General features: G+C 65.0%; 52 protein-coding genes (1 of these 52 running past the window's edge). 42 read left to right on the top strand and 10 right to left on the bottom strand.

Translation table 11 applies throughout. The features are described 5' to 3' along the window. Positions 1-104 precede the first annotated feature (104 nt). Genes STARVERO_RS12325 through STARVERO_RS12340 form a run of 4 tightly spaced genes read right to left on the bottom strand, consistent with a single transcriptional unit; the run spans position 105 to position 5,268 of the window. On the bottom strand, positions 105-1,844 hold the full coding sequence (locus STARVERO_RS12325; protein ID WP_244616751.1) for a UvrD-helicase domain-containing protein: 1,740 nt from the start codon (positions 1,842-1,844) through the stop codon (positions 105-107). An 11-nt stretch (positions 1,845-1,855) separates the two neighbouring features. Then, the gene (locus STARVERO_RS12330) at positions 1,856-3,652 is read right to left on the bottom strand and encodes an ATP-dependent nuclease (RefSeq protein ID WP_159599056.1); all 1,797 of its coding nucleotides are present in this window, start codon (positions 3,650-3,652) and stop codon (positions 1,856-1,858) included. A 13-nt stretch (positions 3,653-3,665) separates the two neighbouring features. Further along, positions 3,666-4,682, bottom strand: coding sequence for a nucleotidyl transferase AbiEii/AbiGii toxin family protein (locus STARVERO_RS12335; RefSeq protein ID WP_159599058.1), 1,017 nt, complete (start codon positions 4,680-4,682; stop codon positions 3,666-3,668). After that, a complete protein-coding gene (locus STARVERO_RS12340; RefSeq protein ID WP_012454931.1) occupies positions 4,675-5,268 on the bottom strand; it encodes a DUF6088 family protein in 594 nt (197 codons plus the stop codon). The genes STARVERO_RS12335 and STARVERO_RS12340 overlap by 8 nt, the downstream gene beginning before the upstream one ends. 235 nt (positions 5,269-5,503) lie before the next feature. Here STARVERO_RS12340 and STARVERO_RS12345 point away from each other — a divergent pair, with 235 nt between their 5' ends. From STARVERO_RS12345 to STARVERO_RS12520, 38 genes are all read left to right on the top strand, one after another. Beyond that, positions 5,504-6,454: an ArdC family protein gene (locus tag STARVERO_RS12345; protein ID WP_159599060.1), complete on the top strand. Its 951-nt coding sequence runs from the start codon at positions 5,504-5,506 to the stop codon at positions 6,452-6,454. Between the two features lie 159 nt (positions 6,455-6,613). After that, positions 6,614-8,758, top strand: coding sequence for a ParB/RepB/Spo0J family partition protein (locus STARVERO_RS12350; protein ID WP_159599062.1), 2,145 nt, complete (start codon positions 6,614-6,616; stop codon positions 8,756-8,758). A gap of 60 nt (positions 8,759-8,818) precedes the next feature. Further along, positions 8,819-9,040 (top strand): hypothetical protein, encoded by a 222-nt coding sequence (locus STARVERO_RS12355; RefSeq protein ID WP_159599064.1) that lies wholly within the window; start codon positions 8,819-8,821, stop codon positions 9,038-9,040. A 64-nt stretch (positions 9,041-9,104) separates the two neighbouring features. Continuing rightward, positions 9,105-9,521 (top strand): hypothetical protein, encoded by a 417-nt coding sequence (locus tag STARVERO_RS12360; protein WP_159599066.1) that lies wholly within the window; start codon positions 9,105-9,107, stop codon positions 9,519-9,521. Next, complete coding sequence (locus tag STARVERO_RS12365; protein WP_159599068.1) at positions 9,518-9,781, top strand: DUF6117 family protein; 264 nt, start codon at positions 9,518-9,520, stop codon at positions 9,779-9,781. Before STARVERO_RS12360 ends, STARVERO_RS12365 begins: the two co-directional genes overlap by 4 nt. After that, positions 9,778-10,074, top strand: a complete 297-nt coding sequence (locus STARVERO_RS12370) for a hypothetical protein (RefSeq protein WP_159599070.1) — start codon at positions 9,778-9,780, stop codon at positions 10,072-10,074. The genes STARVERO_RS12365 and STARVERO_RS12370 overlap by 4 nt, the downstream gene beginning before the upstream one ends. A 150-nt stretch (positions 10,075-10,224) precedes the next feature. After that, positions 10,225-14,571 (top strand): strawberry notch family protein, encoded by a 4,347-nt coding sequence (locus tag STARVERO_RS12375; RefSeq protein ID WP_159599072.1) that lies wholly within the window; start codon positions 10,225-10,227, stop codon positions 14,569-14,571. Next, positions 14,571-15,611 carry a DUF7146 domain-containing protein gene (locus tag STARVERO_RS12380; RefSeq protein ID WP_159599074.1) on the top strand — a complete coding sequence of 347 codons (1,041 nt, stop codon included), beginning with the start codon at positions 14,571-14,573 and terminating at the stop codon, positions 15,609-15,611. Before STARVERO_RS12375 ends, STARVERO_RS12380 begins: the two co-directional genes overlap by 1 nt. 312 nt (positions 15,612-15,923) lie before the next feature. Beyond that, the gene (locus tag STARVERO_RS12385) at positions 15,924-16,850 is read left to right on the top strand and encodes a DUF2493 domain-containing protein (RefSeq protein WP_159599076.1); all 927 of its coding nucleotides are present in this window, start codon (positions 15,924-15,926) and stop codon (positions 16,848-16,850) included. Positions 16,851-17,134: 284 nt separating this feature from the next. Continuing rightward, positions 17,135-17,302, top strand: coding sequence for a hypothetical protein (locus STARVERO_RS23370; protein ID WP_012454941.1), 168 nt, complete (start codon positions 17,135-17,137; stop codon positions 17,300-17,302). A gap of 142 nt (positions 17,303-17,444) precedes the next feature. After that, positions 17,445-17,885 (top strand): hypothetical protein, encoded by a 441-nt coding sequence (locus STARVERO_RS12390; RefSeq protein WP_012454942.1) that lies wholly within the window; start codon positions 17,445-17,447, stop codon positions 17,883-17,885. 570 nt (positions 17,886-18,455) lie between these two features. Continuing rightward, positions 18,456-18,779, top strand: coding sequence for a DUF736 domain-containing protein (locus tag STARVERO_RS12395; RefSeq protein WP_144342563.1), 324 nt, complete (start codon positions 18,456-18,458; stop codon positions 18,777-18,779). Between the two features lie 182 nt (positions 18,780-18,961). Continuing rightward, entirely contained in the window at positions 18,962-19,216 is a 255-nt protein-coding gene (locus STARVERO_RS12400) for a helix-turn-helix domain-containing protein (RefSeq protein ID WP_012454944.1), read from the top strand. A gap of 98 nt (positions 19,217-19,314) precedes the next feature. After that, on the top strand, positions 19,315-19,581 hold the full coding sequence (locus STARVERO_RS12405) for a DNA -binding domain-containing protein (RefSeq protein ID WP_159599078.1): 267 nt from the start codon (positions 19,315-19,317) through the stop codon (positions 19,579-19,581). Positions 19,582-19,695: 114 nt separating this feature from the next. Continuing rightward, a complete protein-coding gene (locus tag STARVERO_RS23535) occupies positions 19,696-20,004 on the top strand; it encodes a transcriptional regulator domain-containing protein (RefSeq protein WP_244616753.1) in 309 nt (102 codons plus the stop codon). Continuing rightward, entirely contained in the window at positions 19,937-20,470 is a 534-nt protein-coding gene (locus STARVERO_RS12410) for a DUF2285 domain-containing protein (protein WP_159599080.1), read from the top strand. Before STARVERO_RS23535 ends, STARVERO_RS12410 begins: the two co-directional genes overlap by 68 nt. 139 nt (positions 20,471-20,609) lie before the next feature. Then, the gene (locus tag STARVERO_RS12415; protein WP_012454948.1) at positions 20,610-20,891 is read left to right on the top strand and encodes a helix-turn-helix transcriptional regulator; all 282 of its coding nucleotides are present in this window, start codon (positions 20,610-20,612) and stop codon (positions 20,889-20,891) included. Between the two features lie 18 nt (positions 20,892-20,909). Beyond that, positions 20,910-22,070: a replication initiator protein A gene (locus tag STARVERO_RS12420; protein ID WP_159599082.1), complete on the top strand. Its 1,161-nt coding sequence runs from the start codon at positions 20,910-20,912 to the stop codon at positions 22,068-22,070. Further along, positions 22,067-22,720, top strand: coding sequence for a ParA family partition ATPase (gene parA, locus STARVERO_RS12425; RefSeq protein ID WP_159599084.1), 654 nt, complete (start codon positions 22,067-22,069; stop codon positions 22,718-22,720). Before STARVERO_RS12420 ends, parA begins: the two co-directional genes overlap by 4 nt. Next, on the top strand, positions 22,717-22,968 hold the full coding sequence (locus tag STARVERO_RS12430) for a ribbon-helix-helix protein (RefSeq protein ID WP_066684832.1): 252 nt from the start codon (positions 22,717-22,719) through the stop codon (positions 22,966-22,968). The genes parA and STARVERO_RS12430 overlap by 4 nt, the downstream gene beginning before the upstream one ends. Beyond that, positions 22,965-23,486, top strand: a complete 522-nt coding sequence (locus STARVERO_RS12435; RefSeq protein ID WP_159599086.1) for a DUF2840 domain-containing protein — start codon at positions 22,965-22,967, stop codon at positions 23,484-23,486. Before STARVERO_RS12430 ends, STARVERO_RS12435 begins: the two co-directional genes overlap by 4 nt. Continuing rightward, complete coding sequence (locus STARVERO_RS12440; RefSeq protein WP_159599088.1) at positions 23,483-24,028, top strand: S26 family signal peptidase; 546 nt, start codon at positions 23,483-23,485, stop codon at positions 24,026-24,028. Before STARVERO_RS12435 ends, STARVERO_RS12440 begins: the two co-directional genes overlap by 4 nt. Positions 24,029-24,095: 67 nt before the next feature. Continuing rightward, the gene (locus tag STARVERO_RS12445; RefSeq protein WP_159599090.1) at positions 24,096-24,443 is read left to right on the top strand and encodes a DUF736 domain-containing protein; all 348 of its coding nucleotides are present in this window, start codon (positions 24,096-24,098) and stop codon (positions 24,441-24,443) included. A 3-nt stretch (positions 24,444-24,446) separates the two neighbouring features. Beyond that, positions 24,447-25,220 (top strand): lytic transglycosylase domain-containing protein, encoded by a 774-nt coding sequence (locus tag STARVERO_RS12450; protein ID WP_159599092.1) that lies wholly within the window; start codon positions 24,447-24,449, stop codon positions 25,218-25,220. Positions 25,221-25,464: 244 nt separating this feature from the next. Then, the gene (locus STARVERO_RS12455) at positions 25,465-27,204 is read left to right on the top strand and encodes a relaxase/mobilization nuclease domain-containing protein (RefSeq protein ID WP_159599094.1); all 1,740 of its coding nucleotides are present in this window, start codon (positions 25,465-25,467) and stop codon (positions 27,202-27,204) included. Between the two features lie 23 nt (positions 27,205-27,227). Then, positions 27,228-29,213, top strand: coding sequence for a conjugal transfer protein TraG (locus tag STARVERO_RS12460; protein ID WP_159599096.1), 1,986 nt, complete (start codon positions 27,228-27,230; stop codon positions 29,211-29,213). Between the two features lie 7 nt (positions 29,214-29,220). Continuing rightward, the gene (locus tag STARVERO_RS12465; protein WP_159599098.1) at positions 29,221-29,673 is read left to right on the top strand and encodes a ribbon-helix-helix protein, CopG family; all 453 of its coding nucleotides are present in this window, start codon (positions 29,221-29,223) and stop codon (positions 29,671-29,673) included. 167 nt (positions 29,674-29,840) lie between these two features. After that, positions 29,841-30,866 carry a P-type conjugative transfer ATPase TrbB gene (gene trbB, locus STARVERO_RS12470; RefSeq protein WP_159599100.1) on the top strand — a complete coding sequence of 342 codons (1,026 nt, stop codon included), beginning with the start codon at positions 29,841-29,843 and terminating at the stop codon, positions 30,864-30,866. Beyond that, positions 30,863-31,195, top strand: coding sequence for a TrbC/VirB2 family type IV secretion system protein (locus STARVERO_RS12475; RefSeq protein WP_159599102.1), 333 nt, complete (start codon positions 30,863-30,865; stop codon positions 31,193-31,195). The genes trbB and STARVERO_RS12475 overlap by 4 nt, the downstream gene beginning before the upstream one ends. After that, the gene (locus tag STARVERO_RS12480) at positions 31,195-31,467 is read left to right on the top strand and encodes a VirB3 family type IV secretion system protein (protein ID WP_065846562.1); all 273 of its coding nucleotides are present in this window, start codon (positions 31,195-31,197) and stop codon (positions 31,465-31,467) included. Before STARVERO_RS12475 ends, STARVERO_RS12480 begins: the two co-directional genes overlap by 1 nt. A gap of 13 nt (positions 31,468-31,480) precedes the next feature. Continuing rightward, positions 31,481-33,919 carry a conjugal transfer protein TrbE gene (trbE, locus tag STARVERO_RS12485; protein WP_159599104.1) on the top strand — a complete coding sequence of 813 codons (2,439 nt, stop codon included), beginning with the start codon at positions 31,481-31,483 and terminating at the stop codon, positions 33,917-33,919. Beyond that, positions 33,916-34,677: a P-type conjugative transfer protein TrbJ gene (trbJ, locus tag STARVERO_RS12490; protein WP_159599106.1), complete on the top strand. Its 762-nt coding sequence runs from the start codon at positions 33,916-33,918 to the stop codon at positions 34,675-34,677. The genes trbE and trbJ overlap by 4 nt, the downstream gene beginning before the upstream one ends. Positions 34,678-34,687: 10 nt before the next feature. Then, entirely contained in the window at positions 34,688-35,059 is a 372-nt protein-coding gene (gene trbK-alt, locus STARVERO_RS12495) for a putative entry exclusion protein TrbK-alt (protein ID WP_159599108.1), read from the top strand. Between the two features lie 2 nt (positions 35,060-35,061). Next, positions 35,062-36,414 (top strand): P-type conjugative transfer protein TrbL, encoded by a 1,353-nt coding sequence (gene trbL / locus STARVERO_RS12500; protein ID WP_012454965.1) that lies wholly within the window; start codon positions 35,062-35,064, stop codon positions 36,412-36,414. A gap of 2 nt (positions 36,415-36,416) precedes the next feature. Then, on the top strand, positions 36,417-37,100 hold the full coding sequence (gene trbF, locus STARVERO_RS12505; RefSeq protein ID WP_159599110.1) for a conjugal transfer protein TrbF: 684 nt from the start codon (positions 36,417-36,419) through the stop codon (positions 37,098-37,100). Continuing rightward, on the top strand, positions 37,097-38,164 hold the full coding sequence (gene trbG, locus STARVERO_RS12510; RefSeq protein ID WP_012454967.1) for a P-type conjugative transfer protein TrbG: 1,068 nt from the start codon (positions 37,097-37,099) through the stop codon (positions 38,162-38,164). The genes trbF and trbG overlap by 4 nt, the downstream gene beginning before the upstream one ends. Then, positions 38,161-39,426, top strand: a complete 1,266-nt coding sequence (locus STARVERO_RS12515; protein WP_159599112.1) for a TraB/TrbI/VirB10 family type IV secretion system protein — start codon at positions 38,161-38,163, stop codon at positions 39,424-39,426. Before trbG ends, STARVERO_RS12515 begins: the two co-directional genes overlap by 4 nt. 1 nt (position 39,427) lies before the next feature. Beyond that, positions 39,428-39,667, top strand: coding sequence for a DUF2274 domain-containing protein (locus tag STARVERO_RS12520; protein ID WP_159599114.1), 240 nt, complete (start codon positions 39,428-39,430; stop codon positions 39,665-39,667). Here the strand turns inward: STARVERO_RS12520 and STARVERO_RS12525 are convergent. From STARVERO_RS12525 to STARVERO_RS12550, 6 genes are all read right to left on the bottom strand, one after another. Continuing rightward, positions 39,600-40,559 (bottom strand): LysR family transcriptional regulator, encoded by a 960-nt coding sequence (locus tag STARVERO_RS12525; RefSeq protein WP_159599116.1) that lies wholly within the window; start codon positions 40,557-40,559, stop codon positions 39,600-39,602. The two genes, STARVERO_RS12520 and STARVERO_RS12525, sit on opposite strands and share 68 nt — an antisense overlap. Positions 40,560-40,718: 159 nt before the next feature. Then, positions 40,719-43,757 carry a type III restriction-modification system endonuclease gene (locus STARVERO_RS12530; protein WP_159599118.1) on the bottom strand — a complete coding sequence of 1,013 codons (3,039 nt, stop codon included), beginning with the start codon at positions 43,755-43,757 and terminating at the stop codon, positions 40,719-40,721. 11 nt (positions 43,758-43,768) lie between these two features. Next, the gene (locus tag STARVERO_RS12535) at positions 43,769-45,631 is read right to left on the bottom strand and encodes a site-specific DNA-methyltransferase (RefSeq protein WP_159599120.1); all 1,863 of its coding nucleotides are present in this window, start codon (positions 45,629-45,631) and stop codon (positions 43,769-43,771) included. Between the two features lie 11 nt (positions 45,632-45,642). Beyond that, complete coding sequence (locus tag STARVERO_RS12540) at positions 45,643-46,338, bottom strand: DUF4391 domain-containing protein (protein WP_159599122.1); 696 nt, start codon at positions 46,336-46,338, stop codon at positions 45,643-45,645. Beyond that, entirely contained in the window at positions 46,335-49,664 is a 3,330-nt protein-coding gene (locus STARVERO_RS12545; protein WP_244616755.1) for a helicase-related protein, read from the bottom strand. Before STARVERO_RS12545 ends, STARVERO_RS12540 begins: the two co-directional genes overlap by 4 nt. Beyond that, a complete protein-coding gene (locus tag STARVERO_RS12550; RefSeq protein WP_159599126.1) occupies positions 49,591-50,451 on the bottom strand; it encodes a WYL domain-containing protein in 861 nt (286 codons plus the stop codon). Before STARVERO_RS12550 ends, STARVERO_RS12545 begins: the two co-directional genes overlap by 74 nt. Positions 50,452-50,585: 134 nt before the next feature. On the opposite strand from STARVERO_RS12550, the gene STARVERO_RS12555 reads away from it, so the two are divergent. The 4 genes in view from STARVERO_RS12555 to STARVERO_RS12570 are tightly spaced (at most 20 nt apart) and all read left to right on the top strand, a layout consistent with a single transcriptional unit that may run on beyond the window. Then, a complete protein-coding gene (locus STARVERO_RS12555; RefSeq protein WP_159599128.1) occupies positions 50,586-50,729 on the top strand; it encodes a hypothetical protein in 144 nt (47 codons plus the stop codon). 20 nt (positions 50,730-50,749) lie between these two features. Continuing rightward, positions 50,750-53,404: a PD-(D/E)XK nuclease family protein gene (locus STARVERO_RS12560; RefSeq protein ID WP_159599130.1), complete on the top strand. Its 2,655-nt coding sequence runs from the start codon at positions 50,750-50,752 to the stop codon at positions 53,402-53,404. Next, a complete protein-coding gene (locus STARVERO_RS12565) occupies positions 53,404-56,796 on the top strand; it encodes a UvrD-helicase domain-containing protein (protein ID WP_159599132.1) in 3,393 nt (1,130 codons plus the stop codon). The genes STARVERO_RS12560 and STARVERO_RS12565 overlap by 1 nt, the downstream gene beginning before the upstream one ends. Positions 56,797-56,810: 14 nt before the next feature. Continuing rightward, on the top strand, positions 56,811-57,671 hold the 5' end (the start) of the coding sequence (locus STARVERO_RS12570; protein WP_159599134.1) for a DEAD/DEAH box helicase. The gene runs 2,481 nt beyond the window's last position; the window shows 861 of its 3,342 coding nt (coding positions 1-861); the start codon lies at positions 56,811-56,813; its stop codon lies off the right edge, out of view.

Here is a 57,671-nt window from a genome sequence, read left to right on the forward strand (position 1 = left end):
TCGGCAAAGCCACCCAAACCCACCAGGGAGAAGCCGCGAAACTTGACCGCCACCTGACCCCAGACCACCATCAACCCGGGTCACTTCTCAGTGGAAATCCAGGGTCACTTCTCGACGGAAATCAACATCATCGCCCCATCGTGGACATTGCCGGAGACGATCCGATCAGGATTGGCCACGATTTCGCCCTTGAACCGTTTTGGCCATCCTTCAAAGATCACAACCTCGTCGAATTGCTTTCCCTTCGCCTTGTGCATGTTCATCACCACGATGCCGGATTCAGGCTTGTGGGCTGTTGCGAAATGCTCCTGAACAAACGACTGGCGGGTGATCGCAAGGGCGTTGCTATAGCCGCTGACGTCACGCCAGTCCTGGGCCAACCCCTGACGGAGCTGTGTACCGCGCTCAAGCAGACGCACGTTCCGGACCTCCTTTGCGACATCCTTCAGTCGCTCACAGGCCCCAGCATCCAGCACGCCGCGCACCGCGACCCAATCCGCGCCCGGATCGCCCGTGAACGTCAGCGCAGCAATTGCCCGATGCACGGCATAGGTTCCCTGCAAGACGCTGTTACCAGGCGTCGGTCGTCCTTTCGCTAGACATTCGTTCCATTTGGACAGCGCCTTCCGGAACCGCGCAGCCTCGTCCATGTCTCCCTTGGTCGGCGTTGCGCCACCTCGACCGTGGAAATAGCTGCACATCAACTCGACAAATTCGTCGAAACATCCGTCATGCCCGCGCTGTTGGAGCAGGAAAGCGATGATCTCCGCAGCCAAGATCGGGCCTTCCATATCGACGGCTGCCATGTGGGAAATGGGCGGGACATTGCCGAATGGCTCGCGCAGAATATCCGACACCATCCGGGTCATTTTCTTGGTCGGCACGAGAATCGCCAATGACCAATCGCTCCGGCCAGTTTCGATCAACCGCTTCCGGGCTTGCAGCACCTGACCGACCAATGAGGCATAAGCTTGGTTGGGATTCGACTCGAACAGCGCGCAATCGATCCCCTTGTAGTCGTTCTGGCGAAATTTCCCCGTAAGGATGTCGTTGCCGAATAGAGCAATCTCAGTCCCCTTACTCCGATGGTTGTCACCGGCGAGATCGTGAACCGTCGGCGCGAAGGCTGCCGTGAAGTGGTTCAGCCTTTCCGGATCGGCGCCGATGAAATCGAAGATGCGCTGCTCCGGGTCGGCAAGAGCGATCAACGTGCTGTTGGCGCCGAGGGCTTGGACCACCCGCCATTGATCGGCGCTGGTGTCCTGAAACTCATCCAGGATAATGTACGGATACATCGTAGAGATGAGCGCTCGAACCTTATCTGAGCCGTGAAGCAGGGTTGCCACGCGGTCTGCGAACAGGTCGAAGCAGACCTTCCCTTCTTCGGTCGCCAGCCGGACACGCTCCGCCACCTCCTTCGCGCGCTTCTCGGCCTTTTCCTCGTCCGACAGATTCCTCGCCGCTTTGTAGCCGCTTCGAACCGCCGACAATGCAATCGCCTCATTCGGAGGTGTGAGGATCGTCATCCGCCGTGGGAAGCCGACGAGATAGCCATGCGTTTTGAGGATGCGCCAGAAGAACGAATGGTAGGTATCGACCTCGATCCGTCGCCTCTCCTCCCGCGTGATCGCGCTTTCTTCGTCGATCGCCTCAAGGACGCGGGAAACGGTGGCCCGCGCGAAGCTGAGGAAAAGAATACGCTGACCGGGCTTCAACTCCTCGCGCGCGATCTTCGCCGCCTTGAGGATGGAAACGGTGGTTTTCCCCGAACCGGGACCGCCGGTGACGAGCTGATGCCCCACGGCCTGGAGAATTGCCTTCTGCGTTTCGGTTAGGTCGACCACCGCGCAATCGCCTATCCCAAGATGTCAGCAAAAAGATCTTCGCCATCGGCCTCGGCCGGTTGAGGTGGCGGGTCACACGCTGCCTTCAAGGTGGTGCAGGCATCGCGCAGCCACTGAGGGATTTCGACTTCGGAGCACTGGGCCAAGAACTCGGCTATTCCCCAATTACCTTTTGACCATTTGAAATAAGCTCCAAGCGCGGCAGCCGCTTGTGCTTTTGGATTCGGATACTGGTTCAGGAGATGCTGCGGCCAATCGAGTTGATCGGCAAATCGCTCCAATGCAGCCTGCGTGGTGTTGTTGAGGATCAGATCCTCAATGCCCTTCTCTTCGTGCATGAACAGGCGTTCCACCTGGGCCTCAATGGCAGCCTTGGCGGCATCTGTCTGCTTGTCGCACAATGCAAAGGTCCGCTTCCCAAGGCTCTTGTATAAAGCCCCAAGGTCGGCGATCTGAGTCTCGCTTCCGGCGTCGATTACGCACACGCCCAAGGCTTCCAAAGACGCATAGGTGGCAGGGTTAAGCTCCGCCAAACGCCGCGCGACGACCGGAAAAGAGGCCGCCTCTGTCGCACCTTCAGCGATGAGGACACGGCGCGAAAGGAGCCCCTCGCAAAACCGGGTTCGGAAATCCTGCCGGTAGCGCTTGTGTTTGATGCTCTCCGGTAACTCGATTTTGGATTGGCTCAGTTGGCCGTCATCCGAGCGCGCCAGAATAACCGTTTCGTGGAGGCTAAACTCTTCGAGCACATACGGCGAGTGCGACGTGAAGAGCGACTGCGCCGACAGCTTACGCAGCTCGTGGACGATCCGCTTCTGCGCGTATGGCGGAATAGCCGTTTCGGCTTCCTCCATCGCAAAAATGACATTCTGCTTGTCCTCGGCGATCTGTGACAGCATCGCGAGCACCAGCATGTTGATCGTCCCCGTTCCCTGCCGAAAGAAGGGAGCGGCATGATCGCCCGCGCCTGTGGCGATGAACGCGGTGATGACCTTGCGCAAATGCTCGCGTGTCAGGTTCGACACCTTAAGGTGCGGCTTCACTCCCCATTCGCGCGGGACGTATTTCTTCAGCGACTTGTCGATGCTCTCGAGCACGCCCGAGATGCCAATGGCCGGGTCGCTCGCGACATCGTAGGCTGCAAGCGTTCCGATCGTCCCTTCCCACATCTGCGGCCGGATTTCCTTCAGCCGGAGGATGATGTCCAGCAGGCTGCCATGTTCCAAGCTGAGCGCCCGAGATCCTGTCCTCAACGACCGCAGGAAAAGAAATCCGCAGTGCTGCTTGTCCTTCTTCGAGAACGATGCAGGTGTCTCATCCTCTGAGAGACTGCGCGTGAAATAGCTGTTGCCGACGAAGTCATCCTCATCTGGATCGTATTCGCCGATGAATGTGACGCGCAGCGCCGCCTTGATCTCGGCAGCATCGACCCCGGCCGGGTCGGCCTCCTGATAGAAGTCTCCGGTAGTAGTATTCAGCCACTCGACGTTGGCTCCAAATCGTGCCTCCTGCTCCGGTGACAGATTGGTGATCGTCACCTCGACCGTGATTTTCGGCGCGGGGCCGGGCTCCGCGCCCTCGGGAGCATCGGGGTTTGGGCTAGGAAGATAGCGCCCCTGATAGAAATCATGCTCATCCACGGGTGGTCGCCGGCTCAGCCGGTCCGGCCCCAAGGCGAGATCGATCGCTTCGAATACCGACGATTTGCCGGTATTGTTGTCGCCGATCAGTACGGCGTGATCAGGCAGCACCAGTTTGGCCGACTGGATGCCGCGAAAATTTTCGATCACTACCGAGAATATCTTCAACGCCCGCCCCCCTTTAGGCCCCCATTCGGTTAGCCCGCGCAGCTATATCTGTACATCGCGCCATGAGCGCCTCGAACGGCTCGGCATCATCGAAGAGCAGCCCATCCTCGACCATGCGGGCATAGTCGTCCTTCAGCGCCTTCGCGCCATCGCCGACCGGCACGAGTTGCAAGCCGCCGCTGACAGCCGCTGCATAGTCGATCGGCGTGCGGTCGGCGGCCTTCTCCGCGAAGAACATCGACTTGTGCCGGGCGACAGCGTTGGCCAGTTCGCGATCGGCGAAAGCAGCTTCCGCGAAGCCGGCTTCATCAAGCCGGACAACATCGTGCCAGTGTCGTGCGAAGCGATCGCCGCGCAGCCGCTCCTGGAGGCAGAAGACGTGGATGGCGGTCGCCTTCTCCCAGAAGGTCCGCTCCGCGTGCATGACGCGCGGCCGCGCCGTCGGGAATACCAGTCCGTCGATCAGGTCGGCGGCGTCGCAGGAGACATCGCGCAGGCTCGCCGGTTCGCCCGTCGAGCGGGCGCCGAACTCCAGCATGACGCTGGGCGCGACATAGCCTGACCCGGCCGCGGTCGCCTCATAGTCGATGAAGAGCCTGTCATCCTCGACGCGGATGGTCGCCGCCAGACCTTCGGCGGCCAGCGCGTTCGCGATCACGGGCTGCACGGTTTCCGCGACCCAGGCCGGCAACCGCCGACGGACCTCGCTGGACCAGCGCTTTTCCTCGCTGCGGGTTTTCGGAAGGCCCTCGCCATTGTCCCCGACAAGATCGGGCGCGATCGCCCGAATGTCGTAGGTCAGATCCACGTCCTCCGAAAACCGGCGAATGACGTGATAGGCTTTCGACAGCGACGTGCCGCCCTTGAACACCAGATGTTCGCCAAGCGGCGCGGCGTAGAGGGTCGCCAGCGCCCACACCACCCACACATCCTTTTCGAGAAGATGGGTGGGACGGCCCGAACGGTCGGCCGCGACGCCCAGCGCGTCGCGCCGGTCCTCGGCTGAAAGCTGGAGAAAGACGTCAGCCATACGCCGCCTTTCCGACGCTCTGCGCGAGCCATGTCGGAAGCTGCGGCGCGGCGGCGACCAGTTCGCCGAACACGCCGGGCGGCATCTTCCGCTTCAATGTCGTGAGCGCGGCCTCTGCCTTTTCCGGGCCGAGCCAGGCCAGCGCCCGCACGGCCTCCCCCGCCGGCCGGTTGGCCAGGGCCAGTTGCCAGCGCGGCGCGTGCCGCAATTCCACGACCTGCTTGCCGAGGTGCATCTTTCGGCTGCGCCCGGAGGTCAGATAGACCGAGCGGACGGGCACCTGCGTCGTCAAGCCAAGGGCGTTCGCCGCGGCAGCGCCGTTCGAGACGATGACCTCCCCCTTTTGGGTTGCAAGAGCCTCGACAGCCTGCTCGACCGAAGGCGTGCGCGTGCCGAACCGGCTGGCGATGGGGCGCAGATAGACGCCGCGACCGGCGCGGATGAGCTGCCCGCGCTCCGTCAGGCGCGACAACGCCTGATCCACGGCCGCCCGGTTTCCGAGGTGCAGCAGGCTCTTGGCGGACACAGGAGCGCCTTCGGGCAGGCCCGTCGCATGCGACAAAATCTGTTCGGTCAGCCGTGTCATCGTCTTTCTCCTGTTGGAAACATATGCGAGTTTCTGACAGTTTTCAAGGAAGCCCATAAGAACAGGCCGGATAAGGGGGAAAGCCTTCCCCTGCGGCCGAGCCAGGGTCTCGGCCGACCCCTTCTGCGGGGAGAGCCCCGCAACGCCCCCCAGTAGAGTGAGAGTGCGGACGGGATTTCCGTGACGGGTTGAGGGCTGGAGAAGAGGTCTCCGGCACCCGTCGCGGAGAACCGCGATGTTCAGGAATGACCGCAACGGGCGTGCCGGCTCCGACCGCGCGAGCCTATACGACGACATCACCAGCAAGATCATCGCCGAGCTGGAGGCAGGCCGCTTCCCCTGGGTCCAGCCCTGGGCATCGGCCTCGGTCAAGGCGCCCCTCGCCATGCCGAGGAACGCCGCGACCGGGCGGCATTATTCGGGGATCAATGTACTGATCCTCTGGGGCGCAGTGATCCAGCACGGCTTTCCCGGCCAGAGCTGGCTCACCTTCCGCCAGGCCCTGTCGCTCGGCGGCAATGTCCGCCGGGGCGAACGCGGCACCACCGTCGTCTATGCCGACCGTTTCACGCCGGAGGACGAGAAGCGCCGCGCCCGCGAGGCCGGCGAGGAAGCTGCCGCGATCCCGTTCCTCAAGCGCTTCACGGTGTTCAACGCGGCGCAATGCGACGGCCTGCCGGAGGATGTCGCCGTTGTTGCTCCACCGCCTCCGCCCGGCCTCATCGAGCCGCAGGTCGAGGCCCTGATCCGGGCGACCGGCATCGACTTCCGCATCGGCGGGGACCGCGCTTTCTATGTCCCTGCGCTCGACTATGTGCAGGTGCCGCCGCCCCAGGCATATTTCGAGCCGATCAACTGGCACAGGACGGCCCTGCACGAGCTGGGGCACGCCACGGGCCACCCCTCGCGCCTGAACCGCGATTTCTCGGGTTCCTTCGGCTCGAAGAAATACGCCTTCGAGGAGCTGGTGGCCGAGATCAACGCGGCCTTCTGCTGCGCCTCGCTCGGCATCACGCCTACCGTCCGCCATGCCGATTATATCGGCTCCTGGCTCGATGTGCTGCGCGAGGACAATCGCGCCATCGTCCGCGCCGCCTCCCAGGCGAGCAAGGCGGCCGACTGGCTGCTCGGGTTCCAGCCGGGCGTCGATGTCGATGCGGCCGACAACGAACGGCAGGCCGCGTGACGATCCTGAAAACCGGAAAGACGGAGAAGCGGGCTTCCGGCTCTACGCCTTTCCGCGAGCCTGGCGCTGCCCTCCGAGAGTGAGAGGGCGGCGCTTCGCTTCGTGACGGGTTGGAGGTCGAGAGAGAGGCTCCCGACCGCCCGTCGCGGAGTAACGAACATGGCGACCGCCATTCAGAAGATCACCCTGTCGTCGGCGCGCGACATCCCCTTCAACAAGCTGGTGCTGAGCCAGTCCAATGTCCGGCGCGTCAAGGCCGGCGTCTCGATCGAGGAGCTGGCCGAGTCCATCGCCCGGCGCGGTCTCATCCAGAGCCTCCATGTCCGTCCCGTCCTCGACGCCGATGGCGCCGAGAGCGGCATGTTCGAGGTGCCCGCCGGCGGCCGTCGCTATCGCGCGCTCGAACTGCTCGCGAAGCAGAAGCGCCTGGCCAAGACCGCACCGGTGCCCTGCGTCGTCGGCGACGCCAACAGCGACATCCTGGTCGACGAGGTCTCGCTGGTCGAGAACATGGAACGCGCGCCGCTGCATCCGCTCGACCAGTTCCGCGCCTTCCAGGCCATGCGCGACAAGGGCATGACCGAGGAAGCCATCGCCGCAGCCTTCTTCGTCGGCGTCAATGTCGTGAAGCAGCGCCTGCGCCTCGCCTCCGTCTCGCAGACTTTGCTCGAGATCTATGCCGACGACGGCATGACGCTCGAACAGCTCATGGCCTTCACCGTCAGCTCCGACCATGCCCGTCAGGAACAGGTCTGGGAGGCAGTCAAGGATAGCTGGCAGAAGGAGCCCTATCAGATCCGCCGGATGCTGACCGAGACCTCGGTACGCGCCTCCGACAAAAGGGCCGTCTTCATCGGCGTCGAGACTTATGAGGCGGCCGGCGGCGTCGTGCTGCGCGACCTGTTCCAGTCGGACGATGGTGGCTGGCTGCAAGATCCGGCCCTGCTCGACCGCCTGGTGGCCGAGAAGCTGAAGACCACCGCCGACGAGATCGCGAGCGAAGGCTGGAAATGGGTCGAGGCCGCCTTGAGCTTTCCCTACGGCCACCAGCATGGGCTTCGCGAACTGGCTGGCGTCACGGTCGACCTGACCGAGGAGGAGAGCGCCACCCGCGAAGCGCTGCGCGACGAATACGACCGGCTCGAAGCCGAATATGCCGAAGCCGACGAGCTGCCGGACGAGATCGACGCACGTCTCGGCGAGATCGAACAGGCCCTCGACGCCTTCGAGCAGCGCCCGACGATCTACGATCCGGCCGACATCGCCGTCGCCGGCGTCTTCATCAGCCTCGATGCCGACGGCTCGCTGTCGGTGGATCGCGGCTATGTCCGTTCCGAGGATGAACGTCCCGTCGAGACCGAAGGCAGCGATGCGCCGGAGGTTGACGGTGAAGCTGGCCAGCAGGCCGCGCCCGCCGTTCAACGCGCCGTCATCACCATCGGCGGCCAGCCCGCGGAGCCGGAGGACGATGAGGAGGACGGCATCAAGCCGTTGCCCGAGCGCCTCGTCATTGAGCTGACCGCGCATCGCACCCTCGCTCTGCGCAACGCGGTTGCGGAACATCCCGACGTCGCCATGACCATGCTGCTGCACAAGCTGGTCAGCGACACCTTCCGGCGCACCGCACCGGCCGGCTGCCTCGAGGCCCGCGTCAATCATATCTTCTTCTCGGCACAGTCCGAGGAGTTGAAGGACAGCACGCCCGCGCGCGAGGTCGCCGAGCGACACGAGCGCTGGGGTGATCACGTTCCCGACGACGACCAGGCCCTGTGGGACTGGCTCTCCCTGCTCGACCCCGGCACGCGCCTCGATCTGCTCGCCCATTGCGTCAGCTACGGCGTGAACGCCCTGTTCGAGCGGCCCAATCCCTACAGCGGATCGGGCGTCAGCCAGCATGGGCTGGACGTGCGCCTCTCGCAGGCCGACCGGCTGGCGCGAGCCACCGGCCTCGACATGGTGGCGGCGGGCTGGAGGCCGACGGTCGGCAACTATCTCGGCCGCGTCACCAAGCCCCGCATCCTCGAAGCCGTGCGCGAAGGCGCGGGCGAGCGGGCCGCCCAACTCATCGACCATCTGAAGAAGGGTGACATGGCCAAGGAGGCCGAGCGCCTGTTGGCCGACACCGGCTGGCTGCCGGAGCCGCTGCGCCTAGTCGACCTCGATGATGGGCAGACCATCGAACCGGGCACGGAGGCAGACGCCGCAGACGAGGCGGCCTTGCCGGACTTCCTGAGCGAGGACGGCGACGACGAAGACGGCGACGGGATCGAGGACGAGGACGCCCTGACGATCGCGGCCGAATGATCCTCACGGCGGGGGAGCGGCGAGAGGTCGCTTCCCCGCATCGTCGTAAGGAGACCTTCCATGATTGCACCCGACCCGTCCGCCACGCGCCGCGTCGTGTTTCAGTATCTCGTGCCCGTTCACGTCGAGGTCGAAGACGGTCTCGTCGTTTGCGTCACTGTCATCGACGAAACGCCGGTGCGCGATCCATCCCTGGTCAAAGGCGATGCCGGCTACCTGCCGGAAGCCGTCGCCGCCGCCGACGATGGCCAGCCCTGGCCATCCTGGCGGTTCGGCTACTGACCGCCTTCGCCCCCCCAACCCAGCCCGGCCATCGCGCCGGGCTTTCTCGTTTCAGGAGCCTGTCATGGCCGACTATTTCACCCATTTCTCGTGCCTGCTCGACGTCGGCACGCCCGAGAACGCCGCCCGAGCGCTCGATCTCTACAACCGCCTATCCGAGGAAGGCGCATCGGAGGAACCACCCTCCGAAGGCTTCCTCCTCTCGATCCAGCCAGAGCATGGCGGCAGCCAACTCTGGATGCGCGACGACGTGACCGGCGATCCCGAACGCCTCATCCATTTCGTGAACCGCTGCGCCGCCGAGTTCGGCCTCAAAGGCAGATGGGGATTCCAATATGCCAACACCTGCTCGAAGCCCCGGCTCGATGGCTTCGGCGGCGGCGCGCATGTCCTCGATCTCGCTACCGGCGCGACCGTGGACTGGATCTACACCGATGGCTGGCTCGATCGGATCATCTCCGGCGAGGGAGGACCGCTATGAGCATCCCCTCCCATGCCCGGAGCAATTTCCAGACCCTGCTGCGCGCGGCGGGCGACGGCAATCTCGCCCTCATGGAATGCCTCGACGCGGTGACGGGCAGCCCGCGCTACGTCATCTGCGCCGTGGGGCGGGACGATGGCGATTACGTCTTCACGCCCTTCGGCCATCTCGCCGACGGCAATCCCTACGACGCCTATCTGCCGCCCGATCCTGGCGATCCCGAAGGCTTCGTGCGCCCTGAGCCGGGAGAGGCGCCATGACCGACATCGACGCCATCTTCGCGGCGGATCGCCAGCATCCGCCGCGCGAACGGTCTCTGCCCTGGCCGGAAACCAGGGACGGCATCACCGTCGTCATCGAGCCCAAGCCGCATTGGGCCAACGACATGCGGGCCTTCCGATCCGGGGCTCGCGAATATTGCGCCTATGCCGATTGGGCCGAGAACGGCGCCCGCGCCAGGTTCTTCGGCCACATCGACACCTGCGGCGATGACCTCATCCGCAAGGCCCGCGCGCTCGTCGCCGGCGAGATCGCCGACGGACATTGGAACTGATCCCCGGAAAAGCGCCCCACCTCACGGTCGGGCGCTTTTTCCATGCCGGCGTCCCGAGAGTGAGAGGGCGGCCGGAACGGGTTTGAGCCGGTGCGGTCGAGAGAGAGCGCCGCGCGGCTCGTCCGTTCCCGCTCTCCCGAGGTTCCCGTCATGACCCTGATTTCCGCATCCGCGGCGGCGTCCGCCGCCGCGCCGCTTCCGCTCGGCTCCAATCCCGAACCCGCCGGCGCCATCTTGACGGCCGCCGGTCTGCTGCTGCCCCATCTCGAACGCGGCGAGCGCGTCGATGCCGCCGCCCTGCGTGCAGCGATGGAGACCGCCTTCGGCGCATCGGACGCCACCGGCGCCTGGGACTGGAAGACGGCCTATGACGCCTGCGAGGCGGCGACCGTCCTGTTCCTCCGCAAATACGGACGTGCGCTTTTCCGCAAAGCCGGGTCTCCGGCAGCCCGCCTTTCCGCGCTGTCGAAAATCGCCAACCTTCTGCCGACGCATACACGGCGGTCGACGGAGAGCCAGACCTTCCAGCAATTCTCGACGCCGATCCCGCTCGGCCTGGTCGCCGCCCACGCCGCGGCAATCACTCCGGCCGACCGGGTGCTGGAACCGTCGGCGGGTACCGGCCTGCTCGCGATCCTCGCGGAGATCGCCGGCTGCGCGCTCGTCCTCAACGAGCTGGCCGACACCCGCGCCAGCCTGCTGTCGCTTCTCTTCCCGGCCATTCCCGTCACCCGCTTCGACGCGGCCCAGATCGACGATCATCTCGATCCCGCCGTCACGCCTAGCGTCGTGCTGATGAACCCGCCGTTCTCCGCAATGGCCAATGTCGAAGGCCGCATAGCCGACACCACATATCGCCATGTCGCCTCGGCGCTGGCGCGTCTGGCGCCCGGCGGACGACTGGTGACGATCACCGGCGCCAGCTTCGCGCCCGACAATCTGGCCTGGCGGGACGCCTTCATTCGTCTGCAGGCGCGCGGGCGCATCGTCTTCTCCGCCGCCATCGACGGCGCGGTCTATGCCAAACATGGCACGACATTTCCGACGCGGCTGACCGTCATCGACAAGCGGCCCGCCGACGATCCGGCCGTGTTCCCGGCCGCACCCGGCGTTGCCTCGGACGCCGCCACGCTGCTGGGCTGGCTCGACGATCATCTGCCGACACGGCTCGCCGTCGATCCCTCCCTCACGGTCCCGACTGTCGCGGCTTCCGCCCCTCGCAGCGTGCGCGGCTACATCAACCGCACCGCCAAGGCCGTCCCTGCGGCCGTGCCGATGGCCGAGCCGGAGGGCCTGCCACTCTCCTACGAGACCCAGGACGGCCTAGCGGGCGAAGGCGGCCGTTTGTCCGACGGCATCTATGAAGAATACGGATTGCAGGCGATCCGTATTGCCGGTTCTCAGGCGCACCCCACCAGGCTGGTGCAATCGGCGTCGATGGCTTCGGTCGCCCCGCCCAGACCGAGCTATCGGCCGCACCTCCCGGTCAATATCCATGAGCTGCTGTCCGACGCGCAGCTCGAGACCGTCATTTATGCCGGCGAGGCTCACTCCGATCATCTCGCCGGATCATGGACGGTGGACGCCACCTTCGAGGTCGTCACCGCCGCGCGCGAGGATGCGACGACCGCCGCGCGCTTCCGGCGCGGCTTCATGATCGGTGACGGCACCGGCGTCGGCAAAGGGCGTCAGTCCGCCGCGATCATTCTCGACAACTGGCTCCAGGGCCGCCGCAAGGCGGTGTGGATCAGCAAATCCGACAAGCTGATCGAGGACGCGCAGCGCGACTGGTCGGCGCTCGGCATGGAGCGCCTGCTGGTCACGCCGCTGTCGCGTTTCCCGCAAGGACGGCCGATCACGCTGCCGGAAGGCGTCCTGTTTACGACCTATGCCACGCTACGCTCCGATGACCGCGGCGAGAAGGTTTCGCGCGTCCGGCAGATCGTCGAATGGTTGGGCTCCGACTTCGACGGAGTCCTCATTTTCGACGAGGCGCACGCGATGCAGAACGCCGGTGGCGGCAAGGGAGAACGCGGCGACGTCGCCGCCTCGCAGCAGGGCCGCGCGGGTCTGCGGCTCCAGCACGCGCTGCCGAACGCCCGCGTCGTCTATGTCTCGGCGACCGGCGCCACGACGGTCCACAACCTCGCCTACGCCCAGCGGCTCGGCCTGTGGGGCGGCGAGGATTTTCCGTTCAGCACCCGCGCCGAGTTCGTCGAGGCGATCGAGGCCGGCGGCGTCGCGGCGATGGAGGTGCTGGCCCGCGACCTGCGCGCGCTCGGCCTCTACACCGCCCGCTCGCTCTCCTTCGACGGCGTGGAATATGAGTTGGTCGAGCACGCGCTGACCCTCGAGCAGACCCGCATCTACGACGCCTATGCCGGGGCCTTCGCCATCATCCATAACCACCTCGACGCGGCGATGGAGGCGGCCAATATCACCGGCGCCACCGGCACGCTGAACCGGCAGGCCAAGTCCGCCGCCCGCTCGGCCTTCGAGAGCGCCAAGCAGCGGTTCTTCGGCCATCTGCTTACCAGCATGAAGACGCCGACCCTGATCCGGTCGATCACCAGCGACCTGGAAGCCGGTCATGCCGCCGTGATCCAGATCGTCTCGACCGGCGAGGCGCTGATGGAACGCCGGCTGGCCGACCTGCCGACCGAGGAATGGAACGACGTTCGCGTCGACATCACGCCGAGGGAATATGTTCTCGACTACCTCGCTCATTCCTTCCCGGTGCAGCTCTACGAGCCGTTCACCGACAGCGAGGGCAACCTGTCGTCGCGCCCGGTCTATCGCGACGGCCAGCCCGTCGAAAGCCGCGAGGCCGTGGCGCGCCGCGACGAGCTGATCGCGCAGCTTGCCTCCCTGCCGCCGGTGCCCGGCGCGCTCGACCAGATCGTCCAGCATTTCGGCACCGAGCTGGTGGCGGAGGTTACGGGCCGCTCGCGGCGCATCGTCCGCAAGCGCACGTCCTCGGGCGGCGACCGTCTCGTCGTCGAGAACCGCGCCGCCGCCGCCAATCTCGCCGAAACCCAGGCGTTCATGGATGACAGCAAGCGCATCCTGATCTTCTCGGATGCCGGCGGCACCGGCCGTAGCTATCACGCCGAGCTTTCGGCGCGGAACACGCGGTTGCGTGTCCACTATCTGCTCGAACCCGGCTGGAAAGCGGACGCGGCCATTCAGGGCCTCGGCCGCACGCACCGGACCAACCAGGCGCAGCCGCCGCTGTTCCGGCCCATCGCCACGGACGTCAAGGCGGAGAAACGCTTCCTCTCCACCATCGCCCGCCGGCTCGACACGCTGGGCGCCATCACCCGCGGCCAGCGCCAGACCGGCGGCCAGGGCCTGTTCCGGCCCGAGGACAACCTGGAAAGCGCCTATGCCCGCGATGCGCTCCGCCAGCTCTATCTCCTGCTGGTGCGCGGCAAGGTCGAAGGCTGCTCACTCGCGCGCTTCGAGTCCGCCACCGGCCTGAAGCTGATGGACGCGAATGGCATCAAGGACGAGTTGCCGCCGATCACCACCTTCCTCAACCGGCTGCTGGCGCTGACCATCGAGCTTCAGGGCGTGCTGTTCACCGCCTTCGAGCAGCTTCTCGCCGCAAAGATCGAGGGCGCCATCTCCGCCGGCATCTACGATGTCGGGCTGGAGACGCTGACCGCGGAAGGCTTCACCGTCACCGGCCGCCAGACGATCTACACCCATCCGGGCACGGGCGCGGAGACCCGGCTGCTCACCATCGCGCAGCGCACGCGCAACCGCCCGGTCACGCTGGACGAGGCGCTCGCCTATCTCGGCGAACCCGGCGCCAGGCTGCTGGTCAACGAGCGCTCGGGCCGCGCCGCCGTCCAGATCCCCGCCACCTCGATCATGCTCGACGATGGCGAGATCGAACGCCGCGTCCGGCTGATCCGGCCGATGGAATCGCACACCGTTCCGGTGAAGATGATGGGCGAGACCCATTGGACCGAGGCAGAGCGGAACGACTTCGCCACGGCCTGGAGCGCCGAGGTCGCAGACGTGCCGGCGTTTTCCGACAGCACGATCCACATCGTCGCTGGCCTGTTGCTGCCGATCTGGAAGCGGTTGCCCAACGAGTCCACCCGTGTCTATCGGCTCCAGACCGACGAGGGCGAGCGGATCGTCGGCCGCAAGGTCTCGCCTGCCTGGGCGGCCAACGCCGCCACGACCGGCGCAGCTACGCTCACGCCCGCTGACGCTTTCATGGCGCTGATGGATGGCCGCACCATCCTCGACCTCGCCGAGGGGCTTCAGCTTCGCCGCGTCCGCATCATGGGCGCCGAGCGCATCGAGCTGTCCGGCTTCACCGACACGATGCGCGAGCGGCTCACCGCCTACGGCCTGTTCCACGAGATCATCTCCTGGAAGCTCAGGATGTTCGTGCCGACCGATACCGCCGGCCCCGTGGTGCTGGAGCGCGTGCTGGGCCGCTATCCGGTCCAGCGCATCGGCGAACGCGAGGCGGCGTGATGACCCGTCTCGACGCTTCCGATCTGGCGAACCGTCTCGGCCGGGAGGCCGAGGCGGTATGCCGCTATTATCTCGGCGCCGGCCATCGCCAGGGCAATTACTGGCAGGTCGGCGATGCCCGCAACACGCCCGGCCGCTCGATGTTCGTCCGGCTCAAGGCGACGGCGAAGGGACCGGCGGGTAAATGGACCGACGCCGCCACCGGCGAGCATGGCGATCTGCTCGATGTAATTCGCGAGAGCTGCGGCCTCATCGACTTCGCCGATGTCGTCGCGGAAGCCCGGACTTTCCTCAGCCTGCCGCGTCCCGAACCCGCACTTGAGAAGAAGAAGCGATCAAGCACGCCAGCCCCGTCAGGCTCAGCCGAAGCGGCAAGGCGATTGTTCGCCATGTCGCAGCCAATCGGCGGCACCTCTGTAGAGGCGTATCTCCGCAATCGCGGCATTACGGCTTTGCACGGAACCGGAAACCTCCGCTTCCATCCGCGCTGCTACTACCGGCCCGACGATCATGGCCCGACCGAAACCTGGCCAGCGATGATCGCCGCCGTGACCGATCTCAAAGGCGGGATCACCGGCGCGCATCGCACCTGGCTCGCACCTGACGGCTCCGACAAGGCGCCGATCGAAACGCAGCGCAAGGCGATGGGCGACCTGCTCGGTCATGCCGTCCGTTTCGGGATCGCCAGCGAGGTGATGGCGGTGGGCGAAGGCATCGAAAGCGTCCTGTCAGCACGTCAGGCGATACCGCACATGGCGATGGCGGCGGCGCTCTCCGCTGCCCATCTGGCCGCCATCCTGTTCCCCGAGACGCTGCGCCGGCTCTACATCGTCGGCGACAATGACCCGGCGGGCGACAGCGCGCGGGATAGCCTGGTCGAACGGGCGAACACGGCCGGGATCGAGGCCATCGTGCTCTCGCCGGTGCTGGAGGACTTCAACGAGGATCTCCGACGCCTCGGCATCGACGCGCTCCGCGCCAATCTGCGGGTGCAGCTCACACCGCCGGACGTCGCCCGTTTCTGGCTCAAAGCAGCATAGTCGCCGGCAAGGAGTATCGAGGCCGCAATCCTCATGTCCGCCCGGATGCATTCAACCTTCGGAGAGGACCGCGCCTCGGCCTTCGAGAGGGCGATCGGCCGTCAGCCGGGCCGGATCGGCAATGGCTGCGGCCGACGATTTTCCGGCGCGGCCCTTCGGGCCGCTTTCCATCGCGAAGCAAAATCGCCGGCCCTCGCCATCCTTCGCTGCGCTTCGGCCCTCTCGCTTCGCTCCGGGTGCAGGTCCGTCCCGCCCGACGGCTTCGTCGCCATGAAGGCCGCGACGGTCGCGGTCCAACCGACGGAGCATCCCATGAGCGAGCACGACGACTACGAACCCGAACACGCTGCATCGCCGACCGACCAGATCGCGCAGGAGCTTCAGCTCTACGGCTACCGACCTTCGGAAGACGAAGCCGATCCCAGGCCCGTGCCGGAGGACCGCATCATCGAAGGCGCCGTCGCCGACATCTTCGACGCCCTGATTTCCACCGTGGCCGATACGAGCCTCGATCCTGACCTCGACGACCTCCTCTGGTCCACCGTCAATATGTTCCACCGCGCCGTCGAACGGGCCGACCGCAAGCTCGACGACAACGAGCAGGCGCAGAAACGGCTCCAGCGCGAACAGGATGGCTCCGAGGTCAAATCCGTCCAGCTCGAACGCCTGATCGAGCTTGGGCAATCGCTGATCGAACGACGCGACAGCTTGGAAGTCTTCCGCGACGGCGCCGCCGACCACTACCACCGCGCCACCGGCTCACCCTGGTCCCAGCGCACAGGATCGCGGGTCAACCACCGCCACCTGACCGCCGCGATGATCGACAGCCGCGACTTCATCGCCGCCAAACGCCGCGCGGAAACCGAGGTGCTCGTGCCCGCTGGCCCGAAGATCGCCTTCTCCGGCGGCGACACCGCCGACCACAAGCTGATCTGGGCCAAGCTCGACCAGGTTCACGCCAAGCACTCCGACATGGTGCTGATGCACGGCGGCTCCCCCAAAGGGGCCGAAAAGATCGCCGCCAAATGGGCGGAGACGCGCAAGGTGCCGCAGGTCGCCTTCAAGCCCGACTGGACGAAGCACGCCAAGGCCGCCCCGTTCAAGCGCAACGACGCCATGCTGGCGGTGATGCCGATCGGCGTCCTTATCTTCCCCGGCACGGGCATCCAGGACAACCTCGCCGACAAGGCCAGGAAGCTCGGCATCCCGGTCTATCGGTTCGGCACGGGCGGCGCGTGAGCGCCGTCCACATTTCCATCGACGTGCGGATGTGGCTGCGAGGCAAACCGGCATGAGCGCCCCTGGACGACGACCGCTCCTGTCGCGGATCTCCACCCCGCTTCAAATGCGCTGATCCTTGGTCCGGCCGAGGGCCTGACGCCATCAACCCGTAAAGGGTCGGACTACGCATGCGCGTGCCGCCGCTTCGGCTGCGCCTGTCGCGGTGATTGCGGCCCTCGGCCGAACACATCGGGCGCCTGTCAGCGGGGAATGGATCTCCGCTCGAGACAGGAGCTGGATCGATGTCCTTCAACGCCGCCCACGCCTTCGCCCTCAGCCTCGCCACCACCCTGATGACCGTCATCGTCATCTTTCGCGCCGGCGACGGCACGCTGTCGGTCACACCCGCCAGTGAATATGACGGCGACGCCTCCCAGATCGTCCGCGAAATCGACCCTTTCATCCCATGACGGGGCGAAGGTCATCGCCTGCGGAGCTGGAACCTCATCCGTTTCAGCTCCCGTTGCCGTCCATCTTTTGCTATGTTCCCCCACGCGCCGTGGTGGTGGTGGAAGGCGCGCCCGTCAGAATTTTTCTCTCGGAGGCTCCACCATGATCTTTCTCGGCATTCTCCTTTCCATCGCGGCAATCGGCTTCTTCTGCTGGCTGCTGTTCACGCTCGCCGTCTTTGCGCTGCCATTCTTCGCAGGGATCACCGCAGGCGCCTGGGCCCATGACACCGGCGCAGGCTGGCTTGGCGCAATCCTTGTCGGCGTAGTCGCAGCCGGGCTGACGCTCGGCATCGGTCAGGTCCTGCTCGGGATCGTCCGCCCGCTCTGGGCGCGGATGCTGATCGCGCTCGCCTTCGTCGCGCCCGCGGCCATCGCGGGCTACCACGCGACGCATGGCATCGTGAAACACACCATGCCGTCGGAGACGTGGCAGTTGGTTTTCTCCGTCATCGGCGCAATTGCGGTCGGCATCACCGCGTTTGCGCGCGTCACGGCAATGGCGGCCACCGGCCCGACCGGCCAGCACCCCGCTCAAGCCTGATCGTCTCGCAACGGACACCAACGAGACCGGAACAACGACACCGCACTGCGTCCAGGTCGTATCATGGGTGGCGATGCGGGCGACAGCGCCCGGATCACGCAGAGGACCGCAGCTCGCACCCCCTCGGGACCACCCGGACCCGAGCGCCTGTCTCGGTGCAGCCAATCGATACGGAACGGCTGAGGTTCCCGCCCACGGCAGGCCAGGTGAACGGACGCGAGACTCGCCTGAGAGAGGGAGAGATACGCCGGCAACGTCGGGCAGGTCTTGGCGCCGGTCGCGATAGGGCCGCCACCCTCTCCGCTTCTTCCCGTAGCCAGACCGCAACCCAAGCGGCCTCTTCAATGGCCTGATCTGGCCGAAGGCCGGCTGCGCCTCGATCGCCTATGGCGCAACAGCGGCGTCACAACTTTCATCCCCTGCCGGCTTCGCCGTCATTCCTCGCGAGACAAGAAAGTTCCTCCTTTGCTGTCAGGCCCCTGCGGGGTGCGCCGTCGATCGCCTCCGGCCTGTCGATCGCCATCGAGGCCGCAATGGTGCGGGCTCGAACACGGAAACGGAGATTTGAAAATGGCGACCATCGGCACCTTCAAGAAGACCGCCTCGAACGAGTTCAGCGGCGAAATCGTCACCCTCAGCGTCCAGGCCAAGGGCGTGCGCATCGTCCCCGACCAGCGCGCCACCGGCGAAAACGCCCCCAGCCACCGGGTTCTGGTCGGCCGCGTCGAGATCGGCGCCGCCTGGTCCAAACGCTCCAACGAGGGCCGCGAATATCTCGGCCTCAAGCTCGACGATCCGAGCTTCAACGCCCCCATCTACGCCAACCTCTTCGACGACGAGGACGGCGATGGCTACTCGCTCATCTGGTCCCGCCCGACCCGCCGCGGGGACTGAACCACCGAGCAAGGCCCCGGCCGGACAGGCCGGGGCCTTTCCTCTGCTTGCGAGCGAATCGGGGATGCCGCTAAGTCGGAACGGACGGACAACCAGCCATCGCCCCTCTCTCGGGCACCGAGAACGACTAAAATAGTCGTAGTTCTGGCAACGGCTTATTGGGCGGTGGGAGGTGGTCATGCATGATCACCGCCCGACAATCACGGGCCGCACGCGCGTTGCTGGGATGGACACAGGAGACGCTCGCTGACCAGGCCCGCACATCGCTGACCGCACTCAAGCGCCTCGAATCCGAAAACGGCCTCGAGGTGTATGAGTCGACGCGCGATCTCGTTCGCAGGGCGCTCGAAGCAGCCGGCATTGTCCTGCTCTCGACCGACAAGGGCGAAGGTGTCCTGCTGCTCCACGATCGGAAGCATCTACCAGCAAAGCGCTAGCAGCCCGCCGATCTCAAGTTGGCGCCATCCGTGGTCCTGTCGTCGGAATTTCCAGCGACCGTGTTAACGAAAGTCCGTCGAGCGATTATAGTCGCCCTATGGATCAACCGACGCCGCCATTCCTCGACGAGCCGCCCGTCAGCCAGACGCTCACGGCCTATGACCTCGAGCATATGGCCCTCTATCTGCGTTTGCTGGACTCAGCGCGCGATGGCGCCGACTGGCGAGAGGCCGTCCAGATCCTTTTCGGCCTCGATCCCACCCGTGATCCGCTGCGCAGCCGCCATGTCCACGACACGCATCTCGCGCGGGCACGCTGGATGACGGAACACGGCTATCGCGAATTGATCCCCTCGACACACTGATCGCCGTGATGCCGCTCGGGCATCGCCCACTGCCGACCGCCCAGCTTCCACAGTGCAGCTCCGTCGGGAATCCTCTCCTCCCCAATAAGCTCAAAATGCCAAGGGAGGATCGCTATGGCACCCGATGCATCCGGCTGGCGCTCGTCCGCGGCCTATGAGCATGTCGACGATTTGAGCGCCTCCGATCTCGCCTGGGAGTGGCTCCGCCGCAATGATGCTTATGGCGAGGATTTCCAGGAACTGAGTGACCGAAAGGCAGATCCCCACGCGCTGACCGAAAAGATCCGGCAGCGATGGAGGTTGCGATTTCCCGGTAAGCCCTCTGGAACCACCTCCCAAAGCCTGCATCATCTGGATGCCCGCGGAGGATACGAGCGCCATCTTCCTTGGGCCGGCTCCTTCTGGTCTCTCCCCCGACACTGACCTGCAACCAACGCTCGATGCCGCCTCCCGCATCGGCGATAATGACGAAGACGTCCTCCTCTACGATCTCGGCAATGGCCAGCGTGTCCAGATCGTCCGTGGGACGACCGCGCCGATTGGCCAGCCGCTCGCCGCTATAATCCCCCTCAACCGTGAGGGGTTCGACCGGCTCGAATCCGTCAGTCGCCTGCTTGCATCCCTTCACGGTAGGGGCATCCCTCCCGACACGCGGCTGACGGCGCAACAGCGCATGCGATCACGCAGGATGCTGCAATGCTTCGACGGCCATCGCGACGGAGCAACGCAGCAAGAGATCGCGCAGGTCGTGTTCCATACCGCTCCGCTCGATCGCCATGAATGGCAGGAATCCTCGGCCCGCCATTCTGTCAAATCACTGCTCCGAGACGCTCGCGCCATGATCGCCGGCGGCTATCGCGCGCTGCTGCGTCATCGCAGGCAAAGCTGATCGCACTCACACAATGCCTGGTGGGCGATTTTAGGCCCCCCTGATTTCACCCTGCATTTCGCCGGCCCCCCTTCGCCATCGTGGCCTTCGTTCGCCGCTGATCTCCAGCGGCCCTCACGAACCCCACGGAGGCCCTCGCATGCGACCCGATCTCGCCGTTCTCCCGCCGCGCTTCCTACGCACCAAGGAGGCTGCCGAGTTCCTCAGTCTTTCCGCCCGCACTCTCGAAAAGCACCGGACTTACGGCACCGGTCCGGCCTATCGGAAGCTCGGTGGCCGTGTCGTCTATGCCGTCGACGATCTCGAAGCCTGGGCCGCGCGCGGCGCCGTCACCTCGACCTCCGATCCTCGCGGCTCGATCCTCCCCGCCAAGCGTCACACGCCAGCGCCTCCGGCCCATGCCGGCCGATACGCACGCTGATCGCTGGCGAAACCCCGAGTGGCGGTGCGGCAACAATCCCGATCGGAGCGCGGACAGCTCGACCTGTTTCGAGCGCTCCCTGGCGAGTTCGCTGCCCGAGATGCGCAGGATCTCATGGCCTATCCCTTCTTCTCCCTCTCCAAGTCCCATCGCACCGCACCGATCGATTTCTGCGCGGGCGACGTATCGATCCGCGTCGAGGCCGTACCCGATCACGGCATGGCGACCATCTGGGATGCCGACATTCTGATCTGGGCGGCGAGCCAGATCGTCGAGGCGCGCGACGCGGGCTTGCGCACCTCTCGGCTGATGATCGCCACCCCCTATGAAATCCTGAAGTTCATCGGCCGTGGGACATCCCTGCGCGACTATCAGCGCCTCAAGGCCGCGCTCGACCGGCTGCAATCGACGACGATCTGCACTTCGATCCGGCAGCCCGCCGAGGGCCGGCGGCACCGCTTCTCATGGATCAACGAGTGGAAGGAACGCACCGACCGGAACGGGAAGCCCGACGGAATCGAGCTGATCGTGCCCGACTGGTTCTACCAGGCCGTCCTCGACGACGCGCTCGTTCTCACGATTGACCGCGCCTATTTCGACCTGACGGGCGGTCTCGATCGCTGGCTCTATCGGATCGTCCGCAAGCATGGCGGTCGTCAACGCAATGGCTGGCGGTTCGACTTCCGTCACCTCCACCAGAAATCGGGCGCGCTGTCGCCGTTCAAGCGCTTCGCCTTCGAGCTGCGCGACATCATCCGTCGCCAACCGCTCCCCGGCTACACGCTGTTCCTGGAGATCGACGCTGGCGGCCGCACGCTGCTCGCCTTCGAGCCGACGCCGGCCTGTGGAAAAGCTGTGGAAGACTTCGTGCCATCGGGAACCCGAGGGCACGTGCCATCAGGAACCGCCCCATCGTGCCAACGGGAACCCAAACGGGCCTTAACCCACGACACGAAAAGCGAAAATCGCACCCTTAACTTAGAGTCTAACAGAGAATCTAACTTTGAAGAGCGCGCGCGCGACGTGGAAAACCTCGTCCGGCAGGCCGCAAATGCGCTCAGCGCCACCGGGAAACGCCGCGCCAACGCTCCAGCCTGTGCCGGCACCAGCTCTGAAGCGGCCAACGCTCACAGCCTTCCGCAACTCCCCTTCGATCCTCGTGCGGGAGGCCGCCGATGATCGTGGCCTTCCTCAACCAGAAAGGCGGCGTCGGCAAAACGACGCTGGCGCTCAACCTCGCCGGCGAATGGGCAAGACAGGGAAAGCGCGTCACGCTGATCGACGCGGACCCGCAAGGATCGGCGCTCGACTGGTCGCAGCAACGGGAGCATGCGGGCAAGCCCCGCCTGTTCGGCGTCATTGGCCTCGCCCGCGATACGTTGCACCGGGAGGCGCCCGAACTCGCTCGCGATGCCGATCATGTCGTGATCGACGGGCCACCGCGCGTCGCCGCCCTGATGCGTTCGGCGCTGCTCGCCGCCGATCTCGTACTCGTCCCGGTGCAGCCATCGCCGTTCGACGGTTGGGCCTCGGCCGAGATGCTGGCGCTCATCAGTGAGGCGCGCATCTACCGGCCTCAGCTTACGGCCCGTTTCGTGCTGAACCGCTGCGATGCACGCACCATGCTTGCACGCGAAACGGCGGAGGCGCTGGCCGACCATGATCCGCCCGTCCTAGCCGCCACCATCGGCCAGCGCATCGCCTTCGCGACCGCCGCGCAATCGGGCTGCCTGGTGTCCGAACTGAACGACGACACGCCCGCCGCGCGCGAGATCGCAGCGCTGGCGGATGCGATCGACGGGCTCGGCATCGGGAGGGCGACACGATGAGCGAGCGTCCGGCCCGTCGCGGTTTCGCTTCCCGGCCCGCCGATCCCGATCAGTGGATCAGGGCTGCTGGTGCGTCGCCGCGCAACGACAGCGCCACCGGCTACACCGCACGGCTCACCATCGATGTGACGCCGGACCAGCGCGGCCGGATCAAGATCGCCGCGTTCCAGCGCGGCGTCACCGTCGCCGACATGCTGCGCGATCTGCTCGCGCGCGAATTTCCCCCCGCCGAAGGAGAACGTCCATGACCGGCAACGCGGTCCTCCGCGTGCGCGGCGGCCCCGCGCCGATCGCCCAGACCTACGACAGACTCACCCATGTCGAGCTGACCTGGATCGAAAAGCGGATCGAGAACTGGGTCAGGTTCGGCCAGGAAGTCCGCGACGAGGTGCTCGACCGTCGCCGCCGTGTCTTCTCCTATCGTCCCGGCAGCGTCTTCGCCTTCGTCCGCTGGGCGGCCAACGACTTCGGCACGACCAGTTCGCGCATCGACATCGTGCGCGCGGTCGAACCGCACGAACCCTACCAGACTCTGCCCTTCGTGCAGCCGGGCGGCGACATTCTGCTGAAGATCGAGGGATGGCCCAGGGTCGAACAGGTGCTCCGCCACATCGACGCGGTGGAAGCCATCGGCATCCAGCCACATGACGTCGCCCCCGATCACTGGCGACACGTCGCCAACCGGATGAGCTCCGGCCAAGAGCCGCGCGCCTACACCAGGGAACGCCATCAGGCGTGGCTCAAGCGGCGGGGGATCGAGAGATGACCCGCCGCGGCTATGTCATCGCGACGTGTCTCGCCGTCATGGGGACGACACTGGCGTCACTCGTTCCGGTTCCGCTTCGCCTGATCTGGAACGCTTCGGCCAGCGTGCCGATCGGCTTCTATGACCTCGATCCCCCGGCTCATCTGGAGGTCGGAGATCTGGTTGCGGTAACGCCGGACAAGCCGCTCGCCGATTTCCTGGTCGAGCGCGGCTATATCGGCCGCGACGTGCCCCTAATGAAGCGCGTCATGGCGCTTGCCGGCCAGCGGGTCTGCCGCACCGGCAACGCCATCACGGTCGACGCGATACCGCTTGGGCGTGCGCTCGACCGCGACCGGCGCGGACGTCCGCTGCCGGTCTGGCAGGGCTGTCGCCGCCTCGCCGACGGTCAGATTTTCCTCATGAACCCCGAAGTCAGCGACAGTCTGGACGGACGTTACTTCGGTCCGATCCCTGCGTGCGGCGTCATCGGCAAGGCGACGCCGCTCTACACCGACGAGGACGGCGACGGCCGCTTCGTCTGGCGTGCCACCACGCCCTGATCGCTTCCGATCGACGGGAGCGGTGCCCGTCGACGGCCTTCCCAACACCACCGCCATGGAGAGAGTCATGCCGCAAATCGGTCAATTCACACGTGAGACGTCCGGCTTCACCGGACGCATCGAGACATTCACGCTCTTCCGCGACATCGCCATCGTGCCCGCCGATCCGTCGGATGCGGAAAACGCACCGGACTATCGCATCCATGCCCGCGATGACGGCGCCGAGGAGACCGGCCCGGAGGTCGGTGCAGGCTGGAAGCGCACCGGCGAGCGCGCAGGAGAATATGTTGCGCTGCTGATCGACGATCCGGCCCTGCCGCAGCCGATCCGCGCCAACCTGTTCCGCGACGATGAAGCCGGCAACGCCTGGTCGCTGCACTGGTCGCGACCGCGCGACCGCACAGAGAAGGATTGAGCGATGGCTGGGTCTCGTCCGACGACGAGCCGCCGGCGTGTGTCCGGGCTGCGCCCCGCAGCCCGGCGCATGGCTTTCCTTCTCCTTGCCGGCCTCTCTGTTGCGAGCGTCGTACCGGCGATCGCTCTGGCTCAGGATGCGCCGATCTCGCGACCATCGGTCCGCGATCCCCACGCTCCATATATCGCCGAAGCGGCGGCGCGCTTCCGAATACCGATTGCGTGGATACGCGCTGTCATGCGGGCGGAAAGCGCCGGCGATCCCAGCGCGACCTCACCCAAAGGGGCGATGGGCCTGATGCAGATCATGCCCGAAACCTGGGCGGGCCTGCGTGCTCGCCATCGCCTCGGCGCCGATCCTTATGATCCCCACGACAACATCATCGCGGGCGCGGCCTATATTCGCGAGTTGTTCGAGCGGTACGGTTCGCCCGGCTGGATCGCGGCCTACAATGCTGGCCCCGGCCGTTACGAGGACTCGCTCGACGGCCGCCCGCTGCCCGCAGAAACGCGCGCCTATCTCGCCATCGTCGCGCCATCCGTCAGCAGTGGCGATCCCGCCAGCCCCGTCATGGTCGCGGCGGCCGATCCGCTCGCCTGGACGCGCGCACCACTGTTCGTCGCGCAATCCGAGCGCAGCGCCGCTGCCGATCCTTTGCCGGTTGAACGCGCCTCCAGCGACGCGAGCGCGACGCCGGCCGTGCGCGATGTCTCCGCCATCGTGCCGCAGTCCGGCGGGCTTTTCGTCGCCCGCGCCGACGATCGGATCGCGCGATGAGCGCCCGCGTTCCTGATCGCACGATAGCGTATCCCGGCGTGTCATGGCGTGGGCTGAGGTGGGAAGCAGGCAACACGACCGAACGATGGCGAGATAAAAAGCCGCGAGGTGCGGCGTCGGTCGGTCGTGTTGTTTCAATAGGTTACACCGCTCATTCGCGAGGTGCGCTGTTTTCGCGAACCTCGCGAGCACACCGTTTCTTCCGTGATTTCATCTGTTTGGCGCGATGTGCGGAGTCTCGGCGATGAGCGGCGAGGACGATTTTCGCATCCGGCCCGGCCGTATCCGATCGTCGAGCGCGCAGCGTGCCAGGCCCTTCATCGCACAGGCGCTGGCTGCCGCGCAGAAGGCCGGCGCTCGCGTCTCGCGTTCTGGCCGGATCAGCTCCGGCAATCGCTCGACCTTCGGGCGGGGCCGAACGGCGAGTGTTCGCGCCAACCGTCTCCTCACCGGCCGCTCGCGTGTCGTCGTCATCAAGACTCGCCTGGTGCGCCATCATGCCCGCGCGGCGCCGCTCGCGGCCCATCTCAACTATCTGCGCCGCGAGGGCGTGACCCGTGACGGAGAGAAGGCCCGGTTGTTCGGGCCGGAGACCGATGAGGTCGAGGGCCGCGCCTTCGCCGAGCGTTGCGGCGACGATCGCCACCATTTCCGCTTCATCGTCTCGCCGGAGGACGCCGTGGACATGGCGGACCTCAAATCCTTCACCCGAGATCTGATGAACCAGATGGAGAAGGATCTCGGCACGAAGCTCGATTGGGCCGCCGTCGATCACTGGAATACCGACAACCCGCACGTCCACATCATCCTGCGCGGCCGTGCCGATGACGGGCAGGACCTCGTGATCGCGCGCGACTACATCAAGGAAGGCATGCGCGCCCGCGCCGCCGACCTCGTCACGCAGGAATTGGGGCCGCGCACCGATCTCGACATTCAACGCGCTCTGGAGCGACAGGTCGAGGCCGAGCGCTGGACGCAACTCGACCGCCAGCTTGCCCGCGATGCGCACGCCACGGGCGTCATCGACATGGCGCCCGACCGACAAGCCCGGCCCGACGAATATCATGCGCTCAAGGTCGGACGGCTGCACAAGCTGGAAACGCTCGGCCTCGCCGTCGAGGTCGGCCCCGGCCAGTGGATGATCGACGGCAAGGCCGAGGCGACGCTGCGCGAACTCGGTGAACGCGGTGACATCATCAAGCGGATGCACCGGGCGTTGACGGAACGCGGCATCGAGCGCGGATCGGCCAGCTATGTGCTGGCGGCCGAAAGTCTCGATACGCCGATCGTCGGCAGGCTGGTCGATCGGGGCCTCGACGACGAACTGAAGGGCACGGCGTATGCCGTCGTCGATGGCGTCGACGGACGCACCCACCACATCAAGCTGCCCGATCTCGATGCGGCCGGCGACAGCGCGCCCGGCTCGATCGTCGAGCTGCGCCGGTTCGATGACGCGCGCGGGCAACGCCGCGTCGCTATCGCCGTTCGCTCCGACCTCGACATCGATCGCCAGATCACGGCGTCAGGCGCGACCTGGCTCGACCGCCAGAGCATCGCCCGCGGGCCGGTTGCGCTGTCGGAAGGCGGTTTCGGCGCCGAGGTGCGGCAGGCGATGGAACGCCGCGCCGACCACCTGGTCGATCAGGGCCTCGGCGAGCGGCACGGCCAGAGCATCACCTTCACCCGAAACCTGATCGAAACGCTGCGCCGCCGGGAGCTCGAGGCGCTCGGCGAGAAGGTCGCGGCGGAAACCGGCCAGCCATTCACCCGCGCCGCGAGCGGCGAATATGTCGCCGGCTCCTATCGGCAGCGCTTCACGCTCGCCTCCGGGCGCTTCGCCATGATCGACGACGGGCTGGGCTTCCAGCTCGTGCCCTGGACGCCCTCTCTCGAAACGCAGCTCGGCCGCCACGTCTCCGGCGTCGCCCGTAGCGACGGCGGCGTCGACTGGAGCTTCGGGCGCAAGCGGGGCCTCGGCCTCTGATCCCTCGCAGAAAGACCCTTGCCATGTCCGCGACGAAAATCCTCTGGGGCCAAATCCTGATCGTCTCCGCGATCGTGCTCGTCACGACCTGGGGCGCAACGGAATGGGTGGCCTGGCGGCTCGCCTTCCAGCCGGAGCTTGGAGCGCCGTGGTTCCAGCTGTTCGGTTTTCCCTTCTATTTGCCGCCCGCCTTCTTCTGGTGGTGGTATGGCTTTGATGCCTATGCGCCGTCGATCTTCGTCGAGGGCGCGTGGATCGCGGCGTCAGGCGGATTCATCTCGGTGGCCGTCGCCATCGGCATGTCGGTCTGGCGCGCCCGCGAGGCCAAGAAGGTCGAGACCTACGGCTCCGCTCGCTGGGCCGAGAAGGAAGAAGTGAAGGCGGCGGGACTTCTCAATCCCGATGGCGTTGTGCTCGGCCGCTACGACCATGATTATCTTCGCCATGATGGACCGGAGCATGTGCTGTGCTTCGCGCCGACCCGTTCGGGCAAGGGCGTGGGCCTGGTCGTCCCCTCGCTCCTGACCTGGCCTGGATCGGCGATCGTCCACGACATCAAGGGCGAGAACTGGCAACTCACCGCCGGCTTTCGCGCGCTGCATGGCCGCGTGCTCCTGTTCGACCCGACCAACCCGAAATCCTCGGCCTACAATCCGCTGCTGGAGGTTCGCCGCGGCGAATGGGAGGTGCGCGACGTCCAGAACATCGCGGACATCCTCGTCGATCCCGAGGGCTCGCTCGAGAAGCGCAACCATTGGGAAAAAACCAGTCACGCACTGCTGGTCGGTGCGATTCTCCATGTCCTCTATGCGGAAGAGGAAAAGACGCTCGCAGGCGTCGCCGCCTTCCTCTCCGATCCGAAGCGGCCGATCGAGTCGGCGCTCGCCGCGATGATGAAGACGGCGCATCTCGGTGAAGCCGGGCCGCACCCCGTCATCGCCAGCGCCGCGCGCGAACTGCGCAACAAATCCGACAACGAGCGATCGGGAGTGCTGTCGACCGCCATGTCCTTCCTCGGCCTCTATCGCGATCCCGTCGTGGCCGAGGTGACGCGCCGCTGCGACTGGCGGATCACCGACATCGTGACGGCCAGGCATCCGACCACGCTCTACCTCGTCGTCCCGCCGTCCGACATCAACCGCACCAAGCCGCTCATCCGCCTGATCCTCAATCAGGTCGGTCGCCGCCTGACCGAGGATCTCCAAGCCAAGGCCGGTCGCCATCGGCTGCTGCTGATGCTCGACGAATTTCCGGCGCTTGGCCGGCTCGATTTCTTCGAGTCCGCGCTGGCCTTCATGGCGGGCTATGGCCTGAAGAGTTTCCTGATCGCGCAGAGCCTCAACCAGATCGAGAAAGCCTATGGCGCGAACAACTCGATCCTCGACAACTGCCATGTGCGGGTGAGCTTCGCGACCAACGACGAGCGCACCGCGAAGCGCGTATCGGACGCGCTCGGCACCGCGACCGAGATGAAGGCGATGCGAAACTATGCTGGGCACCGGCTGTCGCCGTGGCTCGGACATCTGATGGTGTCGCGCTCGGAAACGGCCCGCCAATTGCTCACCCCCGGCGAGATCATGCAGCTTCCGCCGGGCGATGAGATCGTCATGGTCGCGGGCACACCGCCGATCCGGGCAAAGAAGGCTCGCTACTACGAGGACGCGCGTTTCAAGGAGCGCATCCTGCCGCCGCCAGCGCTGGTCGTCCCGAAACAGGGGCGCCCCGACGATTGGACCGCGCTGCCGCTCCCACTTCGACCTGAGACGGCCGGGCCGGGATCGGCGGCGGAAGCCAGCGATGAAGATCCAACCGATTCCGAACGTCGCCAGCAACCCGAACTCAATCGTATGGAGCCTGTCGAGAAGAAGGCTCCGGTCGAGAACGAGTTCGAGATCGGCCTCGCCGACGAGGCCGAGGATGACACGGTTCACAACAGCCGCATGAACCGGCTGATGCAGGGTGTTGCCCGTCAGGTCTCGCTCGATCCGGGCGATGGCATGGAATTGTGAGGCGGCCATGCCGAAATCACCCAAAAAGCAGCGCCTCTCCGTCTATCTCGACCCGGCGGTGATGCGCCGCCTCGCCGAACATGCCGCGCGCCGCGACCATTCCCGATCGCTGATCGCCGAAGCGGCCATCGAATCCTTCCTGTCGCCCGATGCCGCCGAGCGGCAGGAAGCCGCCACCACCAAGCGCCTGGACCAGCTCGATCGCCGCATGACACGGCTGGAACGCGATGTCGGCATTGCGGTCGAGATGCTGGCCGTGTTCGTGCGCTTCTGGGTCGCCACCACGCCGGCGCTGCCGGAACCCGCCGCGCAAGCCGCCCGCGCCAAGGCCGGCGAACGCTATGATCAATTCGTCATCGCGCTTGGCCGACGATTGGCGAAGGGACCGAAGCTGAGGCAGGAAATCTCGGAAGACAGCAACGACTCGACGGGTGAAGAAGGTCGCGCGCGCAGCGAATAGTCACGAGCCGTCATCCCGCAAGATGAGACCCCCACCGCCATTCTCCTGTATTTGCACGACACACTACTACGCTCTCAATTCTCTGTTGAATCCGCCTGATTTGCGGCTCTTTTAATCATCCCCGTCAGGGGGCCGTCTGATGTCTCCCCGGCATGAACGGGGATCGAATGGCCGGTTCACATCACAATCCAGAGGGCTTGGCGCGCGGCGCACGGATGCTGCGCACAGCGCTCGGCACCGCCATCGCCCGGTTTCTGGAAGACGCCTCCGTCGTCGAGGTCATGCTGAACCCGGACGGGCGCATCTGGATCGACCGGCTCTCCGAAGGGCTGGCCGATACGGGTGAGATGCTCTCCGCCGCCGATGGCGAACGCATCGTGCGTCTGGTCGCACACCATGTCGGCGCCGAGGTCCATGCCGGTAGTCCGCGCGTCTCGGCCGAGCTGCCCGAAACAGGCGAGCGGTTCGAGGGTCTGCTGCCGCCGGTCGTTGCCGCACCGGCCTTCGCCATCCGCAAACCTGCCGTCGCCGTCTTTACGCTCGACGACTACGTCAACGCGGGGATCATGTCGGCGCGACAGGCCGAGGCGCTACGCGAAGGCATCGTCGCCCGGGCCAACATCCTCGTCGCCGGTGGCACCTCGACCGGCAAGACCACCCTCACCAATGCGCTGCTCGCGGAAGTCGCGAAGACGTCCGATCGCGTCGTCATCATCGAGGACACCCGCGAGCTGCAATGCGCGGCGCCCAATCTCGTCGCCATGCGGACCCAGGATGGTGTGGCGTCGCTCTCCGATCTCGTCCGCTCCTCGCTACGCCTGCGCCCCGACCGCATCCCGATTGGTGAGGTTCGCGGCGCCGAGGCCCTCGACCTCTTGAAAGCTTGGGGGACTGGCCATCCAGGCGGCGTCGGCACGATCCACGCTGGCAGCGCCATCGGCGCGCTGCGCCGCATGGAACAGCTCATCCAGGAAGCCGTCGTTACCGTCCCGCGCGCCCTGATCGCCGAGACGATCGACCTCGTGGCCGTCCTTTCTGGCCGCGGTTCCGCGCGCCGCCTCTCCGAACTCACGCGCGTCGAAGGCCTTGGCCCGGACGGTGACTACCGCGTCGCGCCCGCCGTCGGCGCCTGGGCTTCCGAGGGTGACGGCGCGGCCTCTCTCAGCCCCAGCCTCGAAGGAGAAACCCCGTGATCCAACGTCTGCGCTTCGCGCGCCATCGCATCGTCATGACCCTGTCCGTCGCCATGCTCTCCATGAGCGTGGCGGCGCCCGCCCACGCCTCCGGCTCATCGATGCCGTGGGAGCAGCCGCTCCAGCAAATCCTTCAGTCGATCGAAGGTCCGGTCGCCAAGATCGTCGCCGTCATAATCATTATCACCACCGGCCTGACACTGGCCTTCGGCGACACGTCGGGCGGCTTCCGCCGGCTGATCCAGATCGTGTTCGGTCTGTCGATCGCCTTTGCCGCATCGAGCTTCTTCCTCTCCTTCTTCTCGTTTGGCGGCGGGGCGCTGGTCTGATGGCGGACGCGGCCGACGACGTGCCGGGCTTCACCGTGCCGGTCCATCGGGCGCTGACCGAGCCGATCCTGCTCGGCGGCGCACCGCGCGCCATCGCGATCATGAACGGAACACTCGCCGGCGCGGTCGGCCTCGGCCTGCGGCTCTGGCTGGTCGGTCTTGCGATCTGGGCCATCGGCCACTTCGCGGCGGTGTGGGCGGCCAAGCGCGATCCGCTCTTCGTCGATGTCGGCCGCCGTCACCTGCGCATTCCCGCGCACCTCACGGTCTGACGAGGACGCGCCGATGATGAACCTCGCCGAATATCGCGACCGTAACAGCCGGCTCGCCGACTTTCTGCCCTGGGTGGCGCTGGTCGGCTCAGGTCTCGTGCTCAACAAGGACGGGAGCTTTCAGCGCACGGCGCGCTTTCGCGGTCCCGACCTGGATTCCGCTGTCGCGGCCGAGCTCGTCGCGGTCGCCGGCCGGCTCAACAACGCCTTCCGTCGTCTTGGCTCAGGCTGGGCGATCTTCGTGGAAGCACAGCGCCATCCCTCGAACCTTTATCCCGACAGCCATTTTCCCGATGCCGCGTCGGCGTTGGTCGATGCCGAGCGTAAAGCCGACTTCGAGGAAGCTGGAGCGCATTTCGAGTCCAGCTACTTCCTCACCTTCACCTACCTGCCGCCGGCCGAGGATGCCGCCCGGGCAGAAAGCTGGCTCTATGAGGGCCGTGAACAGAGGGGCCTCGATCCGCACGAGGCGCTGGGTGGCTTCACCGACCGCACCGACCGGCTTCTGCGCCTCATCGAAGCCTTCATGCCGGAATGCCGCTGGCTCGATGACGGCGAAACGCTGACCTACCTGCATGGATGCGTTTCGACGCACCGGCATCGCGTCCGCGTTCCGGAAACGCCGATGTATCTCGACGCGCTGCTCGCCGATCAGCCGCTCACCGGCGGTCTGGAACCGCGCCTTGGGCAGGCACATCTGCGCGTTCTCACCATCACCGGATTCCCGACCGCGACGACACCGGGCCTGCTCGACGAGCTGAACCGGCTGGCTTTCACCTATCGGTGGAGCACGCGCGCGGTCCTGCTCGACAAGACCGACGCGACCAAGCTGCTGACCAAGATCCGGCGCCAATGGTTCGCCAAGCGCAAATCGGTCGCCGCGATCCTCAAGGAGGTGATGACCAACGAAGCGTCCGTCCTTGTCGACACAGACGCATCGAACAAGGCGGCGGACGCCGATCTCGCGCTTCAGGAGCTGGGCGCCGACTATGCCGGCATCGCCTATGTCACGGCGACGGTGACAGTGTGGGACGCTGATCCGCGCGTTGCCGACGAGAAACTGCGGCTGGTCGAGAAGGTCATCCAGGGCCGCGACTTCACCGCGATGGCGGAAACCATCAACGCGGTGGACGCCTGGCTCGGCAGTCTTCCCGGGCATGTTTACGCCAACGTGCGGCAACCGCCGATCTCCACCCTCAATCTCGCCCACATGATCCCCCTGAGCGCCGTGTGGGCGGGGCCGGAACGGGACGAGCATTTCGCAGCGCCCCCACTGCTGTTCGGCAAGACCGAAGGCTCGACCCCGTTCCGGTTTTCCCTTCACGTCGGCGACGTCGGCCATACGCTGATCGTCGGCCCGACCGGCGCGGGCAAGTCCGTGCTGCTGGCGCTCATGGCGCTCCAGTTTCGCCGTTATGCCGACGCCCAGGTCTTCGCTTTCGATTTTGGCGGTTCGATCCGGGCGGCGGCCCTCGCCATGGGCGGTGACTGGCACGACCTCGGCGGGGATCTCAGCGACGGCGCCACGACGAGCGTCAGTCTCCAGCCACTGGCTCATATCCACGACGTCTCCGAGCGCGCCTGGGCCGCCGACTGGATCGGCGCCATCCTGACGCGCGAGGCGGTCGCCATCACGCCAGAAGTGAAGGAGCACATCTGGACGGCGCTGACGTCGCTGGCCTCGGCGCCGGTCGAGGAACGCACCTTCACCGGCCTCACCGTTCTGCTCCAGTCCAACGACCTGAAGCAGGCGCTACGCTCCTATTGCATCGGCGGCCCCTATGGGCGGCTGCTCGACGCCGAACGGGAACATCTCGGCACGGCGACGGTCCAGGCGTTCGAGACCGAAGGGCTAATCGGCACCGGCGCGGCGCCCGCGGTTCTCTCCTATCTTTTTCACCGCATCGAGGACCGCTTCGACGGATCGCCAGCCCTGCTCATCATCGACGAGGGATGGCTCGCGCTGGACGACGACGGCTTTGCCGGTCAGCTCCGCGAATGGCTGAAGACGCTGCGCAAGAAGAACGCCAGCGTCATCTTCGCCACGCAGAGCCTGTCAGACATCGATGGCTCAGCCATCGCGCCCGCCATCATCGAGAGCTGCCAGACCCGCCTTCTGCTCCCGAACGAGCGCGCCATCGAACCGCAGATCACGGCGATCTATCGGCGCTTCGGCCTCAACGACCGGCAGATCGAGATCATCGCGCGAGCCATGCCCAAGCGCGACTATTACTGCCAGTCCCGGCGCGGCAATCGCCTGTTCGACCTGGGGCTGTCGGACGTCGCCCTCGCGCTCTGCGCCGCGTCCTCGAAAACCGACCAATCCGCGATCTCGCGGCTGTTCGCCGAGCACGGGCGGGCCGGCTTCCTCGCCGCCTGGCTCCACCACCGCGACGTCGGCTGGGCGGCCGACCTCATTCCGACGCTCACCAAAACGGAGAAACTGCCATGACCTTGCCTCGCTTTCGCGCGGCCCGGCTCTGTGCCGCGCTGCTCGTCGCCCCCGTTGCGTTCGCCCCGATGCTGGCGACGCCAGCCCACGCGCAATGGACCGTGTTCGACCCGTCCAACTATGCGCAGAACGTGCTGACGGCGGCCCGCACGCTCCAGCAGATCAACAATCAGATCACCTCGCTCCAGAACGAGGCTCAGGGACTCATCAACCAGGCCCGCAATCTGGCGAGCCTGCCCTACTCGTCGCTGCAACAGCTCCAGCAGTCGGTGCAGCGCACGCAGCAATTGCTCAACCAGGCGCAGAACATTGCGTACAGCGTCCAGCAGATCGACCAGGCGTTCCAGAGCAAATACGCCAATGTCTCGATGTCGGCGCCAGACCAGCAGCTCGTCGCCGATGCGCGCTCGCGGTGGCAGAACACCGTGGGCGGATTGCAGGATGCCATGCGCGTCCAGGCTGGTGTCGTCGGGAATATCGACACCAACCGCGCCCAGATGTCGGCGCTGGTCGGCGCCAGCCAGTCGGCGACCGGCGCGCTTCAGGCGACGCAGGCCGGCAACCAGCTTCTCGCGCTCCAGGCGCAGCAACTCGCCGACCTCACCGCCGTCGTCACGGCCAACGGCCGGGCTCAGGCTTTGCAATCGGCGGAACAAGCCGCCGCCGCTGAACAGGGCCGCGAACAGCGCCGCCGTTTTCTGACGCCGGGCGCGGGCTACCAGCCCGGCAACGCGCAGATGTTCTACGGAAACAAGTGAGGGCGATGCGATGGACAGCAAGACCCTCGCGCGCATCGGCGCCGTCGTGTTCGTCGCGATCGCGGTTACGGCAACCGCGATCGAGATGACCCGCAAGGGCGACCGGCAGAATAGCCCGGTGACGCAAGCTCACTCCCTCCGGGAGCAAGATCCGCTCGGCGCGGAACTCGCCCGGTGCAGCGGGATGGGCGAAGCCGGAGCGCGTGATCCGTCCTGCCTGAAGACCTGGGCCGAGAACCGGCGGCGCTTCCTCGGTGAACCGGCCCCGACGCCGGCCCCGACCGCGCCAGCGACACTGTTTCCGAGTGCTCCCGCCGATGAGCCCCCGGGCAAGATTCCGCCCACCATCCAGGCAGAGCCCTCCCGGCCAGAGGCTCGCTGATCGTGGGCGGCACCGGCGTCATCGACCATTTCCTCGAGGTCTTCACCCGCTACATCGACGGCGGCTTCGGCCTGCTCGGCGGCGAAGTCGGATTCATCGCAACAACGCTGATCGTCATCGACGTGACGCTCGCCGCGCTGTTCTGGTCGTGGGGCGCCGATGACAACATCATCGCCAGGCTGGTCAAAAAGACGCTGTTCGTCGGCATCTTCGCTTACCTGATCTCCAACTGGAACAATCTCGCCCGTATCATCTTCGAGAGTTTCGCCGGCCTTGGCCTGAAAGCCTCCGGCACGGGCTTCGCGGTCAGTGATCTGATGCGGCCCGGCAAGGTCGCGCAGACCGGCCTCGACGCCGGCCGGCCGCTGCTCGACTCGATCTCGAACCTGATGGGCTACTGGTCCTTCTTCGAGAACTTCATCCAGATCGCCTGCATGTTCTTCGCCTGGGCGCTGGTGCTGCTCGCCTTCTTCGTCCTCGCGATCCAGCTTTTCGTCACCCTGATCGAGTTCAAGCTGACGACACTTGCCGGCTTCGTGTTGATCCCGTTCGGCCTGTTCGGCAAATCGGCGTTCATGGCCGAGCGGGTGCTGGGCAATGTGATTTCCAGCGGCATCAAGGTTCTCGTTCTCGCCGTCATCATCGGCATCGGCTCGACGCTCTTCTCCGAGTTCACCGCTGGTTTTGGCGGCGCCACGCCGTCGATCGACGACGCGATGGCGATCGTGCTCGCCGCGCTTTCTCTTCTTGGCCTCGGCATCTTCGGCCCCGGCATCGCCAACGGCCTCGTCTCGGGTGGCCCGCAACTCGGTGCGGGCGCCGCCATCGGAACTGGCCTTGCCGCCGGCGGCATGGTCGCGGCCGGCGCAGCGACCGCTGGCGCCGTCGTCTCCGGTGGCGCCGCCCTTGCTGGCGGCGCGGCCGCCGCCGCCCGTGGCGGGGCGACACTCGCAGGCGGTGCGACCAGCGCCTACAGCCTTGGTGCGGCCGGGCAATCAGGCGCGTCTGCCGTCGCCTCTGGTCTCGGCAATGTCGCCAGCACGGGCGCGAAGGCCGCCGTCTCGCCGCTGAAGCGCGCCGCTGGTCGTGCTGCCGATAGCCTGACGCAGAGCTACCGGACCGGCAGCCACGCCGCGACGGAGATCGCCACTGGCGCATCTGGCGCAACGGCGAGCGAAGCCTCCGCTGGAGCCGCCTCTCCGGCATCATCCGCCACCGACGGTCCACCGGCCTGGGCGAAGCGCATGAAGCGTTCTCAGCAGCTCACGCACGGCGTTCAGGCGGCCGCTCACGCCGTTCGCAGCGGCGACAGCCACGGCGGCGGCTCCTCCGTCAACCTTTCCGGAAGCGACTGACCATGTTCAAACGACCAGCCACCCACTACGGCAAATCTCCACAGCCCGAGACGCCCTATCAACGCGCCGCGCAGGTTTGGGACGACCGCATCGGCTCCGCCCGCGTGCAAGCCCGCAACTGGCGCGTCATGGCATTCGGCTCGCTGGCTCTCTCGATGGGCCTTTCCGCCGCGCTGGTATGGCAGTCCACCAATGGCTCGATCGTGCCCTGGGTGGTGCAGGTCGATCGGCTCGGCCAGGCCCAAGCCGTCGCGCCGGCAACCGCCGACTATCAGCCGAACGATCCGCAGATCGCCTTCTACCTCGCGCGCTTCATCGAGCAGGTCCGCTCGATCCCGGCCGATGCGATCATCGTGCGGCAGAACTGGCTGCGCGCTTACGACTTCACCACCCAGGCCGGGGCTCTGGCGCTGAGCGACTATGCCCGCGCCAACGATCCCTTCGCCAAGGTCGGCAAACAGCAAGTCGCGGTGGAGGTCTCGTCGGTCATTCGCGCCTCGCCGTCGAGCTTTCGCATCGCCTGGATCGAGCGCCGCTATCAGGACGGTGCTCTCGCCTCCACCGAACGCTGGTCCGCCATCCTCACCGTCACCGTTCAGCCGCCGCGCGACGCCGACACGCTGAGAAAGAACCCGCTCGGCATCTACGTCAACGCCATCAACTGGTCGAAGGAGCTCGGACAATGACGCCAGCACTCCGCAAAGCCGCCCCCTGGAGTGCAGGGCGTCCGGCTTTCCTCATCCACGCCATTCCGGTTTTCCGTAAGGCCGGAATGCCGCTTCTGCTGCTCGGCGCATCGGCGCTCGCCGGGTGCGCCACGCATACACCGCCGCCGGAGATCTCCTACGACAATGCGGCGCCGGCCGTGCAGGCCGCCGATCCGCCCAAGCCCGTGCAGGTCGTGGAACTGCCGAAGCCATTGCCACTTCCCGGCCAGTTGAAGCCGGTTGGCAGGGACGGCAAACCCGAACCGGAAGCCGCCGACCCGACGGTCCGCGTCAACCAGGCCAACGCCGCCGCGCGTGTCCAGCCCGTCCGCAATGGCTTCATCAACTCGATGCAGGTCTATCCTTTCGTCGATGGCGCGCTCTATCAAGTCTATGCGTCACCGGGGCAGATCACCGACATCGCCCTCCAGCCTGGTGAGCAGCTCGTCGGTTCCGGCCCCGTCGCCGCCGGCGACACCGTGCGCTGGATCATCGGCGATACCGAGAGCGGCGCCGGCGCGGGTAAGCAGATCCATATTCTCGTGAAGCCAACGCGGGCCGAGTTGCTGACCAACCTCGTCATCAACACCGACCGCCGCACCTACCATATGGAACTGCGCTCGACGCCTTCGACCTATATGGCGTCAGTTTCCTGGCAATATCCGCAGGATCAGCTCATCGCGCTGCGCCGCCAGAACAGTCAGGCCGAGGCTGCGCAGCCCGTTGCCGATGGCGTCGACCTCGCGCGTGTGAACTTCCGCTACGATGTGACGGGCGACCGTGCGCCGTGGCGACCGCTGCGCGCCTTCGACGATGGCCGACAGGTCTTCATCGAGTTTCCGCGCGGTATCGGCCAGGGCGAGATGCCGCCGCTGTTCGTGGTCGGTCCGGAAGGCGACACCTCGGAGCTGGTGAACTATCGGGTGCGCGGCAACTACATGATCGTGGACCGGCTGTTCGCCGCCGCCGAACTGCGCTTCGGTGCGGGCAAAAATCAGAAGCGGGTCCGCATCGTCCGCACCGACGGGAGGCCGGCATCGTGAGCGACGAACGCGATCCGGAGAACGAAGCCGATCGGAAACCCGATGGGGCACCTCAGCCAGAGGCGGTCGACGAGAAAGACGACCAGCCGCTCACCGGCGAGCCGGTCGCGCCGATGCGGCTGCGCCCCGAGCCGCCGCGCGTCACCCGCCTGTCACGCAAGGTGCTGGCGGGCCTCGGCCTGGCAGCGAGCCTGGGCGTCGGTGGCGCACTGGTCTATGCGCTCCAGACCCGGAACGGCGGCAATCAGGGGCAGGAACTTTATTCCACCGACAACCGCTCGACACCTGACGGATTGGCGGGTCTGCCGAAGGACTATACCGGCGTGCCCAAACTCGGCCCACCGCTCCCCGGCGATCTCGGCCGCCCGATCCTCAACGCACAGAACGGCGGGCCATCCGTTCCGACACCGGGAGGTACTGCTCCTGCACCAGTCGGCCCCAGCCCGGAGGAGCAGCGTCGAACGCAGGAACTGGAAGCGGCTCGCACCGCGCGCCTGTTCGCATCCACGGAGACGCGGCCCCCCAATACCGCGACGACCGCACAGCCATCCGCGACGGCTACCCCCGCAACCGATCTCGCCAGCCTCGGTCTCGCGCCGCAGCCAGCTACACCGTCGGCGCAGGATCGGCAGCTCGCCTTCCTCAACCAGGCGCCCGACAAGCGCACCGTCTCGCCCGATCGAGTCGTGGCGCCCGCCTCGGCCAATGTCCTTCAGGCCGGAGCGGTGATTTCCGCCGCGCTCATCACCGGCATCCGCTCCGATCTTCCCGGACAGATCACCGCGCAGGTGACGGAAAACGTCTATGACAGCCCGACGGGCAAGATTCTGCTCGTGCCCCAAGGCACCCGCGTCATCGGGCAATACGATAGCGGCGTCGGCTTCGGCCAGCGGCGTGTGCTGCTCGTCTGGAACCGGATGATCTTTCCGAACGGCCGCTCGATCACCCTCGAGCGCCAGCCTGGCGCGGACGCCGAGGGCTATGCCGGGCTGGAAGATGGCGTCGATTACCATTGGGGCGAACTGTTCAAGGCCGCGGCGCTCTCGACGCTGCTCAGCGTCGGCGCCGAGGCCGGCTCATCAGGACAGGAAAGCGACATCGCCCGCGCGCTGCGCAATGGTGCGTCCAACAGCGTCAACCAGACCGGTCAGCAGATCGTGCAACGCCAGCTCAACATCGCGCCAACGCTCACCATCCGCCCGGGCTTCCCCGTTCGCGTCATCGTCACGCGCGACCTTGTTCTCGAACCCTACGGAGGCTGACATGGCGAAGTTGAAACTGGGGCCGATCGCCGACGACAAGCCCGTCAAGATCACGGTGGAACTACCCGCCGGCCTCCATCGCGATCTCACCACCTATGCGGAAATTCTCGGCCGTGAGGCGGGACAGCCCGCGACCGATCCGGTGCGCCTGATCGTTCCCATGCTGGAGCGATTCATTGCGACAGATCGGGGTTTTGCGAAGGCGAAGCAGGCAAGCGGATCGCCGAAACCGCCCGCCTGATCGCCGGTCTTTCCGATCGCGCCAGCGAGCGGGCAAGGCTCAGAAATCTGCGGCATGCCGGATTGTCGTTCCTCGGCGACCATATCGCGCTGAACGGCAAGACTTCATCCTCGATCAGTCGATAAGCGGCGCCCGGGAATTGCGCCCCTGTCGCCGCCTCGCTGACCACCGTGAGACCGCGCCCAACGGCAACCATCGACAACAGGGCATCCCGCCCGACATATTGAGGACGGATATTCGGATGATGCCCAAGGCCAGCCAGCCGCTGGATTAAATAGTCTTGGATCTCCGGCCCTGGCGCCGCATCGCTGACGATGAAGCTCTCGCCGGCGAGATCGTGCCAATACAGCGATTGTTTCGTCGCAAGGCGGTGCTCCGTTGGCAGCACGGCGAACACCCTCTCCGACCAGAGGGTGCCGGTTTCGCAGTCGGGCCATTCGCTCGTGCCGGTTATGAACGCCACGTCGAGCTGCAACTGCCGGATCGCGGCCACATGGACCGCCGGATTGTCCTCGATCAGCTCGACCGTCACCCGTGGATGTTTCCTGTCGAACTCCTTCAAAAGCTCAAACAGAAAACCGGAAGCCAGGGATGAGAAGATGCCAACCTTGATGACGCCCTCTTCGGATCGGCCAATCGCGGCGACATCATTGACGCCATCTTCGATCTGCTGGAGGGCAATGCGCGCACGCCGAAGAAAGCGCTGCCCAGCCAAAGTGAGGCAAACTCCGCCGGAATGACGCTGAAACAGGGAAGCCCCAAGCTGATCTTCAAGATCGCGGATGCGCCTGCTCACCGCCGACTCCTGAATACTCAATAATGTTGCCGCCTTGCGAAAGCTTCCCTGTTCCGATGCAACGACAAAGTAATTGATGTGGCGCAGCTCGATCATAAAGGAGCCCCCTTTCGTCGGGATTTTGACCTGCGCACTACATCATCATCAAATCATTACACCTGAAGGACGCCCTTTCGTTCAGCGTGACATACGACCTTCCATCTCCTGCGACTGAAAGTAGCCGGTGAAACGGCGGCTCGCTCGAAGCCCGGTGTGCTAAGAAGCAGGAGGGGCGACGATATCCATGAGCTTGTCGTAACTGGTCACGACGTCGTATTTGACCCGATCCTCGCTGACCCGCCGGCCAAGCTCGTCGAAGAACTTTCGCGCGCATGCGATCTTGGTGTTCTCGATCTCGCGGAGCTTCATCGAGGACATGCTGCCCTTGGTCTCGGCGACGAAGTAGATGTGCTTGACGCTGCCTTCCTTGAAGGAAATCGCCCAGTCCGGGTTGTAGTCGCCGACCGGCGTCGGGATCAGGAAGCCGCGGGGTAGCTTGGCATAGACCACCACCTCGCTGCTGGCGTCCAGGGCGCCGGCGAATTTGCGCTCGATCTCCGAGTCCGTGACGACATAGTCATAGACGTGGTGTTTCAGCTTGGCGCTGGCCTTGGAGAAGTCCTGTCCGGTCTGGTTGGCAGTGAAGATGTCCACGTCGTACCGCTCGGCCAGGCCGTCATAGGCAAGCCGTTCGATGATCATCGTGGCCTTCTGCTCGGCGATGATCCGGGACGCCTCCGCGATGAAGTGCTCGGGGTTCTCTCTGAACTGACTGAACACACTGGCCTGGATCCCCGTGAGGATGTCCGCCACGGTCTTGCGCGTCAGCTCAGTGTTTTCGGCGACCTTTCCGAGAAGGTCGTACTTCACGAGGGAGTGAATCGATCCGCCGCGCTCGGTCGTCGATCCGGTGAGGGAGAAGCCGTCGCCGGCCTTCAATTGCTCATCGGTCAGCCCATCGCCCTGAATGCCGGTCTGCACGGTGTACTGGAGCGGCGTGACCCGGAGCTGGCTGTCCAGCGCGCTCAAGCATTTGCGGACCAGCTCATCGGAATCGAACTCGACGCGATAGACGGCCTTCTGGTTGATCCGCCGCCAGAGTTCCTGGAACTCCTTCTTCTCGAAATTGTCGTTCAGCGGGTTGGTCTTGGGCTTCCGACCGTCCTCCACCTTCGGCAGTTTCGCGTCGCTGAACACGCTGTCGATGATCTGGAAAATCTGATCCGCGTGAGGCTTCAGGTCGTCCGGCAGCGCCGCCAGCGTCCCGGCCTCCTTGGCCTCGTGGTACGCCGAGGTAATCTGGTCCGCGTCATCCGAATAGTCGTTCTTCATCAGATAGCGATAGATCTGCTTCGCCATCGCCGGCGTGATCTCGATCGGCCCGGCATCGGTCGTGATGGTCTTCCCGGTGAAGTATGCCTCGGTCGCCTTACGGGGACGGGAAGTCAGCGTGTCGGCGATCTCCTTCTGGAGGCCGCTGACGAAAGCCGTGTAGCTCTCGCTGGCTACGACGGTCAGGATGTTGATGTCGTGGACCACGGCGGGGTTGTCCATGCGGTCGCCGTTCTGATCGACCGACAGGCGCAGCCCGCGGCCGACTTCCTGGCGGCGCGAGATCGTGTTGTCGCTGTGCTTGAGCATGCACATGACGAACACGTTGGGATTGTCCCATCCTTCCCGGAGCGCCGAGTGCGAGAAGATGAAGCGGGTCGGTTCGCCGAAGGACAGTAGCCGCTCCTTGTCCTTCAGGATCAGATCGTAGGCGTCCACGTCGTCGGAATCGACTGCGCGTGCCCCGACCACGGGGTCCTTTAGCCGGTTCGTTTTCTTGTCGATCGAGAAGTAGCCATTATGGGTCGCCGCCGCGTCGATTCCGGCCAAGTGCTTGCGATAGGCCTCGCCGTCGATCGCCAGCTCCGACAGGTATTCCTCTTTGAGAAGCTCGTATTCCTCCTCAAACACGCGAGCGTATTCGCCCTTTTCGTCGGACCGGGTGTAGTCGCGGTACTTCACCACCTCGTCGATGAAGAAGAGCGACAGCACCTTGATGTCTTGGACGAAGAGCTGCTTCTCCTTGTCGAGGTGCGCCTTGATCGTTTCACGGATCTGGATGCGCCTTATGTCGCGCTCGGACACATCTCCAGTCGCCTCGCCGGCATGGAGCACCACGCCGTTGGTGAACTCCACCGTGTCGTTGCGGGCATCGATCTGTGCGATGGTGAAGCCGTCGCGATATTGATCCAGCTCCCCAGACTCGACGAACAGGTCGTCACGGAACTCCAGCCGCTTGAGCTGGCGCTTGATCTCGCCGGACTTCAGCTTGACCTCAATCTCGATCCGCGCCACGGGCGCCTTCTTCGAGATGTCGATGCCCTCGAGATAGAGATAGGCGTTCGTACCGGCGAGACCGCGCGTCTGGATGCCCCGCACAGCGATCTTCTTCACCAGCTTCTGGTTATAGGCGTCGAGCGCGTCGAGCCGGTGGATGCGGTTATGCTCGGTCCGATGCGTCGCCGAGTAGCGAAGGATCATCAGCGGCTTGAATTTCGGCAGCGCCTCCATCGTGGCGGAGCCTTCCATCTTCTGCGGCTCGTCGAGGATCAGGATCGGCCGGTTGCTGGCGATCACATCGATGGGCCTGCGTGACTGGAAATCATCCAGCTCGTCATAGATGCGGCGGTTGTCGGCGCCCCGGGCGTTGAACGCCTGGATGTTGATCACCATGACGTTGATGCCCGCGTCCGAGGAAAAACTCTCCAGCTCGTGCAGCCGCCTGGAGTTGTAGATGAAAAAGCGCGCCTTCTTGCCGTAGCTTTCGGTAAAGTGGTCGGCAGTAATCTGGAGCGATTTGTAGACACCCTCGCGGATAGCGATGCTGGGCACCATGATGATGAACTTCGACCAGCCATAGCGCTTGTTCATCTCGAACATGGTCTTGATGTAGCAGTAGGTTTTGCCGGTGCCGGTCTCCATCTCGATATCGAGGTTGAACCTGCATCCGGCGCTGGAGACCAGCTTGTCGGAGATCAGCAGATTCTGCCGCCGCTGGACGTCCTTGATGTTGGCCAGCACCTGAAGCTCGGTCAGCGCCAGATCGGCGTTTTTGAAGCCCTCCTCGAAGGTGCTCACCTGCGCCTTGCGGCCAGGATCGATGCGGTAGGTGATGCCGTTCACCAGCGGCTGACCGGCGAAGCTATCTACCACCGAGTCCACAGCCTGGGTCTGATAGGGCTGGACCTTGAATTTCAGCTTCATGCCCGCTCCCCTCAGATCGACCTGACGTCAGTGCTCGGGGAAAGCTGGCGGAAGACCTGCTCGACATTGATCTTCACAGCATCCGACACGAAGCCGTTATCGCGGAAGACGACGCGCAACGGTTCGCGGCCGGCAAGGTCCTTTACCAGCTCCTCGGTCACGCCGGCGTCGAAGCAAGCGACAAGGGCGTTCTCATCCACGAAGAAGACCTTCTTGCCCTGCACCGTCTCGCGTCGGATCGGCAGAGTCAGGTCCACGCCCCAGTCGACCAGTACCTGAAAAAGCAGATCCTCGGCGGTACGGTCGGGCTTGATGTTGTCGACGGCATGAAGCAAATCCTTCTGACCGACCTGATCCGGGCGGTAGAACACGTCCTGCATGTTCGATGTGTCCACCTTGAGGACGCGGAATCCGACATCGCGGTTCCAGTCTGGGTGGCAGTCGCCTGCAAGGATTTTTTTTCCAGCGCGCCGGATGCGTTCTTTGGACAGTTCGGCGATGGTTTTGTAGCCGGCTTTGGATGGTTCAGAGCCATCAGCACATGGCTCGGGAATCTGCACCAGAAATACTTTACGATGCCCACCATCCTCCGCATTAAGCTGCATCAACGCGTCCGCGGTCGTTCCAGACCCAGCGAAGAAGTCGAGCGCGATATATCCCGACTCGTTGTTGAATAGCTTCGCTATTCTCTTCACCAGCGCCGTCGGCTTAGGCGTATCAAATATTGCAACACCATCGAACAGATCTTTCAACTCGGCATTTGCCTGCCGAGATGTTCCGGCAGATTCGCCATCCCAAAGATTTTCAGGCGTCCTCCCCTCCTGATCACTGAGGTATATTTTTCTAACTATCTTTGTTTCATCTGCATTAAAAACAATCTCTCCCGTCTTGATTTTTTCTTTTATAGTTTCTTGTGACCATCGCCAACCGTTCTCCGGCGGCGAGATCTTCTTGCCTGACGGAGTTACAATATCAAAGCACAGCGTTCGCCGGAGATTAGGGCTACGCACATCCCCGGAACGCCATTGACCTCTCGGATCATTATCGGGATTGGAATAGTTTTTGTTATCTTCCTCTGTTCTCGGGAAACGAAATTTCGACAAAGAGTCCGATTTTCTATATATTAAGAGGGAGTTATAAACTCTCGCGAAATACTTTTCGTCGTTTTTGCTCTGTTGCGTATGCTTCCAAGCCACATTCGCGAGAAAGTTTCCTTCGCCAAAAATTTCGTCACAGATTTCTTTTAGATTGGACAGCTCTGAGTCATCTATATTTATGAATATAGCGCCGTCATCCGAGAGCAAGTTCCTTGCCATTCGGAGGCGTGGATACATTAGAGAAAGCCAATCCGAATGGAAGCGGCCGTTCGTTGTTGTGTTGGCAACCAGACGATTCCCGTCGCCATCCGCCTGATTCGATCGCTGGAGGTATTCATCAGATCCCTGCGAAAAATCGTCTTCGTAGATAAAATCATTGCCGGTATTATATGGAGGGTCTATATAAACTAATTTTATTTTCCCTAGATAGTTTTCCTGTAGTAATTTCAACGCATCTAGATTATCGCCCTCGATAAATAGATGTCCCGTAGTGTCAAAGTTAATACTCTCATCTACGTAGGGGCGCAGAGTTTTTGCGATTGGTGCATTTGTTACCGCCAGCGCCTCCCGCTTTCCTGGCCAGTCCAGCCGATACCGCTCCTGCGGCCCTTCCACGATATGGTCGCTCAGCTCTTGTCGTAGCTGATCGAAATCCACGACCAAGCGCGCCTTCCCGCTCTCGTCGGTTGCCTCGGTCACACAGCCAGGGAACAGCGCACGAATTTTGGCGATGTTCTCCTGCGTCAGATCGGGGCTGTGCATCTTCAGCTTTTCCATACGTCGTCCTCTTACTCGCTCGTCACGGCACCGACGGGCTCACCCATGGCCAAGCGATCCAGTTCTTGCTTGGCCGCCCGCAGCTCCGCGTTAATCTCGACCCGCTTGTTGAATTGCTTCTCGCGGCTCAACCGTGCCTTGATCCGGTCCACCTCTCGTGTCTTCGCCCGGATCGCTTCCATGCGCGCCACGCGCGTCTGAATGTCTTCGTGCGCCGCCTTCGCCACCGGCATCATGGCCGTGAGAATGGCGTCATAGAGCCCGCCAAGATTGAGCACGACCGGCAGGGGCTGGCGCGACGCATCGTCCGGCGCCCAGTCGGTCGCGAAATACTCGCTAACCACCCACTTGGCCGCATCCGCCTCGCTCGGCCGCTTGAAGGCGGCAACCGCTCTCCGCTTGCCCGACCAGGTGAGCTCGAAGATCAACGGAAAGGGGATGGCGCGATCAATGGCGCGCAGCACCTCGTCGTCCAGCTTGTTGGTACGCAGGCTGACCCCAAACACTTGAATCTCGCTCACCGCTCGCGTGGCGGCGAGGTTGATGGTCTCGGGCGCCAGCTTGAATTTCCAGACGATCTGATCGACCTGGGTGACGAACAGGTCCTTCAGCGCCGTATTCGCGCCAGCGTGCTCATAGATTCTCGTCTTGGGCACCACGCGGCCGAAGGCGGCCGCCTTGGGATAGTCGAAGAAGATGGCGGTCATGCAGGCGCCGCCTCCACCACGAGGAAGGCGATCAGCTCAAAATCGTCGAGCCCCGCGATGGTGTGGACCAGCGCCGTGGTCCGCCCGCCGCTGAACAGGCTGTCGAGATCCTTCTCCTCCTTCACCTCGATCATCGAGCGGATCGCCGCGCTCAGAAGCTCGGAGCATTCCTCCATCTTCCGGCCGTCCTGTGTCCGCTCGTTGAACAGGCGGCAAACCGCCTGGATCGGCTCAGCCCGGCCCCGGCAACTCGCGCGGATCAGATCGAGCAGCCGTTTCACCTCGGTATGGTCGACGACGACATTCCCGTCGCTGCCGACATAGACCAGGTAATAGGGGTGAAGGCGGTTCTGCTGGTTGATGTTCACGCTGTCGTAGATGTTCTTCAGCGCGAAGATCACGCCCGGCATGAGTCCGAGCGCCGGCTGCGCCGGCACGACCGCGTGCATGCCATTGGGCAGATGCTCAAGGTCGCCGTTCTCCTTGATGTGGTTCAGGAGATCCATGCGGAAATCGTTGAGGCCGAGGTCGGTGATCGATATCCCTGTCCGCACGTCCTCAAGCTCGATTACCTCTTCCTGTAGGCGCTTGAGCTGCTCCTTCCGATAGGCGATGTCGCTACTCTTGGCGGTGAGCACATTGTCGTCGCCGGTTGCCGTGACGTCGGCGATCACCATGCGATTTTCGACGCGCTCCTTGAGGTTGATGTACTCGTCGAGCGAGATGTCCGGCCAATAATTGACGAGCTGGATTTGCGTGTTCGGCGACCCGATACGGTCAATGCGCCCAAAGCGCTGGATGATCCGCACGGGGTTCCAGTGGATGTCGTAATTGACCAGGTAGTCGCAGTCCTGAAGGTTCTGGCCTTCGGAGATGCAGTCCGTACCTATCAGGATGTCGATCTCGCCAGCCTCATGCGGCAGGACCAGGTGCTTCTCCTTCGAGCGCGGGGAGAACAGCGTCAGGACGGACTGAAAATCGTAGCTTTTCTTCAGCGTGGTCTTCGGCGCGTCGGAGCCCGTCACCAAGCCGGAATTGAGCCCGTGAGATTGCAGGAAGGCCGGCGTCAGGTTGGCATAGAGGTACTTCGCCGTGTCGGCGAAGGCGGTGAAGATGAGCACCTTGCGATTGCCGGGGTTCAGCGGTTCGTCCACCTTGCGGGTGATGATGTCCTTGAGGTGCTGAAGCTTCGCATCGTCGTCGGGACCGACCTTGTCCATCGACGCGATTAGGTCGCGGATCAGGGCGAGGTCGGCCTCCAGGTCGTGCTTCCACGACGGCAGGTCCATGTCCGCGAGGCTGATCTGGATCTTCCTGCCGACCGTAAACTCGTCGAGCCCGGTCAGGTCCTCGTCGTCGGCGTCGAAGCCAGGATCGCCGAGATGATCGGTGACACTCGCCGAGCCGCTGGTCCGCTCGAAGGTCGAGATCGCATCCAGCGTCTGCGCGATGTTCCCACTCAGCGCGCGCAAGGTAAGCCGGAAGGCTTCGACCGAACTTTCCAGCCGCTTAAGCAGGTTGGTGGTCATGAGAGCCTGGAGGCTCCGCTCGCGATCCGCTTGGCGCAGCTTGCCGCGCCCACCCTCGACCTGGGTGTCGTAGATCTCCTCGTATTTGCGCAGCCGGCTCGGCAGGATGTAGCTGATCGGGGCGTAGACAGCGAGTTTGAGCACCGACAGGTGGCTGAAGATATCGTTGAGCCCGAGCACGTCGGGCCGGTGGGTTATCGGGCACTGATGAGACAGCGGCTTTCGGCGCTGCGGGAACTTTCCGATATCCTTCGTGTCGTAGAAGGTCTCGATATGCTTGCGTGACCGGGCGATCGTCACCGCGTCGAGCAGCTCGAAAAAATCGAACTCGAGCGCCTTGAGGATGGCGGCCGCCGTCCGCTCCGGTGGCGGAAGCTCCGACCAGGCATTGAAGGCCTTCTGGGCGCGTCTAAATATCTCCTCGACCCCGGTCTTGGTCTTGAGGTGTCGACTGAGGTTTTCGGATTCCCCTTCGTAGGCCAGGGCAAGCTGATTGCGCAGATCGTTGAACCGATTGTTCACCGGCGTCGCCGAGAGCATCAGAACCTTGGTCTTCACACCGGAGCGGATGACCTTGTTCATCAGCTTCTGGTAGCGTGTCTCCCGGTCCTTGAAGACGTCGTTGTTCCGAAAATTGTGCGACTCGTCGATGACGACGAGGTCGTAGTTGCCCCAATTCACGCGGTTGAGGGGGACACCAAACGACTCTCCCGAGGTGCGGGAGAGATCGGTGTGACACAGGACGTCGTAGTTGAACCGATCCTTGGCGAAGATATTGGTCGTCAGGTTGGTGTTATAGTTTCGCCAGTTATCGGCGAGCTTCTTCGGGCAGAGAACCAGAACCGACCGATTGCGCAGCTCGTAGTATTTGATCACCGCCAGCGCAGTGAAGGTTTTGCCTAGGCCGACGCTGTCCGCTAGGATACAGCCGTTGTGCATCTCCAGCTTGTTTATGATGCCAGTCGCTGCGTCGCGCTGATAGTTGAAGAGCTTGTTCCAGACGAGACTGTCCTTGTAGCCGGTCAGATCGTTTGGCAGCGCGTCCTGATCGACCTCTTCGAGGAAGTCCTGGAAGATGTTGTAAAGGATGTGGAAGTAAACCCGCTCTGGGGAATTTTCCTGATAGACGGACTCGATGTGGTCGCAGATCGCCGCTGTTACGTCGCCGACTTTCTCCGCGTCGTTCCAGATTTGGTTGAAAAGCTGGAGATAGACCTGCGTGTGGGCGGCGTCGTCGACGCGAGTTACGAGGTTCGAGACCGCATCACCCTTCTGGTAGCCCAGGTCAACGGCCGTGAAGCCGCTGATCGGCATATAGGCGACGTCGCCGGCTTCCGATCCTGCATGGATGAACTGCTGCATCGGCGCCCTGGTCGTGTTCGACCTGAAGCGCGCCTTCTTTCGAATCCACTCGGCGCATTCGCGAGCGACCGCTCGCTGCGTCAGCTTATTGCGAAGCTGTATCTCGAAATCGGTTCCGTACAGTCCCCGCTCGCGCGTCGTCTTGGGGATGAAGAACTCTCGCCGCTCCTTGCGCAGGCGGTCGGTCACGTCCATCGGCACGAAGGTCGGGGCGGTGAAGATGAACTGGAGGCTCTCGACCTTCGACAGCTCCGATTTGAGAGCCTCGAAGGCGTAGATCGAGAAGCACGACGCCGCGATCTTTAGCCGTGAGCCACGCCCCACCGCCCCCTTCAGGTCATCGCCCAGAAGCAGCGAGGTGTTATCGATGATTTTCATCGACAGCCCCCTCGCGCAGAAGCACGATCTGCTGATCCTGCGGACGCCGCGCTTCAAGCGGCGTATCGAGCCCCAACCGCCTCAGCGCATAGTAGCGCAGCGCCTTTCGAACTTGAATTTGAGCACGCCCTCCTCGCATGCCGTAGTCGAGGGCGATGATCCGTTTTTGGCTTTCGGAAAGCTCTGGATGCGGCCCTATTTCCAGCGTGATAAGCTCATTCCAATCGGCATCGTCCTCCGGCGACGCTCCGCTCGGGCGAATTGACCTGACCTCTATGATCCGTGAGAGCAAAAAGTCCTTGAACGACTTGCTAACCTCACAAAAGGCGCGGGTGTGCCATCGAAACCCGTCAAAGCCGAGTGCATGCGGTGCGATCCATCGCCAGCGTGGATCATCGCTAGAGAGCGACTGATATTTGATCTCGACTGCCTGGTTTTGGCGGATCGCCGCAAGCATCATGCGCAGCGTATCGTTGTCGACGCCGCGAGCCGGCACAGGCGGTCCGGCATAAGGGGGGGAATGAGCAATCCAGGATTCGGACGAGGCCAAAATGCCTTCGGCGACGGAGCGAACCTGATTGAGGTACTGTCCAGCATCTGGCTTTAGAAAGCAGGGCTGAAACTCATTGCTCGCGATATAGCGCTTGGCGCTCTTGTCGTAGATGGCGTTCTGTGGCGCGCGCTCTTGGTACAGCGTCAAATCTTTCGACGCCTGCGGCACGGACACGTCGAACGCTTCGATGATGTCCGAACGATTCAAGCCGCCTTCCCAGTAAAGACGGAACTCGATGAATTCGAGCCGGCGCTCCACGCCCCATTTCAATGCCGCAGCGGCCTCTGGCATTGCTTTCCTGCCTCCGCGCGTCGATGAGGATAAAAACTATATGGACATATCGGCGCGATCCGTTTAGTTATTATTCCCATAAGGGGCGATCCGTCAATGGCGATTGACTGGATAGCTTTGGGGTGGGGCAAGACATGCGGAAACGCAGCTCAAAAATTGAGATCACCAGCGAGCAGGCGGCCGGCGCCGCCGCCAATGGCGCTGCGCAACCCCAACGGCAGCAAGTCGCGAAGATGGTAGCCGCATCGGCGCCGACCCAGCGGTTCAACAACAAGTAGTTCCTGGAAGGAGAGCGGCCATGATCATCGCGAGTCGATCCACCCTGGTCGTTCACGGCCGCCTCGCCATGCGGGAGAGCCGGCTGGCTGCGGGCCGTGACGGTCGTCACGGCCTTCAGATCATGTCCTTCGAGCAGGCCGCCGTCCGACTGGCCGGCGGCTTCGCCCGCCCCATCGAGGACGAGAGTCTGCGCGCGGCCATCCAGGCAGCCCTGCCCGTCACACCGATGGGCGAGCTGGAGAGCATCAAGGCTCTTCCCGGCATGATCGACGCGGCGGCTGACACGCTCCACAAAGCCTGGCGCGCGGGCATCGATCTGGCCTCACACGCGGCCGATCATCCGCGTCTTGGCGCCATCGCGCGCCTGGAAGCGGCCGTCCTCGACCAGCTTCCGTTCGGCATGATGCGGCCCCTCGACATCGTCGCCGCTGCGACCAGCCGCATCGGTCATGCGTCGGCGGTCCTCGGCCCGCTGGAGATTGTCGGCCTTACCGAACTCTCGCCCTGCTGGCGCCCGCTGCTCCAGGCCCTCACCGCCCATATTCCCGTGCAGTGGACGGCCGGGCCGAGGAGCGTCCCCGCATGGCTGGACGGCATCGGCGTCACGGTCACACGCGCACCGGCGCAAGAGCCGGGGATCAGCGCGGTCAGCGCGGCGACGGCCTATCACGAGGCCATTGAGGCGATGCGCTGGACGCGAAGCCTGCTCGCCTCGGGCGTCTCGCCCTCGGAGATCGCCATCGCGACCGCCTCGCCCGCCGACTATGACGATCATTTCCTGGCCCTGCGCGCCGACGCCAATATTGACCTGCATTTCGTCCACGGCGTCCGGACCGTCACCACCCGCGAGGGCCAGGCGGCCGCGGCGCTGGCCGACATCGTGGTCCGGGGGCTGTCGCAGTCGCGGTTGCGGCGCCTCGCGGCGCTCTGCCGGGACAGCGGACCTTTCGAGACCCTGCCCGAAGGCTGGCTGCGGGTCCTGCCAACCGATGCACCGCTTTCGACACCAGCCGCCTGGAACCGTCTGCTGGCCCGGTTGACGCCGGAAGACTGGCCCGACGGCGCCGACCATGTTCCGGCGCTCCGCACAGCGGTCGACACTCTGGCGAAAGGATCGGACGCCGCCAGCGAGATCGGAGATGCCTTCCTCAAGGGCCGCGCGCTCGCGGTCTGGCGCAAGGTGCTGCTCGCCGGCCCTGCAGCCTCGATCGACGCGACGCTGGAAACCCTGAAACAGGACGACGGACTGGAAGCGTGCGTCTGCGTCGCCTGGATGCCGGCCAGCGCACTCGCCGCGTCGCCCCGCCGCTTCGTGCGGCTCCTCGGGCTCAATTCCTCGCGCTGGCCGCGCGGGATTGCCGAGGACCGGCTGATCCCGGACCACATCATCCCGACCCCGGTGCTCGATCCGCTGCCGGTCAATCTCGCCGACCGCCGTGATTTCGAGACGATCCTCGCCACGACAGCCGATACCGTCGTTCTCTCGCGCGCCCGGCGCGACAGCGACGGGCGTCTATTGGGACGCAGCCCCCTGCTCGCCGGTCGGGGCGACGAAACCTATCTGCGCCGCAACGCGACGCCGGCGCACGCTTTCAGCGAGACCGACCGCCTCATGGCCCGGCCCCAGGAGTTCGCCGCCGATCCGCAAGCGGTCGGCGCGCTGGGCTGCTGGCGCGACTGGCGGCGGGCCGAAATCACTCCCCATGACGGGCTCGTGCGGGCGGATCACCCGCTCGTGCTCACCATCCTCGGCCGCACCCAATCGGCCAGCTCGCTGCGCCGCCTGCTGCGCAATCCGCTCAGCTTTGTGTGGGTCTATGCGTTCGGATGGCGTGAACCGCAGAGTAGCGCCGAACCGCTCGTCCTCGACGCGCTCGGGATCGGCGATCTCGTCCACATGGTTCTCGACCGCGCCTTGCGCGACCTCGAAACCGGCGGCGGCCTTGCTTCCGCCGACACAGAGACCATCGAAGCGGCGGTGGCCCGGGCCGCGCACGCCGTCGCCGCCGATTGGGAGAGCGAGCGCCCGGTTCCGCCGTCCGTCATCTGGGGGCGCACCCTCGACGATGCCCGCGTGATGGCGGCGCGCGCCCTTTCCTATGGCGATGAGATCATGCCCGGAGCGCGCGCCTTTGGCGAAGTGCCGTTCGGCGGCTTGGAGCCGAAATCCGACGCCGAGACGCCTTGGGATGCGAGCACACCGGTCACGATTCCCGACACGGGCTTCAGCATCGCCGGCTATATCGACCGGCTCGACATCTCGGGCGACGGCAAGCGCGCGCTCGTGCGCGACTACAAGACCGGCCGACCGCCGCGGGGCGAGATCCGGCTGAACGGCGGACGCGGGCTTCAACGCTGCCTCTATGCCTTCGCGGTGAAGGCGCTCCTCGGCGACGACGTCGCCATCAGCGCTTCGCTGCTCTACCCGCGCGAGCCCGTCGATCTTCAGCTCGACGATCCCGAGGCCGTGCTCGCGGAGATCACGGGCTATCTCCGCGCGGCAAGGATGAGTCTCGCCGGCGGCGCGGCCCTGCCTGGCCCGGATACCGGCGGCGATTATGACGACCTCGCCTTCGCTCTGCCGGCCAATGCCAGCGCCACCTATTGCAAACGCAAAATGCCGGCCGCGACGGAGCGGCTGGGCGAAGTCGCTCAGGTCTGGGAGGCGGAATGATGAGCAGCATGTCCAAGGTGCTGAATGACGACGGCGCCCGCCGCGATGCGATCAGCCTTCATGATCGCTCCATCCTGGTCGAGGCTGGCGCGGGTTCGGGAAAGACTGCCGTCATGGCAGGGCGTATTGCCGCCATGCTCGCCGAAGGCGTCGCGCCGCGTTCCATCGCCGCCGTCACCTTCACCGAACTCGCCGCGAGCGAGCTGCTGTCGCGTGTCCGCGAGTTCGTCGCCGACCTCTCGGCCGGCACGATCGCGACCGAACTGCGCGTGGCGCTGCCCGATGGGCTGAGCCAGGCCCATCGCGACAATCTCGCCGCCGCCAGCGCCGCGATCGACGAGATCACCTGTTCGACCATCCACGGCTTCTGCCAGCGCCTGATCAAACCCTATCCGGCGGAGGCCGACATCGATCCCGGCGCCGGCGTCATGGATCGCAACCAGGCCGATCTCACCTTCCTCGAAATTGTCGATAGCTGGCTGCGCGAACGCCTGTCCGGTGGCCAGGACGGCATCCTGGCCGAGATGGTGCTGCACAGCCCCGGCGAGACCGTGGCGCTCATCCACAAAATCGCCGAGAATCTGCGCCGCCGCCCCACGCTCGCGGCCCCGCCCGTCTCCCCGCTCGACGGACACCTGACGGCGTTCCGGCAGGCCGCGGCGGATTTCGCGGGCTTCATGGATGGCGCGGCCGCGGCCGAGCCCGAAACGGTGACGATCGTCGAGCGCCTGGCCGAAATGGCGACCGCCGTGGCGAACGGTCCCGATCCCGCGACGCCTGCGGGCCTCGTCCGGCTCCTGATCGCGCGTCCCCACCCGGACCTATGCACCAAGGCCGGTGCCTTCGCCTCCTACCGCAAGAAGGGCAAATGGGCCGCCGCAGCGAAGGAGGCTGGTCTTTCCAAGGCCGACGGCGAGCGACTGAACGACGCCGCGGAGACCCACTACACCGCCTGCTGCGACGCCTGGGCCGCGCTTGTGCACGCCGCCGCCAGCCATGCCCTGGCGGCGGTGATCGACGAAGCGCGTCCAATCCTGCAACGCTATCGCGACCACAAGCGCGCCAGCGCCCAGCTCGATTTCGACGATCTGATTTTCGCCGCGCGCGACTTGCTGCGCGACCACGATGCCGTGCGCCGGGCGCTGGGGCAGCGTTTCGCCCATGTCCTCGTCGACGAGTTCCAGGACACCGATCCCCTGCAAACCGAAATCTTCTGGCGGTTGTGCGGCGAGCCGGCCGATGGCGATGACGACTGGACCCGGTTCCAAATCCGGCCGGGCGCGCTTTTCCTGGTCGGCGACCCCAAGCAGGCGATCTATCGCTTCCGGGGCGCCGATGTCGGCGCCTATGTGCAGGCGCGCGATGCTTTCCGCGCCCAGGATCCCGGCAGCCTCCTGTCGATCTCCACCAATTTTCGCTCCTGCGCCTCGATCCTCACCTTCGTCAACGAGCGCTTCGAGGCCGTACTATCGGCCGATGGGCAGCCGGGCTTCACCGCTCTCGACCCGTTCCATGACGACCGGGGCGGCCTGTGCGTGGCGGCCCTCGACATCGCCGTGGCCGACGAAAACGGCAAGGCCAGCGCCGAACAGCAGCGCGACGCCGAAGCCGATGCCATCGCCGAACTGTGCGCCCGGCTGATCGAAAGCCACCCCATCATCGATCGTCGCAGCGGCGCGGAGCGCCTCTGCCAGCCGGGCGACATCGCCTTGCTGGCGCCGACCGGTGCGGAGCTGTGGCGCTATGAGGAAGCCCTAGAGCGCCGCGGCATCCCCGTGGCGACACAAGCCGGCAAGGGGCTGTTCCGCCGCCAGGAAATCCAGGATCTGATCGCGCTGACCCGTGTCCTCGCCGATCGCCGCGACACGCTGGCGCTCGGCGCGCTCCTGCGCGGGCCTCTGGTCGGCCTCACCGAGGAAAACCTGCTGGACATCATCTGGGCGCTTCCGCGCTCGGAGGAACAGCCGGATCGGATTCCGCGCCTGGATCTCAGCATCGACCCCGCCCTCATCACGCACCCGCTCGCGCGCGAGGTCATCGAACGGCTGCAATCTCTCTCCCGGCGCGGTAACAGCACGACCCCGCACGAACTGCTCTCGCAGGCCGTGGACGTGATGCGCGTTCGCCCGCTCCTCCTCGAGCGCCATCGCGGTCAGGCCGAGCGCGCGCTCGCCAATGTCGATCTCTATCTCAGCCTGTCGACCAGCTACGCCGTGCGCGGCCTGCGCGCCTTCGCCGAGGCGATGACAACGGCGTGGTCCGACGAGGCGCGCGCTGTCGAGGGCCGGCCCGACGCGCAGGAAGAAGCCGTTGCGCTCTTCACCATGCACGCGGCCAAGGGGCTGGAATGGCCGATCGTCATTCCGGTGAACACCATGACCGGCGTCATGGCGCCCGAGAACGCGGTCATCGACCGCCAGACGGAAACCTTCTTCTGCCCGGTCATGGGCGTCCCGCCCGAGGGATACGAGACGGCGCGTGAGGCGGAAAAGGACGAACTGGATCGCGAACGCATCCGCCTCTGGTACGTCGCGGCCACTCGCGCCCGCGAACTCCTCGTCCTGCCCCGGCTCGACACCACACCGTCGAAGTCCGCCTGGATCGGTCTCGTCGACCTGTCCCTCGCCGAGTTGCCCGGTCTGGACATCTCCCACCTGCCCGACAGCATCACGGCGGCAGGGGCTGGAGCGGCCAATGCCCAGACACGCGCGAGCTTCGCCGCCGAAGCCGAAGCCATCGCCGCCATGCAGACGCGGTTGACCTGGCTTGCGCCCAGCCGCGACGAGAGCGCCGCCGGGACGGTGCTGCGGGAAGAAGAGCCTGCCCTCTGGACGGGGTCGGCCGACGACCAACCTCCCGAATTGGAAGATACCGCCCTCGTACAGGGCGGCCGGGAGCGCGGGCTGATCCTCCACAAACTCATGGAAGAGGTGCTGACCGGCGAAACCCCAGAGGCGAAAGCCGCCCTGACCGAAAGGGCCGCCGAACTCATCCGCGCCCTCGGCCGGTCTCCGGTCGCCGATCCGGCGACGGGGCTGTCGGCCCAGGAACTGGCGGACTGTGTCACCCGGACCCTGGCCCTCCCCGACATCGCGGCCCTTCGGCCAGGCCTTCTGGCCGAATTCCCCGTCTATGCCGCACAGGCGGCTGAGGGCGTGGAAACCGCAACGGCCGGGATCGCCGACGCACTGACAGTTGGCGGCGATGGCCGCCCGGTCGTGGTCGTCGACTGGAAGAGCGACGTGAACCCGGACGCTCAGACGCTCGACCACTATCGGGCTCAGGTCCGCGCCTATCTCGATATGACCGGCGCCGAACGCGGACTGATCGTCCTGATGACGAGGGGAACGGTAGTCGCCGTCTCGCCCTCGCCGCAGACGGTGGCGGCCTGACGGAGGGAGAAACGATGGCCTCCCGCAAGCGACCCACCGGCTCCAACCAGGACGATCTCTTCAACCCCGAGATCGAACTCCTGCTGCCGGCTCGGCTTGCCATTGACGGCAAGGTGCTGGGAAGCCCTGTGCGCCAGTTGGCTGTTCCGGCGCGGCGCGTGCGTTGCCGACTGCGCCCCTTCGCCATCCGCCGCGTCAATGGTCACGAGACGACCCTGGAATCCGGCGAGATTCTGAAGGTCATCAGCGCGAAGACGGCCACGCCATTGGAAGCCGATCTCATTCTCCTTGTGCCCGGCGCAACGGAGCCGGAACGGATCGCCGCGGCGCTCGAACTGGGTGAAGGCCGGTGGATGAATGTACCGCCCACCAGCATCGACACGCTGGATCGTTCCGCGCGCAGCGAGCGCCTGAAGGCTGTCTCCGCTTCCTGGATCGACGCGATTCATCTGCGCGAGGGGCGAGCCGCGGCGGACGGCCAGCCGGCGCAGCCTGGCTTGCGGCGTCCACAGGTCGGCGCGCTTCATGCCGCGCTTGCCCACGCGACGCGATCGACGGATCCGGCCACCATCGTCATGCCGACGGGCACGGGCAAGACCGAGACAATGCTGGCGCTCAATGCCAACCGGCGGTTCGAACGCCTGCTGGTGGTGGTGCCGACCGACGCGCTACGCGAGCAGATCGCGGGCAAATTCGAGACCTTCGGCGTCCTGAAACAGCAGAAATGCCTCGATGAGACCGCAGCCTTCCCTTTGGTCATGCGGCTCTCGCATATTCCGACCAGCCAGGCCGAAGTCGACGAAATCTTCGACACCGCCAATGTCGTTGTCACCACGATGCAGATCGCGGGCCGCGCCGAGGCACCGGTACAGGAG

The organism is Starkeya nomas (assembly GCF_902703545.1).
Lineage (GTDB): Bacteria > Pseudomonadota > Alphaproteobacteria > Rhizobiales > Xanthobacteraceae > Ancylobacter > Ancylobacter moscoviensis.

Coding starts and splice junctions, on each gene's coding strand:
- STARVERO_RS12410 (WP_159599080.1), top strand. CDS start 19,937: ATGCCCGCGGAGGATACGAGCGCCATCTTCCTTGGGCCGGCTCCTTCT.
- STARVERO_RS12480 (WP_065846562.1), top strand. CDS start 31,195: ATGGCGGACGCGGCCGACGACGTGCCGGGCTTCACCGTGCCGGTCCAT.
- STARVERO_RS12335 (WP_159599058.1), bottom strand. CDS start 4,682: ATGGCTGACGTCTTTCTCCAGCTTTCAGCCGAGGACCGGCGCGACGCG.
- parA (WP_159599084.1), top strand. CDS start 22,067: ATGATCGTGGCCTTCCTCAACCAGAAAGGCGGCGTCGGCAAAACGACG.
- STARVERO_RS12370 (WP_159599070.1), top strand. CDS start 9,778: ATGACCGACATCGACGCCATCTTCGCGGCGGATCGCCAGCATCCGCCG.
- STARVERO_RS12355 (WP_159599064.1), top strand. CDS start 8,819: ATGATTGCACCCGACCCGTCCGCCACGCGCCGCGTCGTGTTTCAGTAT.
- STARVERO_RS12455 (WP_159599094.1), top strand. CDS start 25,465: ATGAGCGGCGAGGACGATTTTCGCATCCGGCCCGGCCGTATCCGATCG.
- STARVERO_RS23535 (WP_244616753.1), top strand. CDS start 19,696: ATGGCACCCGATGCATCCGGCTGGCGCTCGTCCGCGGCCTATGAGCAT.
- STARVERO_RS12345 (WP_159599060.1), top strand. CDS start 5,504: ATGTTCAGGAATGACCGCAACGGGCGTGCCGGCTCCGACCGCGCGAGC.
- STARVERO_RS12550 (WP_159599126.1), bottom strand. CDS start 50,451: ATGCCAGAGGCCGCTGCGGCATTGAAATGGGGCGTGGAGCGCCGGCTC.
- STARVERO_RS12460 (WP_159599096.1), top strand. CDS start 27,228: ATGTCCGCGACGAAAATCCTCTGGGGCCAAATCCTGATCGTCTCCGCG.
- STARVERO_RS12560 (WP_159599130.1), top strand. CDS start 50,750: ATGATCATCGCGAGTCGATCCACCCTGGTCGTTCACGGCCGCCTCGCC.
- STARVERO_RS12440 (WP_159599088.1), top strand. CDS start 23,483: ATGACCCGCCGCGGCTATGTCATCGCGACGTGTCTCGCCGTCATGGGG.
- STARVERO_RS12395 (WP_144342563.1), top strand. CDS start 18,456: ATGGCGACCATCGGCACCTTCAAGAAGACCGCCTCGAACGAGTTCAGC.
- STARVERO_RS12540 (WP_159599122.1), bottom strand. CDS start 46,338: ATGACCGCCATCTTCTTCGACTATCCCAAGGCGGCCGCCTTCGGCCGC.
- STARVERO_RS12375 (WP_159599072.1), top strand. CDS start 10,225: ATGACCCTGATTTCCGCATCCGCGGCGGCGTCCGCCGCCGCGCCGCTT.
- STARVERO_RS12380 (WP_159599074.1), top strand. CDS start 14,571: ATGACCCGTCTCGACGCTTCCGATCTGGCGAACCGTCTCGGCCGGGAG.
- STARVERO_RS12430 (WP_066684832.1), top strand. CDS start 22,717: ATGAGCGAGCGTCCGGCCCGTCGCGGTTTCGCTTCCCGGCCCGCCGAT.
- STARVERO_RS12435 (WP_159599086.1), top strand. CDS start 22,965: ATGACCGGCAACGCGGTCCTCCGCGTGCGCGGCGGCCCCGCGCCGATC.
- STARVERO_RS12525 (WP_159599116.1), bottom strand. CDS start 40,559: ATGATCGAGCTGCGCCACATCAATTACTTTGTCGTTGCATCGGAACAG.
- STARVERO_RS12520 (WP_159599114.1), top strand. CDS start 39,428: ATGGCGAAGTTGAAACTGGGGCCGATCGCCGACGACAAGCCCGTCAAG.
- STARVERO_RS12385 (WP_159599076.1), top strand. CDS start 15,924: ATGAGCGAGCACGACGACTACGAACCCGAACACGCTGCATCGCCGACC.
- trbJ (WP_159599106.1), top strand. CDS start 33,916: ATGACCTTGCCTCGCTTTCGCGCGGCCCGGCTCTGTGCCGCGCTGCTC.
- STARVERO_RS12400 (WP_012454944.1), top strand. CDS start 18,962: ATGATCACCGCCCGACAATCACGGGCCGCACGCGCGTTGCTGGGATGG.
- STARVERO_RS12390 (WP_012454942.1), top strand. CDS start 17,445: ATGATCTTTCTCGGCATTCTCCTTTCCATCGCGGCAATCGGCTTCTTC.
- trbE (WP_159599104.1), top strand. CDS start 31,481: ATGATGAACCTCGCCGAATATCGCGACCGTAACAGCCGGCTCGCCGAC.
- STARVERO_RS12415 (WP_012454948.1), top strand. CDS start 20,610: ATGCGACCCGATCTCGCCGTTCTCCCGCCGCGCTTCCTACGCACCAAG.
- STARVERO_RS23370 (WP_012454941.1), top strand. CDS start 17,135: ATGTCCTTCAACGCCGCCCACGCCTTCGCCCTCAGCCTCGCCACCACC.
- STARVERO_RS12530 (WP_159599118.1), bottom strand. CDS start 43,757: ATGAAGCTGAAATTCAAGGTCCAGCCCTATCAGACCCAGGCTGTGGAC.
- STARVERO_RS12360 (WP_159599066.1), top strand. CDS start 9,105: ATGGCCGACTATTTCACCCATTTCTCGTGCCTGCTCGACGTCGGCACG.
- STARVERO_RS12365 (WP_159599068.1), top strand. CDS start 9,518: ATGAGCATCCCCTCCCATGCCCGGAGCAATTTCCAGACCCTGCTGCGC.
- STARVERO_RS12535 (WP_159599120.1), bottom strand. CDS start 45,631: ATGGAAAAGCTGAAGATGCACAGCCCCGATCTGACGCAGGAGAACATC.
- STARVERO_RS12565 (WP_159599132.1), top strand. CDS start 53,404: ATGAGCAGCATGTCCAAGGTGCTGAATGACGACGGCGCCCGCCGCGAT.
- STARVERO_RS12555 (WP_159599128.1), top strand. CDS start 50,586: ATGCGGAAACGCAGCTCAAAAATTGAGATCACCAGCGAGCAGGCGGCC.
- trbG (WP_012454967.1), top strand. CDS start 37,097: ATGACGCCAGCACTCCGCAAAGCCGCCCCCTGGAGTGCAGGGCGTCCG.
- STARVERO_RS12405 (WP_159599078.1), top strand. CDS start 19,315: ATGGATCAACCGACGCCGCCATTCCTCGACGAGCCGCCCGTCAGCCAG.
- trbK-alt (WP_159599108.1), top strand. CDS start 34,688: ATGGACAGCAAGACCCTCGCGCGCATCGGCGCCGTCGTGTTCGTCGCG.
- STARVERO_RS12445 (WP_159599090.1), top strand. CDS start 24,096: ATGCCGCAAATCGGTCAATTCACACGTGAGACGTCCGGCTTCACCGGA.
- STARVERO_RS12350 (WP_159599062.1), top strand. CDS start 6,614: ATGGCGACCGCCATTCAGAAGATCACCCTGTCGTCGGCGCGCGACATC.
- trbB (WP_159599100.1), top strand. CDS start 29,841: ATGGCCGGTTCACATCACAATCCAGAGGGCTTGGCGCGCGGCGCACGG.
- STARVERO_RS12450 (WP_159599092.1), top strand. CDS start 24,447: ATGGCTGGGTCTCGTCCGACGACGAGCCGCCGGCGTGTGTCCGGGCTG.
- trbF (WP_159599110.1), top strand. CDS start 36,417: ATGTTCAAACGACCAGCCACCCACTACGGCAAATCTCCACAGCCCGAG.
- STARVERO_RS12340 (WP_012454931.1), bottom strand. CDS start 5,268: ATGACACGGCTGACCGAACAGATTTTGTCGCATGCGACGGGCCTGCCC.
- STARVERO_RS12465 (WP_159599098.1), top strand. CDS start 29,221: ATGCCGAAATCACCCAAAAAGCAGCGCCTCTCCGTCTATCTCGACCCG.